Origin of the sequence: Pantoea vagans (assembly GCF_004792415.1) — a bacterium.
GTDB lineage: Bacteria > Pseudomonadota > Gammaproteobacteria > Enterobacterales > Enterobacteriaceae > Pantoea > Pantoea vagans.
The window spans coordinates 345,124-402,523 of sequence record NZ_CP038853.1; the positions used below are offsets into that span (position 1 = coordinate 345,124).

Below are 57,400 nucleotides of genomic sequence, written 5' to 3' on the forward strand. Positions count from 1 at the left end.
CGCCTCGCTGTCGAACATCGCCAGTGCAGCCTCTGAAGGCATGCTGGTGACCCTGCCGAAACGCTACGACCAGGTTGAAACCAACAAACCAATCGTGGACGCGCTGAAAGCGAAGAAACTGGATCCGACCGGCCCGTTCGTCTGGACCACCTATGCAGCACTGCAGTCGCTGGCAACCGGTATGGAGCGCAGCAAGAGCGCAGAGCCGGACGCTATCGTGAAAAACCTCAAGGAAGGCGCTGCAGTCCCAACCGTGATGGGCAACCTGAACTGGGATGAGAAGGGCGATCTTAAGGGCTTTGAATTCGGCGTCTTCAAATGGCATGCCGATGGCACCTCGACCGCTGTGAAATAAACCAGGCTGTTTTGTGGTGAGCGGGAAGCCGGATAACCGGTTTCCCCTGACCAGCGACACGAACGCCTGGTGCCCGTCTGCCAGGCGTTTTTTGTACCCCGATCGCCTGCGATCGGTTAAGTAAGGGTCAAGGTATGTCCGAGCAGTTCCTCTATTTTATTCAGCAGATGTTTAATGGTGTGACCCTGGGAAGCACCTACGCGCTGATCGCCATCGGTTACACCATGGTTTACGGCATTATCGGCATGATTAACTTCGCCCACGGCGAGGTTTACATGATCGGTAGCTATGTCTCCTTTATCGTGATTGCCGCCCTGATGATGATGGGCATCGACACCACCTGGCTGATGATTGCAGCTGGCTTTGTGATGGCAGTCATTATCTCCAGCGCTTACGGCTGGAGCATTGAGCGCGTCGCCTACCGGCCTGTGCGTTCATCCAAGCGCCTGATTGCGCTGATCTCCGCCATCGGGATGTCGATATTCCTGCAAAACTACGTCAGCCTGACCCAGGGTTCACGCGACCTGGCGCTGCCGAGCCTGATCACCGGACAGTGGACGGTAGGCGAGAGCAACGGTTTTGCCGCGACCATCTCTACCATGCAGATTGTGATCTGGGTGGTGACCTTCCTGGCGATGCTGGCGCTGACCACCTTTATCCGTTACTCACGCATGGGCCGCGCCTGTCGCGCCTGCGCGGAAGACCTGAAAATGGCCAGCCTGCTGGGGATTAACACCGACCGCGTGATCTCGCTGACTTTTGTGATCGGTGCCGCGATGGCGGCAGTCGCAGGCGTATTGCTGGGCCAGTTCTACGGTTCGATCAACCCCTTCATCGGCTTTATGGCGGGCATGAAAGCCTTTACCGCCGCGGTGCTGGGTGGGATTGGCAGTATTCCGGGTGCCATGATTGGCGGCCTGGTGCTGGGGATTGCTGAAGCGCTGACTTCTGCGTATCTCAGCACGGAATATAAAGATGTGGTTTCGTTTGCCCTGCTGATTGTGGTGCTGCTGGTGATGCCGACCGGGATTCTGGGTCGTCCGGAGGTCGAAAAAGTATGAAGACCTCTTTTATCAACGCCCTGATCTCCTCCCTGATGCTGCTGGTGCTGGCCACCTTCTTTATGGGACTGCGCCTGAATCTGGACGGTACGAATCTGGTGGTGCAGAACGCCGGTAGCGTGCGCTGGAACTGGATCGCCGCAGGCTGTGCGGTGGTGTTTCTGTTCCAGCTGCTGCGTCCGATCTGGCAAAGCGGCCTGAAGAAAATTTCCGGTCCGGCGCTGGTATTACCCGGTCTGGATGGCTCGACGCCGAAGCAGAAGCTGGTGATGGTGGTGCTGATTATCGCCGCGATTGCCTGGCCTTTCCTGGTGTCACGCGGCACTGTCGATATCGCCACCATGACGCTGATCTACGTGATGCTCGGTCTGGGCCTGAACGTGGTGGTCGGACTCTCTGGCCTGCTGGTGCTGGGTTATGGCGGCTTCTACGCCATCGGCGCTTATACCTTTGCGCTGCTGAACCACTATTACGGTCTTGGCTTCTGGCAGTGCCTGCCGCTCTCCGGCATGGTCGCTGCGCTGTTTGGCCTGCTGCTGGGCTTTCCGGTGCTGCGACTGCGCGGCGACTATCTGGCGATTGTGACGCTGGGCTTCGGTGAAATCGTGCGTATTCTGCTGCTGAACAATACCGCCCTGACCGGCGGTCCAAACGGCATCAGCCAGATCCCGAAACCGACGCTGTTTGGTCTGGAGTTTGGCCGTACGCCACGTGAAGGCGGCTGGGATACTTTCCACAACTTCTTTGGGCTGAAGTACGATCCCAGCGACCGCATCATCTTCCTTTACCTGGTGGCGCTGCTGCTGGTGGTACTGACGCTGTTCGTGATCAACCGGCTGCTGCGGATGCCGCTGGGCCGCGCCTGGGAAGCACTGCGCGAGGATGAGATTGCCTGCCGTTCACTGGGCCTGAGTCCGACCCGCATCAAGCTTACCGCCTTTACCATCAGTGCCGCATTTGCGGGCTTTGCCGGCAGTCTGTTTGCCGCGCGTCAGGGATTTGTCAGTCCGGAATCCTTTACCTTTGTCGAGTCCGCCTTTGTGCTGGCGATTGTGGTACTGGGCGGGATGGGCTCGCAGTTTGCGGTGATTCTGGCCGCCATTCTGCTGGTGGTGTCACGCGAGCTGATGCGCGATCTGAATGAATACAGCATGCTGGTGCTGGGTGGACTGATGGTGCTGATGATGATCTGGCGTCCGCAGGGATTATTACCGATGAAGCGTCCGCATCTGAAGCTCAGAGCCGCTAAAAAAGGAGAGCAGGCATGATTCAGCCTTTATTAGCCGTTGAAGGCCTGATGATGCGCTTCGGCGGTCTGTTAGCCGTGAACAATGTGGCACTGGAGCTGCGTCCGCAGGAGATCGTTTCACTGATTGGCCCCAACGGTGCCGGTAAAACCACCGTGTTCAACTGCCTGACCGGCTTTTACAAGCCCACCGGCGGCACGATCACATTGCGTGAGCAGCATCTGGAAGGGCTGCCGGGCCAGAAGATTGCGCGGATGGGCATTGTGCGCACATTCCAGCACGTCCGCCTGTTCCGTGAGATGACGGTGATTGAGAACCTGCTGGTCGCGCAGCATCAGCATCTGAAAAGCGGCGTGTTTTCCGGCCTGCTGAAAACCCCGGCGTTTCGCCGCAGTGAGAGCGAGGCGCTGGATCGTGCGGCGACCTGGCTGGAGCGGGTGGGTCTGCTGGATCTGGCAAACCGTCAGGCGGGTAATCTGGCCTATGGTCAGCAGCGTCGGCTGGAGATTGCGCGCTGCATGGTGACGCGCCCGGAGATCCTGATGCTGGATGAACCGGCGGCGGGTCTTAACCCCAAAGAGACCCACGAGCTGGACGCGCTGATTGCGGAGCTGCGTGGCGAACACAAGGTGTCGGTGCTGCTGATTGAACATGATATGAAGCTGGTGATGGGCATTTCTGACCGTATTTATGTGGTTAATCAGGGAACGCCGCTGGCTAACGGAACGCCGGAGGAGATTCGTAATAATCCGGATGTCATTCGTGCCTATTTAGGAGAGGCCTGAGATGGCAAATGCGATGTTAACCATTGAGAACGTCAGCGCTCACTACGGCAAAATTCAGGCGCTGCACAATGTCAGCCTCTATATCAATCAGGGCGAAATTGTCACCCTGATTGGCGCTAACGGAGCCGGAAAAACCACGCTGCTGGGCACGCTGTGCGGCGAGCCGCGCGCGACCCAGGGCACCATCACTTTTGATGGCAAAGCCATTACCGACTGGCAAACGGCGCGCATTATGCGTGAAGCAATCGCCATCGTGCCAGAGGGACGGCGGGTGTTTTCGCGCATGACGGTGGAAGAGAACCTGGCGATGGGTGGCTTTTTTGCCAGTCGCCCGGAGTATCTGACGCGGATTAAGCGCGTGTATGAACTCTTTCCGCGGCTGGAGGAGCGTAAAATCCAGCGCGCCGGAACGATGTCAGGCGGCGAACAGCAGATGCTGGCGATTGGCCGTGCGCTGATGAGCCAGCCGCGCCTGCTGCTGCTGGATGAGCCGTCGCTGGGACTGGCACCGATCATTATTCAGCAGATCTTCGACACCATTGAGCAGTTGCGCAGCGAAGGGATGACGATTTTCCTGGTGGAGCAGAATGCGAATCAGGCGCTGAAGCTGGCGGATCGGGGCTATGTGCTGGAGAACGGGCATGTGGTGCTCGAAGATACCGGTGCAGCGCTCCTATCAAACGAAGCCGTCCGCAGCGCTTACTTAGGTGCCTGATGGGGCACGGCCTGGCTTACTTGCCAGGTTCCGGTTGGGCAGTGCTCGCCATCCTCACGTACTACGTGTACGCTCCGGTGGCTGCGCGCTGTCCGCCCGCAACCTGGCTGCGCCGCCGACGGCCTTGAGCATCGATTTGGGGGAGCTGAGGATGGCCTTGTGGGCATGGTTTAAAACCTCAGTCATGCATTTTCAGCTTCCAGTCGCTCTGCAATTTATGTAACTAAAAACTGGCAGCGTGGGCGTTTTGCCGCCGCGCTGCCAGCGTCCTCTTTTCCTCTCTTTAGTCTGTCACCTGCCTGTCATCTGCCTGTTATTAATCCGTCATTTCCCCGTGTCATGTTACTTCGCGAAACAGAAATCCGTGATTTCACGCGTATTTACCTGCACAGGAAAATTCTATGTCCGTCGTTACCTTTCGTCGTAGCCTGATGAGCGTGCTGCTCGGTCTGACGCTCAGCAGCCATGCCATGGCCGCCACTGAGATCCCCTTCTGGCACTCCATGGAAGGCGAGTTAGGCAAAGAAGTGGATTCGCTGGCACAGCGTTTTAACGAGACGCATCCCGATTACAAAATTGTTCCGACCTACAAAGGTAACTACGAGCAGAGTCTGGCAGCAGGAATTGCGGCCGTGCGCAGCGGCAAAGCGCCTGCGGTGCTGCAGGTCTATGAAGTCGGCACGGCGACCATGATGGCCTCTAAGGCGATTGTGCCGGTACATCAGGTCTTCAAAGATGCCGGCATCCTCTTTGATGAAAAACAGTTCGTACCCACGGTGGCGGGCTACTACAGCGACAGCAAAGGTCAGCTGATCTCTCAGCCGTTCAACAGCTCGACGCCGGTGCTCTACTACAACAAGGACGCCTTCAAAAAAGCGGGCCTGAACCCGGATCAGCCACCGAAAACCTGGCAGGAGCTGGCGACCGATGCCGCGGCACTGCGCAAAGCAGGCCTGAGCTGTGGCTACGCCAGCGGCTGGCAGGGCTGGATCCAGATCGAAAACTTCAGCGCCTGGCATGCATTGCCGGTGGCGACGGAGAACAACGGATTTGACGGCCTCGACGCGGTGCTGGAGTTCAACAAGCCGGTGCAGATTCGTCATATCGACCTGCTGGAAGCGATAAATAAGAAAGGCGACTTCACCTACTTTGGCCGCAAAGATGAGTCCACTGCCAAGTTCTACAACGGCGACTGCGGTATCACCACCGCTTCATCCGGTTCGCTGGCCGATATCCGTCATTACGCTAAATTCAACTTCGGTGTCGGCATGATGCCGTATGACGACACCGTACCGAATGCGCCGCAGAACGCCCTGATCGGCGGCGCCAGCCTGTGGGTGATGAAAGGTAAAGATGCGGCAACCTACAAAGGCGTGGCCGAGTTCATGCAGTTCCTCGCTAAACCGGAAATCGCTGCGGAATGGCATCAGAAAACCGGCTATCTGCCGATTACCACCGCCGCCTATGAGCTGACGAAACAGCAGGGCTTCTACGACAAAAATCCGGGTGCAGATATCGCGACCCGCCAGATGATGAACAAGCCGCCACTGCCGTTCACCAAAGGGATGCGTCTGGGCAACATGCCGCAGATTCGTACCGTGATCGACGAGGAGCTGGAAAGCGTCTGGACCGGTAAACAGTCACCGCAAAGCGCGCTGGATAACGCAGTGAAACGCGGCAACGAGCTGCTGCGCCGCTTCCAGCAGCAAATGAAATAATCTCTCCCCTGGCCAGCCCAGGCTGGCCTCTCTTTTCTGACGTCAGGTACGCCATGTCTTCATCCCGTCCGGTCTTTCGCACCAGCCTGTTGCCTTATCTTCTGGTGCTGCCGCAACTGCTGATTACCGCCATCTTCTTTCTCTGGCCTGCCGGTGAAGCGCTGTGGTACTCGCTGCAAAGTCTCGATCCCTTTGGCATCTCCAGCAGCTTTGTCGGGCTGGAAAACTTCAGACGCCTGTTTGCCGATCCTTATTATCTCGATTCATTCTGGACCACCATAAAGTTCAGCGGCATGGTCACGGTCTTCGGCATGGTGCTTTCGCTGCTGCTGGCGGCGCTGGTGGATTATGTGGTGCGACTGCGCCGCCTCTATCAGACCCTGCTGCTGCTGCCCTACGCCATTGCCCCGGTGGTGGCCGCGGTGCTCTGGATGTTTCTGTTTAATCCCGGTCTGGGCCTGTTCAGCTATCTGCTGAACCACATCGGCTACAACTGGAACTATGCGCAGAACAGCGGTCAGGCGATGTTCCTGATTGTGCTGGCGTCGATCTGGCAGCAGATGAGCTACAACTTCCTGTTCTTCTTCGCCGCACTGCAATCAATCCCTAAATCGCTGGTGGAAGCCGCCGCCATCGACGGTGCCGGGCCGGTGCGTCGCTTCTTCAACCTTTCTCTGCCGCTGATTACGCCGGTCAGCTTCTTTCTGCTGGTGGTGAACCTGATCTACGCCTTCTTCGATACTTTCCCGGTGATCGATGCCGCAACCGGCGGCGGGCCGGTGCAGGCGACCACCACGCTGATCTACAAAATCTATCGCGAAGGATTTACCGGTCTGGATCTCTCCTCATCCGCGGCGCAGTCGGTGGTGCTGATGCTGCTGGTCATCGGGCTGACGGTGCTCCAGTTCCGCTTTGTTGAACGTAAGGTGCAATACCAATGATTGAGAATCGACGCGGGCTGGATCTCTTCAGCCACATCGTGCTGGTGCTGGGCGTGCTCACCATCCTGTTCCCGCTCTATGTCGCCTTTGTGGCGGCGACGCTGGATAACGAGGCGGTCTATCAGGTGCCGATGACGCTGGTGCCGGGTACGCATCTGTGGGCGAACATCTCGCGCATCTGGACGCACGGCGTTAACGGCAGCGGACCGGCGTTTGGCCTGATGCTGCTCAACAGCATGATCATGGCGCTGGGCATCACCTTCGGCAAAATCACCGTGTCGATGCTGTCGGCGTTTGCGCTGGTCTGGTTTCGCTTTCCGCTGCGCACGCTCTTTTTCTGGCTGATCTTCATCACGCTGATGCTGCCGGTTGAGGTACGTATCTTCCCCACGGTACAGGTGATTGCCGACCTTAATCTGCTCGACAGCTACAGCGGCTTAACCCTGCCGCTGATGGCCTCAGCGACCGCCACTTTTCTGTTCCGTCAGTTCTTTATGTCACTGCCGGATGAACTGGTGGAAGCGGCGCGCATCGACGGTGCCAGTGCGATGCGCTTCTTCATCGACATTGTTCTGCCGCTGTCGAAAACCAATCTGGCGGCGCTGTTCGTGATCACCTTTATCTACGGCTGGAACCAGTATCTCTGGCCGCTGCTGATCATCAATGATGCAAGCCTCGGCACGGCGGTGGCAGGGATCAAAAGCATGATCTCCTCCAGCGGATCTCCGACCCAGTGGAACGAAGTGATGGCGGCAATGTTATTAACCCTGATCCCACCGCTGGCGGTGGTGTTAGTCATGCAGCGTGCCTTTGTGCGCGGTCTGGTTGAGAGTGAGAAATAAGATGGCAGGCGTAACCCTTCAGGCAGTAACCAAGTCCTACGATGGCAAAAATCAGATCATTCAGCCGCTGAACGTCACCATCAATGACGGCGAGTTTATGGTGATGGTCGGGCCATCCGGCTGCGGTAAATCGACCCTGCTGCGCATGGTGGCCGGACTGGAGCGCGTTACCTCCGGCGATATCTATATCGACAACCGGCGCGTCACCCAGGAAGAGCCGAAAGATCGCGGCATTGCGATGGTGTTCCAGAACTACGCGCTCTATCCCCACATGTCGGTGGAGGAGAACATGGCCTATGGCCTGAAAATCCGTGGGATGGGCAAAGAGCAGATCCGCCAGCGGGTGCTCGACGCGGCGCGCAGTCTGGAGCTGGATCACCTGCTGATGCGTCGGCCTCGCGAGCTTTCGGGCGGACAGCGCCAGCGCGTCGCGATGGGGCGCGCCATCGTGCGTGAACCGGCGGTGTTTCTGTTCGATGAGCCGCTGTCTAATCTCGACGCCCGCCTGCGGGTGCAGATGCGGCTTGAGCTGCAGCAGCTGCATCGCCGCTTACAGACCACCAGCCTCTATGTGACCCACGATCAGGTCGAAGCGATGACGCTGGCGCAGCGGGTGATGGTGATGAATAAAGGCGTGGTCGAACAGATCGGCACGCCGGTCGACGTGTATGAGCGTCCCGCCAGCCAGTTTGTCGCCTCGTTTATCGGCGCGCCCGCGATGAATCTGCTGAAAGGGCAGATCAGCAGCGATGGTTCGCGCTTTAATCTTGATGCCTCGCATGCACTTCCGCTCAGTGACAGTAAACCGAAATGGGCTAACCAGCCGGTGGTGCTGGGTATCCGGCCAGAGCATATCCAGCTCAGCAGCCGTGAGCAGGGCGGCGTACCGCTACGCGTCGATACGCTGGAGATGCTGGGCGCCGATAATCTGGCACACGGTCGCATTGGGGACACGCCGCTGGTGGTACGCTTAGCCCACAGCGAACGGCCGCAGCCAGGCAGTACGCTGTGGCTGCATCTGCCGTCAGATGCGTTACACTTCTTCGATTCAACCCATGGAAAGCGTCTGGAATGAGCACACAACACTGGCCCTATCCCCGCATCGTTGCCCATCGCGGCGGCGGTAAACTGGCACCGGAAAACACCCTGGCAGCAATTGATGTCGGCGCAAAGTATGGTCATCAGATGATTGAGTTTGATGCCAAGTTATCAATGGATGCGCAGATCTTCCTGCTGCATGACGACACGCTGGACCGCACCAGCAACGGCTGGGGCGTGGCGGGTCAGCTGCCGTGGGAGAAGCTGTCGCAGCTCGATGCGGGCAGCTGGTTTGGTAACGCGTTTACCGGCGAAAAGTTGGCGCGGCTGGATGAGGTGGCGGCACACTGTCGTCAGCATCAGATGATGGCGAACATCGAAATCAAGCCGACCACCGGCAGCGACGCCGAAACCGGACGCGCCGTGGCACAGGCTGCCGCGATTCTGTGGCAGGATCAGACCGCACCGTTACTCTCGTCGTTCTCTTTTGAGGCGCTGGAAGCGGCGATGCAGGTCGAGCCGCAGCTGCCGCGTGGCCTGCTGTCACACAGCTGGGATCCCGAGTGGCAGGAAAAAACGAGCGCGCTGGCGTGCGTGTCCATTCATCTTAATCACAAGGTCCTGACCGCTGAGCGGGTCGCCGAACTGAAAGCAGGCGGACTGAAGATTCTGGTGTATACCGTGAACAGCCCGGATCGGGCGCGGGAATTGCTGAAGTGGGGCGTCGATGCCATCTGTACTGACAGCATCGACATCATTGGCCCCGATTTTCATTAGTTCTGATTCGGATTCTGGTTCTGCTGGCCCGGCTGCGTGGTAATCACCCGCTGCTGGGCGCTGTTGCGCTGCTCCTGCATTTTACGCTGCATGTCCTGCGTCTGACGCTGCTGATCCTGGCGCAGCTTCAGCTGTTGCTGCTGTTGCTGGCTCTGCATCTGCGACTGCATCCGCTGCTGACTCGGGTTATAACCCGGTTTATTCGGATCGTTGGTGCTGTTCAGCGTGTTCGCCTGACTGGCGAAAGGCAGCAGGGCGGCTAAAACAATCATCCACTTTTTCATCTTTCCTCCTTCCTTTATCGCGACAGGTTTTTTGGGTGCACAACGGCGCACACCGATATCAGGGTCGCACCCTAAGTTTACGCGATATCACAGACCTTACTTTCAGATGTATTCCTGATTTGACTTAACCCCGTTTATTTTGCTGTATTTGTAGGCACTTGCAGAAATGATAAAAAAATGTAAATAACAACATGGGATGGTGGCAGGATGAAAATGCAGCAGACAGTGCGTCAGCTTAGCTGGTCGCTGGTGATGAGTTTTACCGTGGTGGCAGGCGCGAACGCCGCGCCTGTTCAGGCTCCGCCGGTCTCCTACGGTGTGGACAGTGATACTTTTCACCCGGTAAAAGCGCAGCACGGCATGGTGGCGTCGGTGGATGCGCTGGCAACCCAGGTGGGCGTGGAAATTCTGCGTCAGGGCGGAAATGCGGTGGATGCCGCGGTCGCCGTGGGCTTTGCGCTGGCCGTGACCCATCCGCAGGCGGGCAACCTGGGCGGAGGCGGTTTTATGCTGCTGCGCACCGCGTCTGGCCGCGCCACCGCTATCGATTTCCGTGAAATGGCACCGGGCCACGCGTCGCGCGACATGTTCCTGGATAAGCAGGGCAACGCCGACAGTAAGCTGTCGCTGACCTCACATCTCGCCTCCGGCACGCCGGGCACCGTCGCCGGACTGGCGCTGGCGGCGCAGAAATATGGCACCCTGCCGCTGAGCACTCTGCTGGCACCGGCGATTAAACTGGCGCGTGACGGTATTCCGGTCAACGATGCGCTGGCAGACGATCTGAAGACCTACGGCAAAGAAGTGCTGATTACCCATCCCAACAGCAAAGCGATTTTCTACAAAGCGGACGGCACGCCGTGGCAGAAGGGCGATCGGCTGGTGCAGAAGAATCTCGCGCACAGTCTGCAACTGATTGCCCGCCAGGGGCCGGATGCCTTTTACAAAGGTGAAATCGCGGATGAGATCGCCGGAGAGATGGCGCAGCACGGCGGGCTGATCAGCAAAGCTGACCTGGCGGCCTATCGTGCGGTCGAGCGTCAGCCCATCAGTGGCACCTATCGTGGCTATGAAGTCTTCTCAATGCCGCCGCCCTCATCCGGTGGCATCCATATCGTGCAGATCCTGAATATCCTGGAGAACTTCGATCTGGCGAAGATGGGCTTTGGCAGCGCTGACGCCATGCAGGTGATGGCGGAGGCGGAAAAATATGCCTACGCGGACCGCTCGGAATATCTCGGCGACCCCGATTTCGTGAAGGTGCCGTGGCAGGCGCTGACCAGTAAAGCCTATGCCAAAACGCTGGCGCAGCAGATCGACGTGGCAAAGGCGCGGCCTTCCAGTGAGATCAAACCCGGCAAGCTCGAACCTTACGAAAGCAACCAGACCACCCATTTCTCGGTGGTGGATAAGCAGGGCAATGCCGTTGCGGTGACCTACACGCTGAACACCTATTTCGGCAGCGGAATTGTGGCGGGCAACAGCGGCATCCTGATGAATAACGAGATGGATGACTTCTCCGCCAAGCCGGGCACACCCAATGTCTACGGGCTGGTGGGCGGGGAAGCGAATGCGGTGCAGCCGGCGAAACGTCCGTTGTCATCGATGTCGCCGACTATCGTCGCTAAAGGTGGCAAAACCTGGCTGGTGACCGGCAGTCCTGGCGGCAGCCGCATTATTACCACGGTGTTGCAGATGGTGGTGAACAGCATTGATTTCGGGATGAACGTGGCGGAAGCCACCAACGCGCCACGCTTCCATCATCAGTGGCTGCCGGATCAGCTGCGGGTGGAGAAGGGCTTCAGCCCTGATACATTGCGTCTGCTGGAAGCTAAAGGCCAGCATGTGAAGGTGCTGCCGTCGATGGGCAGTACGCAGAGCATCATGATTGGGCCGGATGGCATGCTGTATGGTGCTTCGGATCCGCGCAGCATTGATGATTTGAGTGCGGGTTACTGATAGCTGAGAGCCACGTCAGACCTGACTGGCTGTGAGATCGAGCTTGCTCAGGGAGCACGGTCAGATCGGAAAGACGCAAAAGCCGTCATCCCTGACATGCTCGGCCCGCGCCATCCCTGGCGCTGGACGCTTTCCTCTTCTGACCGTGCTCCCTGCGCGTTAAGCTAATAAGTGGCTGCCCGATTCACCGGACTTTAAATTTGTCATCAATCTGAAGGGCACCTCTGGTGCCCTTTCTGCTTTGCCTCGTCAGGCTTTAATCCGCGCCATATAATGCGCGTCGATGAGTTCACCGTGCCGTATGGCGAAACCTCTGGCCGTTCCCTCAATCTCAAAACCGAAACGCTGATAAAGGGCGATGGCTGGGGCATTATCGACGAAGACCGTCAGCTCCATCCGGCTCACCTGTAGCCAGTTGTCGCACAACGAGACCATTTCACGCATGAGTGCAGTGCCGACGCCTCGCTGCCGGTAACGCTCATCCACGCCCATCCCCAGCGAGGCGACGTGACGGCGTCTGGGGCGCGCTACTGCGTCCAGCGCGCACTGGCCAACAACCTCTTCGCCGATGCAGGCCACCAGCAGATGTGAATGGGGCTGTGGCGAAGCGAGTCGGGTCTGCCACATCTGTAGCGATGAGTGAGGCAGATGCAGCGTGCTGGCCTGGGTATCTGGCTGACTGTAAATCCTGTGCAGCGCTGCGGCATCTTCTGGCATGACGTGGCGGACAACTATTTCACTCATGATCGCTCCTTTAGCCCATAAAAACCTTTTAAACATCAAGGTATTCAGATCATTAATCAAGCTAAAAAGTGAAAATGACTTTACAGACGCGAATGATAATGATTATTATTGCCATGCGTTTCCGGGAGGTCGCCCGACAGCCTGGAAAAGCACGACATTGCTCACATTGCTTCCAGTATTATTTCGCCAGCTTAGATGCTGGCTTTTTTTTGCCTACTCTCCTTCAATGCTTTTCAGCCACTCCTGAACGATCATTCAATGAATTTGAACAGAGGAGTGAAGTTTTTCAGCTATCAATCAAACCGCCTCAGGGACACACTATAAAAAACATTGAGGAGATTTGAACATGATCTATGTACGCAAAGCTGAAGAACGCGGTCACGCAAACCATGGCTGGCTGGATAGCTGGCATACCTTCTCTTTCGCCAGCTATCACGATGCGAACTTCATGGGTTTCTCCGCGCTGCGGGTCATTAATGAAGATGTGATCGATGGCGGTCAGGGATTTGGCACCCATCCGCATAAAGATATGGAAATTCTGACCTACGTGCTTTCCGGTACGGTTGAGCATCAGGACAGCATGGGCAACAAAGAGCAGATCCCGGCTGGTGAGTTCCAGATCATGAGCGCCGGCACCGGCGTGCGTCACTCTGAGTACAACGCCAGCGAAAGCGAGCCGTTGCACCTTTATCAGATCTGGATCATTCCTGAGCGTACCGGCATTGAGCCACGCTACGATCAGCGCCGCTTCCCGGATGTGCAGGGACGTCAGCTGGTGTTAAGCCCGGATGCCCGTGAAGGGTCGCTGAAAGTTTATCAGGACATGACCTTATCGCGCTGGGTACTGGCTGCCGGTGAGCAGGATAACGTCGCGATTGATGCGGGACGTCGTATCTGGATTCAGGTCGTGAAAGGTGATGTCACCGTTAACGGCAACGCGGTTACCACCAGCGATGCTCTGGCGATCTGGGACGAAAGCGCGCTGACGATTGAAGCCAGCTCGGCGGCCGAAGTCCTGCTGTTTGATCTGCCACCTGTCTAAGCAGATAACGGGCGCGCCTCGTCGCGCCCGGTTAGGAATTTTGTGACAGAAAAGTGATAGACTCATCGTACTTTAGCTTTCAGGGTGATCCCAGGCGCTACGATGAAGAAGAAAAGACCGGTATTACAGGACGTTGCCGATCGCGTCGGCATTACTAAAATGACCGTCAGCCGTTACCTGCGTAATCCTGAGCAGGTCTCTGTTGCCCTGCGGGACAAGATTGCAGTGGCACTGGATGAGCTGGGTTATATCCCCAATCGCGCCCCCGATATGCTTTCTAACGCTACCAGCCGTGCCATCGGTGTGCTGCTGCCGTCGCTCACCAACCAGGTTTTTGCTGACGTATTGCGCGGCATTGAAGCCGTCACTGACGAAGCCAACTATCAGACGCTGGTCGCCCACTTTGGTTACAACCCGCAAAAAGAGGAGCTGCAACTGCGCTCGCTGCTGGGCTGGAACATCGATGGCGTCATCCTCACCGAACGCACCCACACGCCAGGCACGCTGCGTATGCTGGAAGTGGCCGGTATTCCGGTGATTGAGGTGATGGACAGCGTTACACCCTGCCTGGACATGGCGGTCGGCTTTGATAACGTCGAAGCGGCCCGGCAGATGACGCAGGCGATCCTCAGCAAAGGCCATCGTCACACCGTCTATCTTGGCGCACGCCTTGATGAACGTACGCTGCAAAAGCAGCGCGGTTATGAAATCGCCATGCGCGAAGCGGGTCTGACGCCGCACAGCGTGATGATGGAGGATGCCTCATCATTCAGCGCCGGTGGCGATCTGCTGCGCGAAGCACAACGTCTCTATCCTGAAACGGATAGCCTGTTCTGTACCAATGATGACCTGGCGGTCGGCGCGATGTTTGAGTGTCAGCGCCAGGGATTGCAGGTACCCACTCAGATGGCGATAGCGGGTTTTCACGGCCATGATATCAGTCAGGTCGTCACACCACAGCTGGCGACAGTGCTGACGCCGCGCGACCGCATGGGCCGTGAAGCGGCGGCGATGTTGCTGGCGCGCATTGCCGGTGAGAGCAGTGATGATCCGCTGCGGGATATCGGTTTTGAGATCAGTGAAGGTGGCAGCATCTGATTGTGATGTTTTTATGAGTCAGCTCACACTTTCATGCTTTTCCTGGTAAAAAGGTTGCCAGGCTGTTAACCGGCCAGGAGAATGAGAAACGACATTGTTATCGGTAACATTGGCAAATTCTCACCTGCCGGAGCAGAAAAATGACAACGCAATCCCCGTCGCATCACGTTTTTATCCTGATGGGCGTTTCAGGCAGCGGAAAATCTGCTGTCGCCAACCAGGTCTCTCACCAGCTGAATACCGCTTTTCTTGACGGTGATTTTCTCCACCCGCGCGCCAACATCCTGAAGATGGCCGATGGTCATCCGCTGGATGACAGCGATCGCCAGCCGTGGTTACAGGCGCTGAACGATGCCGCGTTTGCCATGCAGCGTACCCAGGCGATCTCCATCATTGTCTGCTCAGCCCTGAAAAAAAGTTATCGCGACATTCTGCGTCAGGGCAATGACAACCTGCGTTTCGTCTACCTGAAAGGCGATTTCGACACCATCGAAGCCCGCCTGAAGGCGCGTAAAGGCCACTTCTTCAAGCCGCAGATGCTGGTCACCCAGTTTGCCACGCTGGAAGAGCCGGGCAGTGATGAGCCGGATGTCCTGGTCGTGGATATCGCGCATTCACTGGACGAGGTGGTGGCGGCTACGGTTGCGACTATCCAGGACGCTATCAGCCAGGATTAGAGATGAATACCGCAACACTCGTTTTGACCGCAGCAGGCTCCGTCCTGCTGCTGCTTTTTCTGGTGATGAAGGCCCGTATGCACGCCTTTGTCGCGCTGATGTTAGTCTCCATCGGTGCCGGGCTCTTTTCCGGCATGCCACTGAATAAAATCGCGGAAACCATGCAGAAGGGGATGGGCGGCACGCTCGGCTTCCTTGCCATTGTGGTCGCGCTGGGCGCGATGTTCGGCAAAATCCTGCATGAAACCGGCGCCGTGGATCAAATCGCCATCCGGATGCTGAAAACCTTTGGTCAGAGCCGCGCCCATTATGCAATGGGGATTGCCGGTCTGATCTGCGCGCTGCCGCTTTTCTTTGAGGTGGCGGTGGTGCTGTTAATCAGCATCGCGTTTGCGGTGGCGCGGCGAACCGGTGGCAATCTGGTGAAGCTGGTGATCCCGCTGTTTGCCGGTGTGGCCGCGTCGGCGGCGTTCCTGCTGCCCGGACCGGCTCCGATGCTGCTGGCTTCACAGATGCACGCGGACTTTGGCTGGATGATCCTGCTGGGCCTCTGTGCGGCGATCCCGGGCATGCTGATTGCCGGGCCGCTGTTTGGCAACTTCATCGGCAATCACGTTACCTTCAGCGCACCGCCGGAAGATCATCAGCCGGATGTCGATGAGAGCAAGCTGCCGTCGTTTGGCTTCAGCCTCTCACTGATCCTGTTCCCGCTGGTGCTGGTCGGCCTGAAAACCATCGGCGCACGCTTCACGACCGAAGGCACCACGCTGTACGAGTGGCTGGAATTTATCGGCCATCCTTTCACCGCCATTCTGCTGGCGCTGCTGGTGGCGATTTATGGCCTGGCTTACCGTCAGGGTATGGATAAAGAGCGGGTGATGCAGGTGTGCGGCAGCGCGCTGCAACCGGCCGGGATTATCCTGCTGGTGATTGGTGCGGGTGGCGTGTTCAAGCAGGTGCTGGTGGATTCAGGCGTAGGGCCGGTGCTGGGCAATGCGCTGACCGGTGCAGGTCTGCCGATTGCGCTGGCCTGCTTTATCCTGTCGGGCGCGGTGCGGGTGATTCAGGGGTCGGCGACGGTCGCCTGTCTGACCACCGTCGGGCTAATCATGCCGGTGATTGAACCGCTGCATTACAGCGGTGCGCAACTGGCAGCGCTGTCGATCTGCATCGGCGGTGGCTCGATTATTATCAGCCATGTGAACGATGCCGGGTTCTGGCTGTTTGGCCGCTTCACCGGGGCCAGCGAAGCGGAAACGCTGAAGACCTGGACGCTGATGGAGACCATTCTCGGCACTGTGGGCGCAGTTGTTGGAATGATTGCTTTCGAACTGCTTTCCTGACCAACCCGACGGGCTATCTGCCCGTCAGTTTTTTTTCCGCGAGCCGGGGAAGAGTAAAAAAGGGAACAGCAGATAAGGTGCTACTACCAAAAGGACAATGACGCCGCGTGAATAACCAGCGTCATTTATTCTTCTCACCCCGCAGGAAAATAGAGGCAAAATAAACAGCAGCAGCGTGATTAAGCCTATTTCATGCTCTGGCCCGGTAAACCATTGCAGATAACTGCAGAACCAGACCAGCTGAAACAGCAGGAAAATAAAATAGCTCGTCCTTTCTTCACGCCCTTCATAGTTAAACGTGCGCAGCAGACAGCTTTTGATAATCTGCAGCAGCCTGTTCATGCCCATTTTCTTCTTATCAGAGCAAAAACAACCAGCGTGATGGCGGCGGCAAGCAAGTAAACCCAGGCAAAATCAGTGACGTGAACTTGCATCAGTTGTACGTCATTTAACGCCGCTTTCTGGCCCGGGACGGATAATACGGTCAGGCCAGCTAAACAGAGTATATTTGCCAGAAAGAATAGCGCCTGAAAAACTGTTTCTTTAGCCACGGACAGGGTGGCAATTTTTCTGAAACCCCACCAGGCTACCAGATAAACCAGTAGCCAGAGTAACGCGCAGAGTAGCGGGGCAACCAGATAACTGCGCATATCTGTGATCACCCCTGAATGGCCGCTGCTGGCATACTCCAGGACTTCCTGAAGGGAGAAGTAACCTGTTATCAGATAGAGCGCGCCGAATAAAAAGGGTAATAACAACCTCATTGCATTTCCCTCCGGGTTTTCAGACGCTGCATCAGCTGCGGCAGCTCTTTTCCGGGGTCCACCATCACCAGCTGTTTACTTTTTGCATCGTATTTCGCGGCGGCGGTCGGGTCACCTTTACCGCCCTCCGCCATCACAAAGCGTGCATCTGCACGGCCATAAAGGCCGACATGCGGGAAGGGATCGCTGCCAAAGGCCAGCACGTTTCGGCCAGGCAGGGTATATTCTCTGGTCAAAAAATCCGGGATTTTTTTTGAGTCGACGCCTGAGAAAGGCGTAGTGACAAAGCGGGAACCTGCATAATCGAGGGAAAAGCAGGTACTGCTATCGGCTGCATTTTTCTGTACCAAATCCGCGCCAAACAGGATTTTTAAACGCTGCCAGACCGTCGCGCTGTCGGGTTCGATCTTTGTGCCTTCCAGATAAACATCTTGTTTATGATAAAGTTGGTAAACCATTTTGTGAATCTGCATCATGGAGGCGCCAACACCGTGCCAGTTCGGTGCATCCCTGCTGTAAAGCCGCTCAACGATAATAAAGACGCCTGTCCCGGCATAATTTTCGATACTACCCGCCATAGAAATCTCCTTTTTTACAACATTATATTAATATTATTGTTCATTTCAATGTCGTAACTTTGTGATAAACAGGCTGAATTGATGCGGCTGCATGCTTGTCAGTTCAAAAGGACAAAGGCGCGCTTATAACTTCAGATAAGCCCGGATGCCGTCCAGGAACATCTGAGTCGCCAGCATAATCAGTATCAATCCCATCAGGCGTTCCAGCGCATTCACACCCTTATCGCCCAGCAGACGCAGGAACAGACCTGACATCAACAGAATAGCGACCGTTACACCCCAGGCGATCAGCAGCGCACCCACCAGATGCGACATCTGATTCGGATACTGATGCGACAGCAGCATCAAAGTGGCCAGTAGCGATGGCCCGGCCACCAATGGAATCGCCAGCGGCACTAGGAACGGCTCTTCGCCCGCCGGTAAGCCAGAACTGCTGCTTTCGGCCGACGGGAAAATCATCTTGATAGCGATCAGAAACAGGATGATCCCGCCGGAAATCGACACGGTTTCGGTGCGCAGATTTAAAAACGCCAGGATGCGTTCACCGGTAAACAGGAACAGCAGCATGATGATCAGCGCGATCAGCATTTCGCGGATTAGCACCACCCGCCGCCGTTTCGGCTCCAGATGCTTTAAAACCGACATAAAAATCGGCAGATTGCCCAGTGGATCCATAATTAACAACAATAATATTGTTGCCGAAATCATTTCAGTCATCGGTTTTGCGCCATGTTGTTCGCGAAAAAGCGGAGTTATTAGTTACGCTGCTGAAAAAGTTAGCGTAATCGAATTAATTCACTTGCTACCCGGCCTGCATTTTGTAGAGTGAGAGGACACAGGTAAATCCTATTATTACGCAGAGCGGCGTGAAAATAGCACGCGGCTCTCTCCTCTGAAATGAAAAGCAGGTGTAACTGCCTTAGACGGACACGACATGAAGAATGTAGGTTTTGTTGGTTGGCGCGGCATGGTCGGCTCAGTGCTGATGTCCCGCATGAGTGAAGAGCGTGATTTTGATGCAATCAATCCGGTCTTCTTCTCGACGTCGCAGCATGGTCAGGCGGCACCCGCGTTTGCGGGCAAACAGCAGGGCACCCTGCAGGATGCGTTTGATATTGAGGCGCTGCGCGCGCTGGATATCATTATCACCTGCCAGGGCGGCGACTACACCAGTGACGTCTATCCAAAGCTGCGCGCCAGCGGCTGGCAGGGATACTGGATTGATGCGGCCTCCACGCTGCGCATGAAGGATGATGCCATTATCATTCTCGATCCGGTCAACCATGCTGTGATTCGCCAGGGCATTGACCGTGGCATCAAAACCTTCGTCGGCGGAAACTGTACCGTCAGCCTGATGCTGATGTCGCTGGGCGGCCTGTTTGCGCAGGATCTGGTTGAGTGGGCGTCGGTTGCCACCTATCAGGCAGCCTCTGGCGGCGGCGCGCGCCACATGCGCGAACTGCTGACCCAGATGGGCATGCTGCACGATCACGTTGCGCCTGCGCTGCAGAACCCGGCTTCCGCTATCCTCGACATTGAGCGTAGCGTGACCGATTTCACCCGTTCCGGCACCTTACCGACCGATAACTTCGGCGTACCGCTGGCGGGCAGCCTGATTCCTTGGATCGACAAGCAGCTGGAAAACGGTCAGAGCCGCGAAGAGTGGAAAGGCCAGGCGGAGACCAACAAGATCCTCGCCACCTCTAAGGTCATCCCGGTTGATGGGTTATGCGTGCGCGTCGGTGCGCTGCGTTGCCACAGCCAGGCGTTTACGCTGAAGCTGAAACGCGACCTGCCACTGGCTGAAATTGAACAGCTGCTGGCCTCGCACAATGAGTGGGTCAAAGTAGTGCCGAATGATCGCGAGCTGACGATGCGTGAACTGACGCCTGCCGCCGTGACCGGCACCCTGACCACACCGGTTGGCCGTCTGCGTAAGCTGAACATGGGGCCGGAGTACCTTTCCGCCTTCACGGTAGGCGACCAGCTGTTATGGGGCGCTGCCGAACCACTGCGTCGCATGCTGCGGTTGCTGACCAACTAATCAGCAAACATCGCCACAGGGCGGATTGATGATCAATGCCGACCAGGTGGGGAAAATATGATCGGTTAAACGCCTGGTCACTATGTGAAAGCCCGTAATCATTACTCATGATTGCGGGCTTTTTTTAATGTGCGTGCGTGTTATAGATGTATGAGTTTTTACGCGCCCGGCTTGACTGATTTTTGCTATCATCAGGTTGCTGAATTCACCTGCCTGTCTTCGTAAATGCCCGTTTCCGAAGAGGAGATATTAAGGATGCATTTGATTGATGCTGTCATTAATTACTGCTCCCGGAATTGACCGTGTTTATCTGTTAGCTTCCTGTTACGCTCACGGAGGATTTCATATGTATATTCATTGCTTTCCGCCCATTAAATAGCTTCTTGTTGAAGTGAACACTCGAATAAAAGCTTCCCCGTTCCTTCCTCTTCCACCGCATGATGCGACCCTGGAGTCCATCCTTCAGGGCTTTTAACTTTAACTATATGAACTGTAGACATTGTTTTTCCTTTTATATGTTAAAATTAAAACTCCCACCCAGACTATATTCTTATTTTCAAGCTTTCAATTTAGTCAGGGTTATTTTTACTGCTTCGTTTCTAAAGTGTGATGATGTTCAAAATGGAATGGTTTACTGCTTTTTATTATGTTAGCAATCTGTTTTTACAGCGTGAATAAAGTTAAAGAAAGGTTTTGCTGTTACTGGGATAATTGTTTTTCAATTAATAAGGTTTCTAAAATATTTTTTGTATTATAATGGTTGCCCACTGATACTGGCGTACCACTTTACGGTTGCGCCAGTAAGTAAAAAGTCTCAGCGTAATCGTTTTTTGCATTAATCCTTTTCAGCCATGCCTTTCTTTCCGATGCTCTATGCACGAACATTCCAGTCATCGGTATACTGTACATTGCCATCAATATAACGCCATGTAATTTTGTCATACATCATGGATATCGATTCCATATGATTAATTTGCGCATTACCAGAAATTTTAGCGTTTGGCATGCCGGGATTTACACCCGTAACCTTCACTCCCTCAATAGTCATGACAAAGTAACACTCTTCCTGCCCGGCATGGTTGATTCTGTACCAGCGGGTTTCCGCACTTTGCAGTGTCTGACCCGTCGCAACCGCCTTGTACAGATAAGGACTGGAGCTATCAAACTCCTTTTCGATCATCATCGGTGAGTGTGAACGCTTGCCGGTAATCCTGCCGTTAGCGCTGTCGACAGGAATATTAAGCCCATGGCTGAAACCCACAATCTCAATACTGCCTTCGCGATCCCGTACATCAACAGAACCTTTAATATGAGCGCCACCATCATCTTTGAGCCACATGTAAGCAGGAATTGGCATGCTAATATCTCCTTATTTTTCTGATCAACTCCATTGTCATGAAAAAAAACACCATGCTGATAAATATGTTAGCGAGAAAGCTAATATAGAAATACGTATCATCTATTGCCTCTGCGCCAATTTCACCAGGTCCATAAAGCAGATTTCCTATCTTTAAAACGAAATCATAGTTAATCCAGTTATAGGGTTCACCCATAGCCCGACCCACGCAAACTAAAAGCAGAAGGAAGTAGCCTGCCTTCCCTGATTTACGGGCAAGTGTCGCCATATGTGATTACCTCAATAGTGCCATAAGCTTTTAAATCTGTACCCGGAACCGGGATTCTTGTCGTTCTTAACAGCGCATTTCTCAGCATATTGAAGTCTGATTGCGAGGCAAGAGTAATACAGCCCTCTGAGACCTGACCAGGATGGAGTCTGAAACCGCCCCGGGTAACGCCTCGAAAAAATGTGCTATCGTCTATTGTGTTATCAACACGATAAAGGGCAAACCATTCTGAATGGTCAACATGATACTTAAATGCACTTTTTATTTCGTCAATAGCCCAGGCTCTGACGCTATTCACCCAATTTCCAGAAGGTCTGTCAACGATGTAGTAATGCCCGGCAGGTAATGGCCCTTTATTAATTATCATTCCGCAGCCACCTTTATTACGGTAGATGTCATTACCAGAAAACGCTAAAAAAGTTCCTAATCCCGGGAAACTCAGTGGTGAATAATCAGCGTTATTGATTACAAACTTTCCGCATAAAGCCATAGCAATTCCTTTGCCTCTGTTATTTCTATTCGCATGCTAATGCAAAGAAAAAAACAGACGAATGACTATGTAGGGAAAAATTTAAGATCGTGAAGCAGATTCACTTCTTGATTAGTAGATGAACCAATCTCTGTCAAATCAAGAAACATGCTGTTAACCATCGCTTTACAACAAGTTATCAGGTAGCTTTTCTCCATCGCCGTCTGCGCTCATCACGCCGGGTGTCTGACATGATCCAGCGGCAGAGTCCCTGTTCCAGTCCGGTGAAAAACGCAGCGTCTTTCATCCGGACATGCCGGGCAGCATAAATGACACTAATCTGCGGATTTATCCGGCCTTTTTTGTCCCTTTCGTACACGAAACAATCTGCCGTTTCGCTTACTAAGTGATCAGCTTCCCTTTTTTGCCGATCGCTAAAGAATATTTTGCTTAAGTCCATGGCAACTGCCGCGACCAAGCTATGATTTAACCATGATGTGCCACAGGTAACTCTTGTGCTTTCCGGACTAAATGGTTGTGGTACACGGCAAAAAAATTTTCCCATGGAATGGCCTGACTTCTTTGTCGTTGTACGTATGGCTCAATGAAGAGCAGCGCAGGTGAAGCGCGACAGGCTATGTTGCGTTCATTTCGGCTGCCAATTATCACAGGAAGAAAGTCATGTCAGAGCTTCCCGATCGCGATGCGATCAATGCCCTGTTTGCGGGTAATTATGCCGACCCTTTTTCGTTACTAGGGATGCACCGAACTCAGCAAGGCCTGGAAGTCAGGGCATTGCTCCCCGAAGCGCTCGAAGTGTGGGTCATTGAAACCTCCACCGGACGTAAACTGGCTCAGCTGGTGTGCGAGGATGCACGCGGCTTCTTCAGTGGCGTCATTCCACGCCGTAAAAATCATTTCCGCTACCAACTGGCGGTGAACTGGCACGGCCAGCAAAATCTGGTCGATGATGCCTACCGCTTTGGCCCGCTGCTGCAGGAGATGGATCTGTGGCTGCTGGCGGAAGGAACACACCTGCGTCCTTACGAGACACTGGGCGCGCATGGCGATGTCATCGATGGCGTCTTCGGTACCCGCTTCTGCGTCTGGGCACCCAACGCCCGTCGCGTCTCAGTGGTTGGTGACTTCAACTTCTGGGATGGCCGCCGTCATCCGATGCGCCTGCGTCAGGAGCTGGGCATCTGGGAGCTGTTTGTACCGGGCGCGGTCAACGGTCAGCTCTACAAATATGAAATTATCGATGCCAATGGTGAACTGCGCATCAAAGCGGATCCTTACGCCTTTGAAGCGCAGATGCGCCCCCAAACTGCGTCGATGATCTGTGGCCTGCCAGAGCCGGTTGAGATGAAAGAGGAGCGTAAAGCCGCCAACGGTTTTGACGCGCCTATCTCCATCTATGAAGTGCATCTGGGCTCCTGGCGTCGTCACACCGACAACAACTTCTGGCTGAGCTACAAAGAGCTGGCTGAACAGCTGGTGCCTTACGTTAAAGAGATGGGCTTTACCCATATCGAACTGCTGCCGATCAACGAGCATCCGTTTGATGGTAGCTGGGGCTATCAGCCACTGGGCATGTATGCGCCGACCCGCCGTTTTGGAACCCGTGATGAGTTCCGCGCCTTTATTGACGCCGCCCATGAAGCTGGCCTAAACGTTCTGCTCGACTGGGTGCCAGGTCATTTCCCCAGCGATGATTTCGGTCTGGCGCGCTTTGACGGCACGCAGCTCTATGAGCACAGCGACCCGCGTGAAGGCTTCCATCAGGACTGGAACACCCTGATTTACAACTTTGGCCGCCGCGAAGTAAGCAACTACCTGTCGGGCAATGCGCTCTACTGGACCGAACGCTTTGGCATCGATGGCCTGCGCGTGGATGCGGTGGCGTCGATGATCTACCGCGATTACAGCCGCAACGAAGGGGAGTGGGTGCCGAATCAGTTCGGTGGCCGTGAGAACCTGGAAGCGATCGAATTCCTGCGCTATACCAACCGCACGCTCGGCACCGTCGCGTCCGGGTCGGTAACCATGGCTGAAGAGTCCACCGACTATCCTGGCGTGACGCGTCCGACCGAAGGCGGCGGGCTGGGCTTCTGGTTCAAATGGAATCTGGGCTGGATGCACGACACGCTCGACTACATGCAGGTCGATCCCATCTACCGCAAGCACCATCACAACCTGATGAGCTTCGGCATGATGTACAACTACACCGAAAACTTTGTGCTGCCGCTGTCGCATGACGAAGTGGTGCACGGCAAGCGCTCGATTCTCGATCGTATGCCGGGCGACGCCTGGCAGAAGTTCGCCAACCTGCGTGCCTATTACGGCTGGATGTGGGGCTTCCCGGGCAAGAAACTGCTGTTCATGGGCAACGAATTTGCTCAGGGCCGCGAGTGGAACCACGACGTCAGCCTGGACTGGCATCTGCTGGAAGGGGATGACAACTGGCATCACGGTGTTCAGCGTCTGGTGCGCGACCTCAACCATACCTATCAGCACTACACGCCGCTGCATCAGCTGGACTTTGATCCGGCAGGCTTTGAGTGGCTGGTGGTGAACGATGCGGAACACTCCGTCTTCGCCTTTGTCCGCCGCGATCGTGAAGGCAATGAAGTGATCGTCATCAGTAACTTTACTCCGGTACCGCGTCCGGGCTATCGCTTTGGCGTTAATCAGCCTGGCTACTGGCGTGAAGTGCTGAACACAGATCAGCATGAGTATCACGGCAGCGACGTGCGCATTCATCGGGTGCATACCGATGAGCAGGAGAGCCACGGACGACCGCAGTCGCTGAGTCTTGATCTGCCGCCGCTGGCAACAGTCTGGCTGGTGCGGGAGGCTGAATGACTATTACTGCCGGCGATCCCGAACCGCTGGGTGCCAGTTACGATGGCAAAGGCGTTAACTTCACTCTGTTCTCACAGCATGCGGAGCGCGTAGAGCTCTGCCTGTTTGATGAACAGGGCGCAGAACAGCGTCTTGACCTGCCTGGCCGCAGTGGGGATATCTGGCACGGTTATGTTCCGGCGTTAAAACCGGGACAGCGCTACGGCTACCGGGTTTATGGCCCCTGGTCGCCGCAGCGGGGACATCGCTTTAATCCGGCAAAGCTGCTGGTTGACCCCTGCGCCCGCGCGGTGGAGGGCGATGTTCCGGATGACCCGCTGTTTCAGGGCGGCGAAGCGCAGCCCGATCCGCATGACAACGCCGCGATTGCGCCTAAATGTGTGGTGGTGGCCGAAGATTTTGACTGGCAGGGCGATGTCGCGCCACGTACGGCCTGGGGCAACACGGTAATTTATGAAGCCCACGTGCGCGGCATGACGCAGCAGCATCCGGAAATTCCGGAAACGCTGCGCGGGACTTACGCGGCGCTGGGTCATCCTGTTATGGTGGATTACCTGCGCAAGCTGGGAATTACCACTCTTGAGCTGCTGCCGGTGGCCCACTTCGCCAGCGAACCGCGACTGCTGCAGCTCGGCCTGAGCAACTACTGGGGCTATAACCCTTTTGCGCTCTGGGCGGTGGATCCCCGTTACGGCTCCGGTCAGCCGGGCGTGACGCCATTGCAGGAGTTTCAGCAGGCGGTTAAAAGCCTGCACGCCGCGGGTATCGAAGTGCTGCTGGATGTGGTGTTCAACCATACCGCTGAACTGGACGAGATTGGCCCGACGATCTCGATGCGCGGTATCGACAATGCCAGCTACTACTGGCTTGATGAGCAGGGCGGTTATCAGAACTGGACCGGCTGCGGCAACACGCTGAATATCCACCATCCGCAGGTGATGGCGTGGACCTTAGAGGCGCTGCGCTACTGGGTGCGCGTCTGCCATGTCGACGGCTTCCGCTTTGACCTTGCGCCGGTTCTGGGCCGCACACCCGATTATCAGCGTGATGCGCCTTTTTTTGAGGCGATACGTGCCTGTCCGCTGCTCTCTCAGGTCAAGCTGATTGCTGAACCCTGGGATATCGGCCCTGACGGCTATCAGGTTGGCCGTTTTCCGCCACCGTTTGCCGAATGGAACGATAAGTTTCGCGACACCGCGCGTCGTTACTGGCTGCATGGCGGCCTGAGCAATGGCGAATTCGTCCGCCGCTTTGCCGCCTCCAGCGACCTCTATCAGCATGATGATCGGCCGCCACACGCCACGGTTAACCTGATCACCGCTCATGACGGCTTTACGCTGTGGGATGTGGTGAGCTTCGAACGTAAACACAACGAAGCGAACGGGGAAGATAACCGTGATGGCCACGGTGATAACTACAGCCACAACCACGGCAAAGAGGGGCTGAACGTCAGCTTTGACGTGATCGAACGCCGCCGTCGCAGCGTGCGGGCACTGCTGACGACGCTGCTGTTGTCACAGGGCACGCCAATGCTGCTGGCTGGCGATGAGCGCGGCCATACGCAGCGTGGCAACAACAACGCCTACTGTCAGGATAACGCCCTGAGCTGGCTTGACTGGCAGGCGGATGAGAAGGGATTAGTCGGATTCACCGCAGCACTGATTGCTCTGCGCCAGCGCATTCCGGCGCTGACCGCAGATCGCTGGTGGCAGGACGGTGACGGCAATGTGCAGTGGCTCAATGCCGGTGGCCAGCCACTGCAACACGATGAATGGGCACAGGGGATGCACAGATTGCAGATCCTGCTGTCCGGCCGCTGGTTAATAACAATAAACGCCACGGATACGGTGAATGACATCGTGTTACCAGACGGAGAATGGCGTGCCCTTCCTCCTTTCGCCGGGGACGATAACCCCATCCTGCTAACTGTCTGGCATGGTCCCGCACACGGTGTGTGCGTGTTCCAAAAGCAATCATAAGGAGTCAGACATGGTTAAGTTAGACAGAACAGATCACCTGATGCTGGCCCGCCAGCTCCCTACACAGACGGTTGCTCTGATCCTTGCCGGCGGACGCGGCACGCGCCTGGTCGATTTAACGGCCAAACGTGCTAAACCGGCGGTGCACTTCGGCGGCAAGTTCCGCATTATCGACTTTGCCCTCTCCAACTGCGTCAACTCCGGTATCCGACGGATTGGCGTGATTACCCAGTATCAGTCTCATACCCTGACTCAGCATATCCAGCGTGGCTGGTCGATCTTCAATGAAGAGATGAATGAGTTTGTCGATTTGCTGCCAGCGCAGCAGCGCTTTTCGACCGAACAGTGGTATCGCGGAACGGCCGATGCCGTGACGCAAAACCTTGATGTGATTCGCCGCTATCAGGCGCAGTACATCGTGATCCTTGCCGGGGACCACATTTATAAGATGGATTATTCACGCATGCTGCTGGATCACGTGGTGAACGAGGCGAAATGTACCATCGCCTGTTTACCGGTGCCGGTGCATGAGGCCACCGCCTTTGGTGTCATGGCGGTGGACGAAGAGAATAAGGTGATCGACTTCGTGGAGAAACCCGCGAAACCGCCCACCATGCCGGGTGATGACACGCAGTCGCTCGCCAGCATGGGGATTTACGTGTTCAACGCGGACTATCTCTATGCGCTGCTGGAGGAAGATCTGCAGACGCCAGGCTCTAACCATGATTTCGGCAAAGATATCCTGCCGAAAATCGTGGCCAGCGGCGAAGGCTATGCGCACTCCTTTGCGCTCTCCTGCGTCCAGAATGATGACAGCGCGCCGCCTTACTGGCGCGACGTCGGAACGCTGGAAGCCTACTGGCGCGCCAATCTCGACCTGGCCTCGGTGATGCCTGAGCTGGATATGTATGACGTCACCTGGCCGATTCGTACTCACATGGAGCCGCTGCCGCCGGCCAAATTTGTTCAGGATCGTTCCGGCAGTCACGGGATGACCATGAACTCGCTGGTGTCGGGCGGCTGCATCATCTCCGGTTCGGTGGTGGTCAATTCCGTGCTGTTCCCACGCGTTCGCGTTAACTCGTTTTGCAATATTGATTCAACCGTACTGCTGCCTGATGTGGTAGTGGGTCGATCGTGTCGCCTGCGTCGCTGTGTGATTGATCGCGCCTGCGAACTGCCGGAAGGCATGGTTATTGGCGAAAACCCCGATGAAGACAGTCGCCGGTTTCACCGTTCGGATGAAGGGATCGTACTGGTCACCCGCGCCATGCTGGCAAAGCTGGCCAAAGCGGGGCTGTAAGCGATAAGCGGAACTTACGCAATCGGCACGCGGAGCGTGCCGGATAACTTAATGAGGTCGAGGATGCAGGTTTTACATGTCTGTTCAGAACTTTTCCCGCTGCTGAAAACGGGCGGACTGGCTGATGTTGTCGGGGCATTACCTCAGGCGCAGATTGCGGGCGGCACGGATACACGGGTACTGTTGCCCGCTTTTCCCGCATTGCGCAAAGGCATACCCGATCTCCAGGTAGTGACGGAGCGAGAGACATTTGCTGGTCATATACGTCTGCTATTTGGTGAATTTAATGGTGTGGGCATCTACTTAATTGATGCGCCTGGCCTCTACGATCGTCCCGGCAGTCCCTACCATGACGAGTCGCAGTTTGCGTATGTTGACAACTATCTGCGCTTTGCGCTGCTGGGCTGGGTCGGCTGTGAACTGGCGTGCGGCATGGACTCTATGTGGCGTCCTGAGATCGTGCATGCGCATGACTGGCATGCTGGCCTGACCTGCGCCTATCTGGAAGCGCGTGGGCGTCCGGCTAAATCCGTCTTCACCGTACATAACCTGGCGTACCAGGGGCTGTTTATGGCGCATCACATGGATGAGATTGGCCTGCCGTGGTCGTTCTTTAACATGCATGGGCTGGAGTTCTTCGGTCAGATTTCCTTCCTGAAAGCAGGACTCTTTTACGCTGACCACATCACGGCGGTGAGCCCGACTTACGCTCATGAAATTACCTCTGCCGAATATGCGTATGGCATGGAAAGCCTGCTGGCGCAGCGGATGCGGGAAGGCCGTCTTAGCGGGATCCTTAATGGCGTCGATCCCTCTATCTGGGACCCGGCGCACGACCTGCTGCTGAGTGCGCGCTATAACCGCGACACGCTGGAAGCGAAAGCGGAAAACAAACGGCAGCTGCAGGTGGCGATGGGGCTGAAGGTGGATGATAAAGCGCCGGTATTCTGCGTGATCAGCCGTCTGACTAAACAGAAGGGCCTGGACCTGGTGCTGGAAGCGCTGCCTGGCCTGCTGGCGCAGGGCGGACAGCTGGTGCTGCTGGGACAGGGTGATGCCGAGCTGCAACAGGGATTCCTGGCGGCAGCGGCGGAGCATCCGGGCAGCGTGGGTGTGCAGATTGGCTATCACGAAGCGTTCTCCCACCGCATTGTCGGTGGCGCAGATGTAATCGTGGTGCCGAGTCGCTTTGAGCCCTGCGGCCTGACTCAACTTTATGGCCTGAAGTATGGTACGTTGCCGTTAGTGCGCCGCACCGGCGGGCTGGCAGATACCGTTAATGACAGCTCTCTGGAGAACCTGGCCGACGGTATCGCCAGCGGCTTCAGCTTTGAAGATGCCAACGCCTGGTCGCTGTTGCGGGCCATCCGGCGCGCGTTTGTGTTGTGGTCCCGTCCTTCACTGTGGCGTTACGTTCAGCGTCAGGCGATGGGCATGGACTTTAGCTGGCAGGTGGCCGCACAAGCCTACCGTGATCTCTACCAACGTTTGATGTAACGGATTGGGAAAACTGGATATGAATGCACCTTTCACTTACGCCTCACCAACGTTGACGGTTGATGCCTTAAAGCATTCGATTGCCTACAAACTGATGTTCACCATCGGCAAAGATCCCTCGATCGCCAACAAGCACGAGTGGCTCAACGCCTCGCTGCTGGCAGTGCGCGACCGGATGGTGGAGCGCTGGTTGCGTTCCAGCCGTGCCCAGCTCTCTCAGGATGTTCGTCAGGTCTATTACCTGTCGATGGAGTTCCTGATGGGCCGCACGTTAGGGAATGCGCTGCTGGCGATGGGGATCTATGACGATCTCAACCAGGCACTGGATGAGATGGGTCTGGATCTGGCCGAGCTGATGGAGGAGGAGAACGATCCGGGGCTGGGCAACGGTGGTCTGGGTCGCCTGGCGGCCTGTTTCCTCGATTCACTGGCGACGCTGGGCATGCCGGGGCGCGGTTATGGCATTCGCTATGATTACGGCATGTTCAAACAGAACATTGTGGAAGGTGAGCAGAAAGAGTCGCCGGATTACTGGCTCGAATATGGTAATCCGTGGGAATTCCAGCGTTTCAATACCCGTTACAAAGTCCGTTTTGGCGGTCGCGTCCAGCACGAAGGCACGAAGGTGCGCTGGCTGGAGACCGAAGAGATTCTGGCGATGGCCTATGACCAGATCATTCCGGGCTTCGACACCGACGCGACCAATACCCTGCGACTGTGGGGTGCCCAGGCCAGCAACGAGATCAACCTCGGCAAGTTCAACCAGGGCGACTACTTCGCGGCAGTGGAAGATAAAAACCACTCTGAAAACGTGTCGCGCGTGCTCTACCCGGATGACTCAACCTATTCGGGCCGTGAACTGCGTCTGCGTCAGGAATATTTCCTGGTCTCCGCCACCGTGCAGGACATCCTGAATCGTCACTGGCGGATGCACCAGACCTGGGACAACCTGGCGGACAAAATCGCCATTCACCTGAATGATACCCATCCGGTACTGGCGATCCCCGAACTGATGCGCCTGCTGATTGATGAACATAAATTCAGCTGGGACAGCGCCTTCGACGTCTGCTGTCAGGTCTTCTCGTATACCAACCATACGCTGATGACCGAAGCGCTCGAGACCTGGCCGGTCGATATGATCGGTAAGATCCTGCCGCGCCACCTCAGCATCATTTTCGAGATCAACGACTTCTTCCTCAAGACGATTCAGGATCACTATCCTGATGACCTGGATCTGCTGTCGCGCATTTCGATCATTGACGAGAACGATGGACGCCGGGTACGCATGGGCTGGCTGGCCGTCGTCGTCAGTCATAAAGTGAATGGCGTGTCAGAGCTGCACTCTAATCTGATGGTCCAGTCGCTGTTTGCTGATTTCTCCCGTCTGTTCCCCGGCCGCTTCTGCAATAAAACCAACGGCGTTACCCCACGTCGCTGGCTGGCGCTGGCGAACCCGGCGCTGTCAGAGGTGCTGGATGAGGAGATTGGTCGCAACTGGCGTACCGATCTCAGCCAGCTGGATGAGCTGAAAGCACAGATCGATTATCCGGCGTTTATCGAAAAAGTCGCGGTTGCCAAGCATCAGAACAAGCGTCGGCTGGCCGACTGGGTGGCGAAGAATCTGGATGTGGTGCTCGACCCGAACGCGCTGTTTGATGTACAGATCAAGCGTATTCACGAGTACAAACGTCAACTGCTCAACGTGCTGCATGTGATCACCCGTTATAACCGTATCAAGGCTGATCCGCAGGCGGATTGGGTGCCGCGCGTAAATATCTTTGCCGGTAAAGCCGCATCAGCCTATTACGTTGCCAAGCACATTATTCATCTGATCAACGATGTCGCGAATGTGATCAACAACGATCCGCAGGTGAAGAACAAACTGAAGGTGGTCTTCATCCCGAACTACAGCGTGAGTCTGGCGCAGATCATTATTCCGGCGGCCGATCTCTCTGAGCAGATCTCGACCGCAGGCACCGAAGCGTCCGGCACCAGTAACATGAAGTTTGCGCTGAACGGCGCGCTGACGATCGGTACGCTGGATGGTGCCAACGTTGAGATGCTGGATCACGTCGGGGAAGAGAACATCTTTATCTTTGGTAATACCACGCCGCAGGTCGAAGCGCTGCGTAAGGGCGGCTATAACCCGCGCGACTATTACGAAGGCGACGAAGAGCTGCATCAGGTGCTGACACAGATTGCCTCTGGCGTGTTCAGCCCGCAGGATCCGGGTCGCTACCGCAATCTGTTCGATTCTCTGGTTAACTTCGGCGATCACTACCAGTTACTGGCGGATTATCGCAGTTATGTGGATACCCAGGATAAGGTGGATGCGCTCTACCGTAAACCGGACGAGTGGCAGCGCCGCGCGGCGAAAAATATCGCCGGCATGGGCTACTTCTCGTCGGACCGTACCATTCAGGAGTACGCCGATGAGATCTGGAACATTACACCAATAAGGCTGTAGGGTCGGATAGCAGGCCTTTCTGACGTTCTGTGCGGCCGGGTAACCGGCCGCCGCATTGCCATCTTATCTTCTGACTCTCCCGCCATCCCGCCCGCTTTTTCACACGGCTCCGCGTTTTCTGGCCTCAGTGCCTGTATCTGCGCGCAGTGCGAACCAGATCATTACACTCCTGCTGAGAATCGCTACTATGCGGGAAAGCAAAGTGACCATACAGGCAACCGCAGCCCATGAGTGACAACATCAATCAGGAAATTACCTTCCGCAAGCTCAGCGTCTTTATGATGTTTATGAGCAAAGGGAATATCGCCCGCACGGCGGAAGCGCTGGCGCTCAGCAGCGTCAGCGTACACCGCGCACTGCACACGCTGGAAGAGGGCATCGACTGCCCGCTGTTTATCCACAAGGGCCGTAACCTGGTGCCGTTGCCTGCCGCCTGGACGCTGCTGGACTACTGTCGCGACGTAACTACCCTGATGGGCAAAGGTATTGAAGAGGCGCGCAAGGTGGCGGGTATCGGCGTAGGTCGTCTGCGGCTTGGTACGCTCTACTCGCTGACGCTTGAAACCATTCCCCGACTGATCATGGGCATGAAACTGCGCCGTCCCACGCTGGAGCTTGATCTGACAATGGGCTCCAATCAGATGCTGCTGAACATGCTGGAAGATGACGCGCTGGATGCCATTCTGATCGCCACCGATGATGGCGAACTCAGCGATGCGCATTTTGATGTGATTCCGCTGTTTGAAGACCGTATCTTTCTGGCTGCGCCAGCCGGGGAGACGCGGGAGGGAACCGGCCCGGTGGATCTGCGTGATTTTGCCGACCGTGATTTTGTCTCGCTGGCTGAAGGATTTGCCACCTATACCGGTTCGCAGGAGGCGTTTCAGATAGCCGGATTTGAACCGCGCATGGTCACGCAGGTAAATGACATCTTCTCAATGATAAGCCTGGTGCAGGCGGGCATTGGCCTGGCGCTGATCCCGGGACGGATGAAGAAGGTGTATGAAAACAACATTCAGTTACTGCCGCTCGCTGAGCCTTATCAGATGCGTCAGCAGATCTCGATTGTCTACTCACATCGTCGCGAACGCGATAATGACCTGCTTGCCCTGGCGGCAGAAGGGCGGATGTACGCCCGCAGCCTTACTGACTCAGCCGTTTAGCCAGATGCAGCGCCACCCCGACGCTGTTGCGCTCCATACAGATCGCTTCACCCTGCCAGCCCGCCTGCAGCGTCAGGCCGGTCAGCACATTGCCAGGCGGCATCTCAATCGCCAGTCGGGCATCGCGCTGATTAGCGGAAACCATCGCATCATTCCACTGCACCGTACGCGCCATATTAAAGGCGAGATCGTCAGCAATCTTCTCTGGTTCCCAAATCACCCGTCCGGTTGAGCCGCTGAGGTAAGCGCAATCGGGCCGCGAGAGGCTGACGGACTCAAACGCGCGCGCCAGTTCGGCGGCGGGCTTGTCCAGCAGCGCGCAGTGCGACGGCACGCTCACCGCGAGTTTAACGGCTTTGCTGGCACCGGCATCCAGCGCTTTCTGCGCCACCACCGCCATATCCTCGTCACGACCGGCAATCACAATCTGCGTTTCCGCATTCAGGTTGGCGATGTAGGTATTGCTGCCAGCCAGTAGCTTCTCCAGACGATTCAGCGTCAGGCCGGTGATGGCGGTCAGGCCATATCCCTGCGGATAAGCCTGTTCCATCAGATCGCCACGCAGCGCAACCAGCCGCAGGGCGTCGCTGAAATCGAGCGCACCGGCAATCACCGCAGCGGGAAATGCACCAATCGACAGACCACTGACGATGTCCGGTTTCACCCCACGGCGGATCAGCTCACGCGCCCAGGCGACACCGGCAATCAGCAGGCTGAGCTGCACGGCGCGGGTGTGGCGCAGCGCCTCAGTGCTGTCGAGCCGGTCGGTTTCGTCGCCCAGTACCGCTCGCACGCTATTTAACACCGCGTCGCCGTCGGGCAGATGCTGCAGCATCCCGGCACGCTGGGTGCCCTGGCCGGGAAAGGTAAAGAGTATTTTCATGGATTCTCCCTGCTCCAGGGTGAAGCGGTCAGTATCGGTCCGGTATCGGTTTTTAACAGCACGCGACCCTCACGCAGCCACTCGTTCAGCGCAAACGCGCCAGACGGCGTTTCCACCTGGGTATCCACACGGCAGTCCAGTGCGTCGGTCTGCGTCAGCCACTGTTGCAGCGCATCGCGTGGCAGCGGCTGCGGCGCGCGGATCACTAAATCAAGATCGCTGGCAGCGTGCAGCACAGGGCGCTGCGTCGCCAGCGCATAACCGGTGCTGCCGGTAATGCCCCAGTGCCAGGGCCAGAGAGTCTCGCTGAGCGCAACCGCCGCGCGAACCGGCGCATAAGCGGTAAAGGGTGAATCCAGCAGCCATGTCCGTTCTGCCAGCCTCTCTGGCGTCACCATCCGGACAATATCGGCTGGACTAATCCAGCCGGCGGCGCGCTGCTCACGTCGTTCACCGCGCACACCCACCGGAATCAGACCGGATTCACGGTGGTCGCGCCGTACCACCACCGGCAGATCGGGATGCCAGAACTGGATGACCCAGCTCTCTTTAACCGCGGCTAACGCGTCACTGTGACGCAGCCAGAGCAGATCGTGGGGGCGCGGCGCACTCATATTACATTCCTGATGTCAGCGTGATGAACAGCGGTAACGATAAAATACACAGAATTGAGCTTAACAGCAGCACGGCTTCAGCATCGGGTGACTGCACGCCAAAGCGGTTGCCGAACACCACGCCGAAGAAACCGGCCGACAGCGCAATCATCAGGATAGCGGTGATGGCGACTGAACCGTTAAGTCCCAGCGCCAGTACCAGACCCCAGGCGATAAAGGGCTGAATCAGCAGCTTAGCCACAGTACCGACGCCGACGACGGCGTTGAGTTTCAGCTGACGTGCAGAGAGGATGACACCCGTCAGGAACAGCGCAGCCGCGGTGGCCGCCAGGCCCAGCGGTTTGATCGCGGCCAGCACCAGATCCGGCATTTTAACGCCCAGCGCTGACAGCACCACCCCAATCAACGGTCCCATCACGATAGGTTTTTTTACTGAACGCCACATCAGGATCGGCAGCATTTTCAGCGTTGAACCGTGTTCGGTACCTGCGGCAAACGCCTTTTCACGTTCCAGGATCAGCAGGCACAGCGGGGTGAGCAGCACTGAACCACAGGCAATCGACACCGCCACGGAGAGGGAGGTGGCCGCATTTTCACCCAGCACGCTGGCCAGAATGGGCAGTCCCAGTGCGGCGTAGTTAGGCAGCGCCACGGTCAGCGTCAGAACGGCCGCATCCTGCGGTGACTTTTTGAACACTTTGGTCGCAAGGAAATAGACGGTGCCATAGGTTATCCACATTGCACCGGTGATCACCACAATCAGCGGCCACTGCGCCACAATGCCTGGCCACGGTGTCTGAACCGTGGCGCTGAACAGCGCGGCGGGCAGTGCAAAATCCATCACGAAGATATTAAGCAGAGAGACATCTTTGTTGTTGACCATTCCGGCCTTACCGGCCCAGAAACCCAGCAGCATAATGACAAAGATCGGAGCGAGGGCATGAACAATTATATAAATCATAAATCACCTGTATTTAAGAAGAATTCTTTAAAAAACAGCGATGTTTATAATTCTGAACACGGCCACTGCTCCGGGGCGCAATTAGCGATGCGCCCCTAAGACCGGTTTCGGCAGGTTTATTTTTTTAGTTAATTACCAGGCCGCGCGCATACGTTCGCGAACCAGGGAGGAGCTGTGACGATTGGAGGCACCGAGGCGGCTTTTCAGGCTCGGATCCTGACGTGCGTCGCTGATCGCCTTGTGCAGCGCAATCTCAACCATCGCCACATCGGCGTCAGACGGCGCATCAGGATTGCCCACGTTCAGCAGATCGGAGAGCAGGCCCAGCGTGGCGAAGTTATTTACGTCGTAAGCCATCGGTGGAATGGTCGCAGCCAGTTTTTCCAGCGCTTCCACGGAACGCAGCGTAATACGCGCCGCCGATGCTTTGCCCATGGCATGCACCAGCACACCCTGATCGTTAAGCGCAATCAGTCGGTTAGCCTGATAGCCGTGTGCCAGGAACGCACCGGACATCGCTTTGCCGACAATCAGGCCAATCACCGGATGACCATCAAGGCGTGCGTTGGCATACGCCCCCGCCGCACCCGCCAGCGCCTGATGAATACCAAATGCCTCTTCGCGGCGGCCATAGGCCTGACTTGGCACATCAATCACCGCCACAATCGGACGTTTTACGGCACTGTTTTTGTCTGCTTCGCGCGTTTCATTCACCACTTTCGCCAGCGTCCAGCCCTCCAGCAGACCGACTTCACCCTGCGCGGCGCGCGGATAGTGGTTTTGTGGATCGGGCACGACGGCAATAAAGCGGACATTTTCGCCATTGAGCTGGCCGTCAGCCACCTGAACAGAGGCACACAGGCCGCTAAGACGCTGTGCATTGGGTGCGAGTTTTTCCAGCCAGGTTGCACCGCGGCTGCTTGTCTGAGTCATTATTTCTCCTCCCGGGCGAAAAGCTGTTTAATCTGCGCGGTATCCGCCTGCTGGCGGGTATCAAACTGCGACAGACGTGACAGGAAATCGGCATAGTTATCGCTGCGGTTCTGAGCCGGAACGCCTTTGGCAATAAAGTCATTCATAGCGGTTTTCACCGCGTTGATGCCGTCACTCACCAGTGCATCGACCAGGCCGCTGGCGTAGCGGATTTCGCCGCCGGTCATGCTCCAGATAAACGGGCGATCGCGCGAGTCATACTCTTCAATGCCTGCTTCCTGCTCAATAACCTGCGGACCGTTCAGCCCCAGACGGGCTTCGCGCGTGACAATCAGGTAGCTGCAGAGTGCGGCAGCGATAGACATCCCGCCGAAGCAGCCAACGGTGCCGCTGACGATGCCGATAACCGGGGTGTAGCGACGCAGATCAACAATCGCTGCGTGAATATCCGCAATCGCCGCCAGGCCAAGATTCGCTTCCTGCAAGCGTACGCCACCGGTTTCCAGGCAGAGCACCGCCTGAGTCGGAATGCCGTTGCGGTTGTCTTCCGCCGCCAGCTCCAGCGCCGCCGCCATTTTTGCCCCGGAGACTTCGCCCATGCTGCCGCCCTGGAAGGTGCCTTCGATGGCAACCACCACGGCAGGCTGACCGTTCAGGGTGCCGCGCGCGACCACCATGCCGTCGTCTGACTGAGGCACCACGCCCTGCGGGGCCAGCCATGGCGACATAATGCCTTCAAACGGATCAAGCAGTTCGCGGTAGCTGCCTGCATCCAGCAGCGCATGGGCGCGTTCTCGGGCCCGTAATTCAATAAAACTGGCATCGTTACGCATGGCTCACCTCTTCAAAAACCTGTTCAATACGGATACGCGCTACGCCGGGTGTCGCGCCGAAATCGTGAATAATCAGCTTTCCGGCGGGCAGGCCGTTGATTAAGTTCAGGCGGTCAAACAGTGCCTTCCAGCGAGCGTCGCTGTTATCCAGGGAGGTGGTGATATCGATGTTCAGTGTCTGGCCTTCAGTTGCGGTGTACAGCACTTCCATATCACCGGAACCAACGACCCCGGCCAGCGCTCTGCCATTGAGCAGGCGGTTAGCAGGTAAAGATAATGTGATGTGTTCCATAATGGCCTCTAAAAATAAGAATGTTCAGGCGAGCAGACCCGATCAATAAACAGCGTCGCGGCCAGCAAATCGGCGGCCCCGCCAGGCGAAGCATTGAGTGCCAGCATGCGCCGGTCGAGCTGCGACAACGCAACCTGACCTGCGGCTGTGCGGCAGCCTCCCGCCAGCAGTACGGCGCGTGCGCCCTGCTGCATGGCGTCCAGTCCGGTCATACCCGCACGTGACAGCACGCAGGTATCGCTGAGCGAGGTCATGATCGCCATCAGCGCATCAAGACGGGCTTCACTTTCACTGGCACCCACCGCCCTGCTGGTCAGCAGCTGCGGCAGCGCCAGCTTCATCACGTGAGGAAACGCCTGTTGCGCCTCTTCGCGTGCGCCGGGCACCTGATAGCGGTGCGTCGCTTTTAACCCTTTGCTGAACAGCTTTGGCGCAGCATGGTCGGGCAGGCTGGCCAGTACAGCGGCGGTGCGGGTCAGCTGGTCGGCACTGGCAGCGCCGCCGTGCATGGCCGCGGCACTCACCAGCAATCCCAGCGCCCAGATCGCGCCACGATGGGTGTTAACGCCGCCGGTTGCCGCCATCATCTGCTGCTCACCGTCGCGGCCCAGGCGGCCTACCGTTTCGCGCAGGGCGATATCAGCGGGACGCAGCCAGCTGTGACGGGCCAGCGCCAGAAAGGCTGGCATCAGGCTGTGAGCGGAGCGCTCCATCAGCACCAGCGTCAGATCCTGATGCGCGCCGTTTCCCCGACTGTCGACCAGACCCGGCTTAGGGCTCAGGCGTGCTTCATCGATCAGACAATCGCGCGCCATCGTCGCCAGCTGGCTGGACTGCGCCTCGGCTTGAGTCTGTGACAGGAGTTTCATTTACCAGCTCCGGAATTTAGCAGGTGGGTTGTACAGGCCATCTGACCATTCAACCAGGTCAGCGACGCTGCCCGCTGCCAGCAGTGAACGCGTGGCGTCAGAGCGGCGGATACCCATATCTTCCGGGTAGACCACTTTGCCGCTTTTACGCAGGGCTGCGACGCGTGCCGCATCCACACCCAGGCCGATGTCGGTAATGCCCGCAACAGCAGCGACCATAGCGCGACGCTCTTCAAGACTTTCTGCGCGATAGAGATAGGCAATGCCTTCCTCAGTCAGCACATGGGTCACGTCATCGCCGTAAATCATGACCGGTGCCAGCGGCATACCGGAGGTTTTGGCGACCTCAACCGCATCCAGGGTTTCAACGAAGGTTGGTTTCGCGCCTGCCTGGAAGGTTTCGACCATCTGCACCACCAGTTTTTTACCGCGCTGCATCGGGTCTGGCTCGGTGATCATGTTCAGCCAGGCGGGCGTTGCGTGACGACGGCCATGGGGATCGTGACCCATGTTAGGTGCGCCGCCGAAACCGGAAAGACGACCACGCGTCACGGTAGAGGAGTTGGCCAGACCATCAACCTGCAGGGTGGCACCGATAAACATATCAACCGCGTACTGACCGGCCAGCTGACAGAAGGCGCGGTTAGAGCGCATTGAGCCGTCGCTGCCGGTAAAGAAGATGTCGGGACGGGCGCGGATATACTCTTCCATTCCCAGCTCGCCGCCGAAGCAGTGCACACTCTCGACCCAGCCGCTCTCAATCGCCGGGATCAGCGTCGGATGCGGGTTCAGCGTCCAGTGCTTACAGATTTTGCCTTTCAGACCGAGCTGCTCGCCGTAGGTTGGCAGCAGCAGTTCAATCGCGGCGGTATTAAAACCGATACCGTGGTTCAGCGACTGCACCTGGTGTTCGGCGTAGATGCCTTTAATCGCCATCATCGCCATCAGGATATGTTCCTGTTTAATCAGGCGCGGATCGCGGGTAAACAGCGGTTCGATAAAGAACGGTTTGTCTGCGACGACGACGTAGTCGATCCAGGAGCCGGGGATATCGACGCGAGGCAGGTCGGTTTCGTCATCGACCAGTTCATTGACCTGGGCTATCACGATACCGTCACGAAACGCGGCGGCTTCCACCAGTGCCGGGGTATCTTCGGTACTCGGGCCGGTATAGAGGTTGCCTTTGCGATCAGCTTTGTAACCGGCAATCAGCGCCACATTCGGGCTGAGATCAACATAGAGGCGGGAATAGAGTTCGATGTAGGTATGGATAGCACCGATTTCCAGCTGGCCATCCTGTAACAGCTGAGACATGCGCAGACTTTGCGGACCGGAAAAAGAGAAGTCGAGTTTGCGGGCGATGCCTTTTTCAAAAATATCGAGATGCTCACTGCGGCCGACGCTGGGCATAATTATATGCAGGTCGTGAATCTTTGCCGGATTCACCGCTGCCAGCATGCGGGATAAGAAGTCAGCCTGTTTCTGGTTATTCCCTTCAAGCACCACTCGGTCGCCTGGTGCAATGAGTGTTTCCAGTGCTTCGGTAGCTCTTTCTGAAGGAATGACTTTGCCATCAAGGGGAAAGGAAGCTATACGGCGCGCTTTTTCACTGCGGCGTGTGTTCCACTCCCGGGCAGGCGTTTGGCCTGTGTTCATTTCAACCTCCTGATTAGAATCGCTGTTGCTTCGTTTATGCTGAGGGAAGTCTGAGCTTTCTTAATGCATCGTTCAATTAAGCAAAAAAACTGAACGTTAGATTTAAGGTAACGATAGAGAAAGGGGGGAGAGATAAGCGAAGGGTTAAGTGTAGACTGAGAAAGATGAAGTAAAAGTTACAGTGGTGAATATTGCTGGTCGTAATTAATTATCAATATAAATATTCAGCTAGCGTTAATCCTGGAGCGTGAGGATTCTGAACGTTTATCCGGTGAACATGCCATAAAAAAAGCAGGCCGAAGCCTGCTTTCTGTATTTTAACTCTCTGCTCAGGAGGCCAGTGACAGAACGGGTTTCGCTTTCGCTGCCAGCCATTCGGCAACGCGAGCCTGCTGCTCTTTGGTCAGCCACATACCCTGTTTGGTACGACGCCAGATAGCATCATCCAGTTCACGCACCCACTCATGCTGCACCAGGTAGCGCAGTTCCGCTTCGTAGAATTCGTGTCCGAAGTTCTCACCCAGGTCATCCAGACTCTTCGCGCCAGCCAGCAGGGTTTCCGTGCTGCTGCCATAAGTGCGGGAGAAGTGACGCGCCATATTTTCGCTGATGAACGGATAACGACGACGCAGACTGGCTGCATAATCCTCACGGGTGCCGGAGATATTGCCGCCCGGCAACACGCAGTTTTTGGTCCAGGCCGGACCGGCGTTCGGATAGTACTTCACCAGTTTTTCCAGCGCATGTTCCGCCAGCTTACGATAAGTGGTCAGCTTGCCGCCGAATACGGAGAGCAGCGGTGCCTGACCATTATCGTCGCGCACGTCCAGCGTGTAATCACGGGTGATCGCCTGCGGTGAATCGGATTCATCATCACACAGCGGACGCACACCAGAGTAAGACCAGACGATATCGTCAGCGGTCAGCTGCTTTTTAAAGTGTCCGTTGAACACTTTCAGCAGGTATTCGGTCTCATTGTCGTCGATATTGACGTTTTTCGGATCGCCTTTGTACTCCACATCGGTGGTGCCGATGATGGAGAACTCATCCATCCACGGGATGACAAACACGATACGGTTATCTTCGTTCTGCAGAATATAAGCCTGCTTCTCGGTATGAACGCGCGGCACCACGATGTGACTGCCTTTGATCAGGCGAATGCCGTAAGGTGATTTCAGCTTCAGGCTGTCATCAAACAGCTGCTTAACCCACGGGCCAGCGGCGTTGACCAGGCCTTTCGCCTGCCAGGTAAAGGTTTTGCCGGTATCGACATCTTCCGCTTCAACCTTCCACAGGCCACCTTCGCGCCAGGCACGGGTTACACGGGTGCGGGTACGGACTTCACCGCCACGCTTCACCACTTCCTGCGCATTCAGTACTACCATGCGGGCATCATCGACCCAGCAGTCAGAATATTCGAATCCGCGCGTAATCTCCGGCTTCAGGGCCGAATCCGCGCCAAACCGCAGACTTTTACTGCCTGGCAGGCTGGTACGCTTGCCGAGATGGTCATACATGAACAGGCCGGTGCGGATCATCCACGCCGGACGCAGGTGCGGACGGTGCGGCAGACGGAAGCGCATCGGGAACGCCAGATGCGGGGCCATTTTCAGCAGGACTTCGCGCTCGGCCAGTGCTTCACTGACCAGACGGAATTCGTAATGTTCAAGGTAGCGCAGGCCGCCGTGAATCAGTTTTGAACTGGCAGAGGAGGTCGCGCAAGCCAGATCCCGCGCCTCCAGCATTAACACCGACAGTCCGCGTCCTGCAGCGTCTGCTGCAATGCCGGCACCGTTGATGCCGCCGCCGATCACGATCAGGTCTTTGGTTTCCACGTCATCTCCTCCGATGTTCGGAATAGTTCATTAATGTTCGTTTTCGAGCATAATCATAATCGCAAACCAACATTGACGCCAGCTTTTAACCGGGTAAAAACATTTTTGCGTGATATAGCTAACATTCTGCCCACCAAAAAAACAGATAGCCGCAACGATTGTCAGGTTATCGGCGTGGATTCTCGGGTTACACTACGCACCATTACGACGACGCTGTTATGAGAGATTCCATGGAAATGTTCGAATGTATTAACGTGCAGCAGGCGCAGGCGCATCTGGCTGAGGGTGCACTGCTGGTGGATATCCGCGATCCGCAAAGTTATGCCCTGGGTCATGCGGCAGGCGCGCTGCATCTGACCAACACCAACCTCAGCGACTTTGTCAGTGGCGCAGACCACAGCCTGCCGGTACTGGTAATGTGCTATCACGGCAACAGCAGCAAAAGCGCGGCGCAATATCTGCTGGGACAGGGTTTCAGCGCGGCCTACAGCATTGATGGCGGCTTTGATGCCTGGCGTGCCGCCTTTCCTCAGCAGGTTGCCCTCGGCAGTGAATAAATTGCCGCCCGTCACATGGAGAGTTACTGATGCGCATTACCCAGTTTAATCAGCCACGCATGGCGCAGGCGTTTGTGGACTACATGGCGACGCAGGGCATCACGCTGCGCATCGAGCATGAAAATCACTACGTCATCATGCTGGATGATGAGAGCAAGATCTCAGTGGTCGAAAACGAACTTCAGCAGTTTTTGCACGACCCTAACCATCCGCGCTATCAGGCTGCCAGCTGGCACAGCGGCAAGACCGACAGCGGTCTGCGCTATGAGCGCAGTAACATCTGGGCGAACATCCGCGAGCGGGCCGGTCCGCTGACCATGTCCCTGATGGTGCTCTGTATCGCCGTGTTTATTCTGATGCAGGTGATGGGCGATCAGACCGTGATGGCCTGGCTCTCCTGGCCGGATGCCGACCAGCATCTGCAGGTCTGGCGCTGGTTCAGCCATGCGCTGCTGCACTTTTCACTGCTGCACATCCTGTTTAATCTGATGTGGTGGTGGTATCTCGGCGGCGCGGTCGAAAAGCGCCTTGGCAGCGGCAAACTGTTCGTGATTATGCTGATTTCGGCGCTGCTCAGCGGCTGGCTGCAGGCGAAGTTCAGCGGCATCTGGTTTGGCGGTCTGTCTGGCGTGGTGTATGCGCTTATGGGTTACTGCTGGCTGCGCGGTGAGCGCGATCCTGACAGCGGCGTCTATCTTGAAAGGGGATTGATCGGATTTGCGCTGGTCTGGCTGGTGATTGGCTGGTTCGGCGTCTTTGGTCTGGCGATTGCTAACGCGGCGCACGTCGCCGGTCTGGTCGTCGGGCTGGCGATGGCGCTGGTGGATACGCGTCACGTCACGCGTCGTTAGACAGGATATAAGCGGGTTAACAGGAGAGGAACGTGAAGCAGACGCAACGTCATGATGCGATTATCGATTTAGTCCGTCGTCAGGGATATGTCAGTACTGAGGAGCTGGTGGATCACTTTGAGGTCAGCCCGCAAACTATTCGTCGCGATCTCAACGATCTGGCCGATCAGAATAAAATTCAGCGTCACCACGGCGGCGCGGCGCTTCCTTCCAGCTCTGAGAATACCGCCTGGCACGATCGTAAAATGATGTGGTCAGCGGAAAAAGCGCGCATTGCGCAGCGTGTTGCCAGCCAGATCCCGGATGGCGCCACGCTGTTTATCGACATCGGCACCACGCCGGAAGCGGTGGCGCACGCGCTGCTCAACCACAGCGATTTACGTGTGGTGACCAACAATCTTAACGTGGCGATGCTGTTAATGGGCAAACCCGACTTCCGGGTGATCATCGCAGGCGGTGAAGTACGGACCCGCGATGGCGCGGTGATGGGTGAAGCGACGCTCGACTTTATTTCTCAGTTCCGGCTCGATTACGGCATCCTGGGGATCAGCGGCATCGATATGGATGGATCGCTGCTGGAGTTCGACTATCACGAAGTCCGCACCAAGCGCGCCATCATTGAAAATTCACGCTGCGTGATGCTGGTGGTGGATCACTCGAAGTTTGGCCGTAACGCCATGGTTAACCTGGGCAACATGAGCCTGCTGGACTATCTCTACACCGACAAAATGCCACCCGCCAGCGTTATGAAAGTGATTGAGCAGCATGAGGTCCACCTCGAACTCTGCTGATTCCTGCCACGCCAGCCGCCCGGCTGGCGTTTTTCTTTGATTGCTGTCGCTTTTTTCCTCACTCACGTCTTTACTTAACGGTTGCTGGCACCCGGTTGCCAGCCCGTGCGCTTTCTATTTTTGCTTCACCTCATTGCGTAACAGAAGGGAGTGATATGCCGCAGCAAAAATTTAATAAAGCCCGTTTTAACGCCGCATTGACCCGCCAGTGGCAGCAGTTAAGTCTCCTCTCCGCACAGCAGATGACCCCGCACCAGGCGTGGCAGGCGGTGAGTGCGGCGCTGGCAGAACTGCTGGCCGCGCAACCGGCACCGCGTCCGGCGGTGCAGCAGCGCCACGTTAATTATCTGTCGATGGAGTTTCTGATTGGCCGTCTGACCGGCAACAACCTGCTGAATCTCGGCTGGTATGACGAGGTTAAAGCGGCGCTGGCTGAGCAGCAGCTCGATTTAACCGAACTGCTGGAGCAGGAGGTCGATCCGGCGCTCGGCAACGGCGGGCTGGGACGGCTGGCCGCCTGCTACATGGATTCAATGGCCACAGTAGGGCAGTCCGCCACCGGCCATGGACTGAATTACCAGTACGGCCTGTTCCGCCAGTCTTTTGACGAGGGTAAGCAGATTGAAGCGCCCGATGACTGGCAGCGCGAGCGCTATCCCTGGTTCCGTCACAACGCGGCGCTGGATGTTGACGTGGCGATGGGCGGCCGGGTAGAAAAGCTGGAAAACGGCGGTGTACGCTGGCATCCCGATTTTACGCTGCGCGGCGAGGCCTGGGATTTGCCGGTCACCGGCTACCGCAACGGCGTGACGCTGCCGCTGCGCCTGTGGCAGGCAGTAAGTGCGCATCCGTTTGATCTCACCGCCTTTAACGATGGCCACTTCCTGCAGGCGGAGCAGCCCGGCATCGAAGCGGCAAAGCTCACCAAAGTACTCTATCCCAATGACAACCATCAGGCTGGCAAGCGGCTGCGCCTGATGCAGCAATATTTCCAGTGCGCCTGTGCGGTGGCGGATATCCTGCGGCGTCACCATCTGGCGGGGCGCAGCATTCACAGCCTGCCGGACTTCGAAGTGATCCAGCTCAATGATACCCATCCGACCATTGCCATTCCGGAGATGCTGCGCGTGCTGCTGGATGAGCATCAGCTGAGCTGGGATAAGGCATGGCAGATCACCAGCCGGTTGTTTGCTTACACCAACCATACGCTGATGCCGGAGGCGCTGGAGCGCTGGGATGAGAAGCTGATGCGCAGTCTGCTGCCGCGCCACATGCTGATTATCAAAGAGATTAATCAGCGACTGAAAAAGCAGGTGAAGCAGCGCTGGCCGGATGACAAAGCGATGTGGCACAAGCTGGCGGTGGTGGCTGACGGTCAGGTGCGGATGGCCAATCTCTGCGTCGTCAGCGGCTTTGCGGTCAACGGCGTGGCGGCGCTGCACTCCCGTCTGGTGGTCAGCGATCTCTTCCCGGAATATCACCAGCTCTGGCCGCAAAAATTCCACAACGTCACTAACGGCATTACGCCGCGCCGCTGGCTGAAGCAGTGTAATCCGGCGCTGGCCGGGCTGATTGATGAGACGCTGAAAACCGAGTGGGCCAATAACCTTGATGCGTTGATCGGTCTGGAGGCTTATGCCGACGATCAGGCGTTTCGTCAGCGCTATCGCAGCATCAAACAGCAGAACAAAGCGCAGCTTACAGAGTATATCGCGCGGCACACCGGCATCATCGTGAATCCGGCTGCGCTGTTCGATGTGCAGATCAAGCGACTGCATGAGTACAAGCGCCAGCATCTCAGCCTGCTGCATATCCTCTACTGCTATCAGACGCTCTGTAATAACCCGGAAGATGTCACCTTTACGCCACGGGTATTCCTGTTCGGGGCCAAGGCCGCACCAGGTTATTACCTCGCTAAAAATATCATCTACGCCATTAACAAAGTGGCGGAGGTGGTGAACAACGATCCGCGGGTTGGCGACAGACTCAAAGTGGTGTTTATCCCCGACTACCGTATCACCGTGGCCGAGCAGATGATCCCGGCAGCGGATCTCTCTGAGCAGATCTCCACCGCCGGTTATGAAGCCTCTGGCACCGGCAACATGAAGCTGGCGCTGAACGGTGCGCTGACGATTGGCACGCTGGATGGAGCTAATGTCGAAATTGCCGAACAGGTGGGCGAGGAGAACATCTTTATCTTCGGTCACACCGTGGATGAGGTGAAGGCGCTCAAGGCGAAAGGCTACAACCCGAAAAAGGTACGTAAGCAGAACAAGCCGCTGGACGATTTACTGAAATCGCTGGAGAAGGGCAAATTCAGCGACGGGGATAAGCACGCCTTTGACCTGATGCTGGAAAGCCTGACCAGACACGGCGATCCCTGGCTGGTGCTGGCCGATTTCCAGGCCTATATCGAGGCGCAGCAACGGGTGGAAGCGCTATGGCGTGACCCCGAAGGCTGGACCCGCGCCGCCATCCTCAATACGGCACGAACCGGCATGTTCAGTTCGGATCGTTCCATTCGTGACTATCAGCAACGTATCTGGCAGGCACCGCGCTAAGGAGCAGCAATGAAGCAAAATTCACTCGATCAGGCCGCCCGTGCCGCAGGCATTTCACTGGATTACATCGACGTTAACGGCAGGAAAGAGGCCGTCAGCGATGAGACCAAACGCGCGCTGCTGGCGGTGATGGCAGAACCGCAGAAGGCCAGTAAATCCCCGCTGCCGCCGGTCGCGGTGTTCAGCGGCAGCAGTAAGCGACAGCTGACGCCTCAGGGCAGTGGCACTTACAGCTGGCAATTGCAGACTGAAAAGGGCAAACAGCACAGCGGTGAGTTAACCGCCGGGGAGCCTTTTACGCTGCCGGGACCGCTGACCCAGGGTTATCACCAGCTGACGCTCACTAAAGGAAAGAAAAGCTGGCAGACGCAGATTATTGTCGCGCCGCGGCGCTGCTACCTGCCTCCGGCGCTGGAGGCCGGGGAAAAACGCTGGGGTGCACTGGTGCAGCTCTACACGGTGCGATCTGAACAGAACTGGGGCATCGGCGACTTCGGCGATCTCGATCAACTGCTGGTGCAGCTGGCTGAGCGCGGCGGCGATTTCGTCGGGCTGAATCCGCTGCATGCGCTCTATCCTGCCAGCGCCGGTTTTGCCAGCCCGTATAGTCCGTCATCGCGCCGCTGGCTGAACGTAATTTATATCGACGTCAGTCAGGTGGACGATTTTCAGCAAAGCGCGGCGGCGCAGAAGTGGTGGAAAAGCGCCAAAACACAGAAGGCGCTGACCAAAGCACGTGAGGCGGAGCAGGTTGACTACGAAGCCGTGATGGCACTGAAGCTGGCGGCGCTGCGCCACGCCTGGACACACTTTCAGGCGCGTGACAGCCAGAGCGAAGAGCCTCTCTCCTTTGCAGCCTTTGTGCGTGAAGGTGGTGACAGCCTGCGTTATCAGGCTGCCTACGATGGCATACAGCTGGAGCGGCAGGCAGACAAGTCGCAGCAGGGCGGCTGGCCTGCCTGGCCAGAGGCGTGGCGCAACAGTCAGTCGCCGGAAGTGCAGCAGTGGTGTGAACAGCATGAAGAGGAGATCGCCTTCTGGCAGTGGCTGCAATGGCTGGCGCAGCAGCAGTTCTCTGGCTGCTGGGCGCACAGTCAGGCGCTGGGCATGAGCGTCGGTCTCTACCGTGACCTGGCGGTGGGCGTGGCGGAAGGCAGCGCGGAGACCTGGCACGACCCGGAGCTTTATCGCCTCAAGGCCTCGGTGGGCGCACCGCCTGACCGTCTGGGACCGCTGGGACAAAACTGGGGCTTACCGCCGATGGATCCGCATGTGATGCAGGCGCGCGCCTATCAGCCGTTTATCGACATGCTGCGCGCCAATATGCGTGACTGTGGCGCGCTGCGTATCGACCATGTGATGTCGCTGCTGCGTCTGTGGTGGGTGCCAGCCGGAGAGACGGCGGATAAAGGTGCTTATGTGGCCTATCCGGTCAACGATCTGCTGGCTATCCTGGCGCTGGAGAGCCACCGGCTGCGCTGTATGGTGATTGGCGAAGACCTCGGCACCGTGCCTCAGGAGATCGTCAGCCTGCTGCGCAAAAGCGGCGTCTTTTCATGGAAGGTGCTCTGGTTTGAGCAGGAGAAAGATGAACGCTATCGCGCGCCAGAAGACTACCCGCGTCAGTCTATTGCCAGCGCCAGTACCCATGATCTGCCGACGCTGACCGGCTTCTGGGAGCAGGGCGATCTGGAACTGGGCGAGAAGCTGGGTCTTTATCCGGGCGATGCGGTAAAAGCGCTACATGAGCAGCGTGCTGCACAGAAGCAGGCGCTGCTGGATGCGCTGCATCAGGCGGGTGCCTTACCGGCTCGCAGCCAGAAGAAGGCGGAGAAGCTGGCTATGACGCCTGCGCTGAACCGGGCGATCCATCGCTTCCTGGCGGATACCGACAGTGCGCTGCTGGGCCTGCAGCCTGAGGACTGGCTTGGGATGACCACGCCGGTCAACGTGCCGGGCACCGTGGATCAGTATCCGAACTGGCGACGCAAGCTGAGCAAAACGCTGGAGGAGATCTTTGCGGACAAGGAAGTGAATGCGTTACTGAAGGTAGTGAGTCAGCAGCGTCAGTCAGGAAAGAAAGGGAAGTAAGAAGGGCGCGGCAGCCGGGCTGCCGCGCTTTATCATCAGTAGAACGAGTGTTCGCCGCGCTGATGCTCGGTAATATCGCGCACGCCTTTCAGTTCCGGGAAGGCGGCCAGCAGCTCTTTCTCAATACCATCTTTCAGAGTCACGTCGATCATCGAACAGCCGTTACAGCCGCCGCCAAACTGCAGGATGGCGTAACCTTCATCGGTGATCTCCATCAGCGACACGCGACCGCCGTGGCCAGCCAGCTGTGGATTGATCTGCGCCTGCAGCAGATACTCAACGCGCTCAACCATGGGCGCATCATCAGAGACTTTACGCATTTTGGCATTTGGCGCTTTTAACGTCAGCTGTGAGCCGAGATTATCCGTTACGAAGTCGATTTCCGCATCTTCCAGATATGGCTTGCTCAGCTCATCAACGTAGGCAGAGAGCTTTTCGAACTTCAGTTCGGTGTCAGTAGCTTCAACTGCATCGGGCGGACAGTAAGAGACGCCACACTCGGCTGTTGGCGTACCCGGGTTAATCACGAATACGCGAATCTGGGTGCCATCTTCTTGTTTGGATAGCAGTTTAGAAAAATGTTCCTGGGCAGAGTCAGTAATTCGGATCATGTCGATTGCTCAATAGTTGACTAATTTAGTTGGTTATAATACGCCCATCAATGACGCTCTACAAGGTACGGCACAGGCACCAGACCTGCACGCTGGCGGCACCCTGCGCCAGTAACAGACGACTGATTTCATCTACGGTACTGCCGGTCGTAATGACGTCATCCAGCAGGGCGATATGGCGTCCCTGCACCGCCATTTCAAGGCGGAAGGCACCGCGTAAGTTGGTGCGGCGCTGCCGGGCGCTGAGCTGATGCTGTAGTGCGCCCCTTCGCCTGCGGGAAACACCTTCACGCCATTCACATCCCAGCCAGTGTGCCAGCGGAGCGGCCAGCAGTACCGTCTGATTGAAGCCGCGCTGCCAGCGCCGTCGCCGGTGCAGCGGAACCGGCAGCAGCAGATCGGGACGCGGCACCGTGCCACGCCGGTAAACATTCAGCCAGCTTAGCAAAAGCAGCCGCGCCAGCATCACCCTGAGTGCGGTTATGTGAGAAAACTTCAGCTGATTAACCCACTGGCTGAACGGCGGACAGTAGTCATTGACGCAGACCAGCGCCTGCCAGGCGGGCGGTTTAAGCTGGCAGCGGCCACAGGCGACCTTTGCAGAGCCTGCCGGTAATCCGCAGCGCGGGCAGAGTAATGGCAACGGCGGTAATCCGCGCAGGCATAAACTGCAGATGCCGTGCCGGGCTATCCGTAACGGCATCCGGCATAGCCAACACAGGGCGGGCATTGCTAGCATAGCGACCTCCTTATCAATTTCGGGATAGTAACTGATGACGTCGCTCTACTGGCACACCTGCGGGGAAGGAAAACGCGATCTTGTGCTACTGCACGGATGGGGACTGAATGCCGAAGTCTGGCAAAGCATTATTCCGCGACTCAGCCCGCACTATCGCCTGCATCTGGTCGATCTGCCGGGTTATGGCCGGAGCGGTGATTTTGGCGCGCTGACACTGGCGCAGATGGCAGAAGAGTTACTGCCTGCGCTGCCACCGCAGGCGATTGTCGTGGGCTGGTCGCTGGGCGGACTGGTGGCCACGCAGCTGGCGCTGACCGTGCCAGAAAAGCTGGCTGCACTGATTACCGTGGCGTCGTCGCCCTGTTTCACCGCCACAGAGCGCTGGCCCGGCATTAAACCGGAGACGCTGCAGAACTTTCAGCAGATGCTCAGCAACGATTTCCAGCGCACGGTGGAACGCTTTCTGGCGCTGCAGACGCTGGGCACCGAAACCGCGCGTGCCGATGCGCGACAGCTGAAAGAGGTGGTGCTGTCACAACCGATGCCGGAGGTGGCGGTACTGGATGGCGGGCTGGAGATTCTGCGCCAGGTCGATCTGCGTGACGCGCTACCGCAAATCAGGCTGCCGTTCCTGCGACTCTACGGGGCGCTGGATGGACTGGTACCGCGCAGGATAGCCGCTGAGATAGATGAAATGTTGCCAGATTCGCCTTCGGCAGTTATCGAAAAAGCGGCGCATGCACCTTTTATTTCCCATTCTGACAACTTCTGTCAGCATATTGTTAAATTTATCAGTAATTTACCAGGATAGTACTGCTTTATATTGGCAAAATCGCTGACAGCAGCAATACTTCTCTCTGTGAGCAAGGCCGCTGCAATTTTATGTGATTAGTCACGGAAATGACTATGCCGTTCCATACTGCCTTACGCGTTTAGCGGCTGCTTACATCTCACAATGGATCATGAATGAGGGTAAACATAATGAAGGTTTTTAAATGGGTTGTGGCTTCAATGATGATGGGCGCGATTTCATTTTCTGCGATGGCAGCGAAAGAAGTCACCAAAGAAGAAGTTAAGACAATGAACCTGCAGAAGATTGGCACCGTTAACACCACGGCGGAAACCACCTCGCCAATGGATGCTAAAAAAGTGCTGTCTAAGCTCGCTGACGAAAAAGGCGGTAAATATTACCTGGTGATCGCCGGTCGCGAACACGGTAAATTCAGCGCCACCGCTGAAGTCTACAAGTAATTAACGTAGCCACATGAACTGCCAGGCATCCAGCTTAACCGGCTGGGTGCCATCAATTTTCTCTCCGCTCACCACATCCTGTAACGTATGCGCCACCGGCAGCTGCGTCATCACTGAACGTCCACTGAGATTAAACACGCACAGCAGTCCGTCGCCGCTCTCTGGCTGATGACGGCTGAGCACCAGCACGGCATTTTCGCTGTCATAGATCGTCATCGGATTATCAGGATGAAACGCAGGCTGGCGACGTCGTAACTGAATCAGCTGGCCAAGACGGGTGTAAACCTGCTGACGCAGCCAGTCACCGCCCGCCAGCGCCGCCTCAATCTGCTGCAAATCATACTTCTGACGGTTAATCGCCCGGTTGTGTCCTGCTGCGCGTACGCCATCATAATGGTTACGACCGCCCAGAATGCTCTGGATATAGATAGCCGGCACGCCAGGAAAGACCAGCAGAATCGCATGGGCCAGCAAAAAGCGTTTCAGCCGCGTGGCGTCATCGTCAGCTTCGCTATTTAACGCATCCAGATAGGTAACGTTGATTTCATAGGGGCTGGTGGTGCCATCGGGGTTGTTTTTATAGGAGACCAGCGCGCCTTCCAGCGCCAGATCGCGCACCAGCGCCACAATCTCCACCTCCGACAAAATGCCGCGTGCCGGATTCAGCCCGATACCATCGTGGGATGCCAGAAAGTTGAAGAAGGTGGTGTCGTTGCTGCTGAGATCCAGCGAACTGGCCCACTGCCGCAGCGCGCGCGCCGATCCGGTATGAATGGCGTGCAGGACCAGTGGCGGCAGGGAAAACTGATAAACCATCTGCGCCTCATCGTGCCCGTTGCCCAGATAACTGATGTTGTCCTGATGCGGCACGTTGGTCTCGGTGATAATCACCGTGCCGGGCGCGACATGGTCGGCAATGGCGCGAAACAGCTTCACCAGCTGATGGGTTTTTTCCAGATGAATACAGCGCGTGCCGGGCGTTTTCCACATATAGCCGACCGCATCGAGACGTACATAGTCAGCGCCACGGATCAGGTAGTCGAGCAGCACGTTAACCATGCGCAGCAACACCTCAGGATTGGCAAAGTTAAGGTCGATCTGGTCGGCGCTGAAAGTGGTCCAGATAAAGCGGGTGTCGCCATCGGCCATCTTAAACGGCGTCAGCAGCGGCGAAGTGCGCGGTCGCGTGACGGCACTGAGATCGGTGGCGGGCGGCATGCTGATAAAAAAGTCGTCCCAGCCGGGATCCTGCGCCAGAAAGTGGCTGAACCAGGCGCTCTGCGACGACATGTGGTTGCAGACGAAGTCAAACATCAGCCGGGTTTCCTGATGCAGGCGCGCAATGTCCTGCCAGTCGCCGCACTGCGGATCGACCTGATGGTAATCAATCACCGAAAAGCCGTCATCGGACGACCAGGGGAAAAAGGGCAGCAGGTGAACCAGCGGAAACGTGGATTGCAGATGCTGCTGATAGAAACGGGAGAAGGTGCTGAGTGTGGGTTTACCGGCTTCACGAAACTGATCGGCGTAGGTGATCAGCACCACATCCTGTTCATCCCAGTGAGCCTTACGGGGCAGCTTAATGGCTTCGCGGGCAGTAGCGATGTCAGCCTGCAGACGCGCAAAGGTCGCCTCCGGGAATGTGCCAGCATAAATCTTCTCAATCAGATCGGTGATCGTTTCCATCGTGAGTTGGGTGCCACAGCAGGTGTTGTTTTTATGACAGGCATCTTTTTAGCGTAGCGCGATGGCGGGGATTTTCAACCGGGGAGAAGGGTGTGAAAAGGGGGCCAGTTGATGGCCCCCTGAAAAGCTTAGCGTTTTTTACCGAACGCCGCAGCCAGCGCATCACCCATTGCGCTGTTACCCGCGGACGTGCTGACCGGACGTGGACGGCCTTTACCGGCGGCCGGACGTTTCTCTTCACGTGGGGCGGCATTCTTCGCGCCGCCACGTGCATTGCCTTCGCCTGGCTGCTCATCAAGACGCATGGTCAGGGCAATACGTTTACGCTGGAGATCGACTTCCATCACCTTCACTTTGACGATGTCACCCGCTTTCACCACCTGATGTGGATCTTCCACGAAGCGGTCAGAAAGCGACGAGATATGGACCAGACCATCCTGATGCACGCCGATATCCACAAAAGCACCGAAGTTGGTGACGTTGGTGACGGCACCTTCGAGGATCATGCCCGGCGTCAGATCGTTCAGCGTTTCTACGCCTTCCGCGAACTGCGCGGTTTTGAACTCAGGACGGGGATCGCGGCCCGGCTTCTCCAGCTCTTTCATGATGTCGGTAACGGTCGGCAGACCAAAACGTTCATCAATGAAATCGCGGGCGCTGAGGTTACGCAGGCTGCCCGCGTTGCCCATCAGATCGCTCAGTGCCTGCTCGGTGGCGGCCAGAATACGCTCCACGACCGGGTAAGCTTCCGGGTGGACGGTCGAAGCATCCAGCGGGTTGTCGCCGTGGTTAATGCGCAGGAAGCCCGCACACTGCTCAAAGGCTTTTGGCCCAAGACGGCTGACTTTCAGCAGCTGCTGGCGATTCTGGAAGCGGCCATTCTCATCACGCCAGCCGACAATGTTCTGCGCCATCATGCGCGTCAGGCCCGCGACGCGAGTCAGCAGCGGCACCGAGGCGGTATTCAGGTCCACGCCGACGGCGTTCACGCAATCCTCGACGACGGCGTCGAGTTTCTTCGCCAGCTGGCTCTGGCTGACATCATGCTGATACTGGCCGACACCGATTGATTTCGGATCGATTTTCACCAGCTCGGCCAGCGGATCCTGCAGACGGCGGGCAATCGACACCGCGCCGCGCAGCGAAACATCGAGATCCGGGAATTCCAGCGCCGCCAGTTCAGAGGCTGAGTAGACCGATGCGCCAGCTTCGCTGACAATCACTTTCTGTGCCGTGACCTGCGGGAACTGCTGCTGCAGATCCAGGAAGAAACGCTCGGTTTCACGGGAAGCGGTGCCGTTGCCAATCGCCACCAGCTCGACCTGATGCTTAATGCAGAGCGCGGCAACAGCGGCAGCGGCTTTGGCGGTCTGGCCGGTGTGCGGATAAACGGTATCGGTCGCCACGACTTTGCCAGTGGCATCGACCACAGCGACTTTAACGCCGGTACGCAGGCCGGGATCCAGTCCCATGGTGGCACGCATGCCAGCCGGGGCTGCCATCAGCAGGTCGTGCAGGTTGCGGGCAAAGACGTTGATCGCTTCATCTTCTGCGCGTTCGCGCACCGTGCCCATCAGTTCGGTTTCCAGATGCAGCATCACCTTGATGCGCCACGTCCAGCTCACGACGGCTTTACGCCAGCTGTCGGCAGGGGCGTTATTCAGGCGCAGATTCAGGTGTTCAGCAATCAGGGTTTCGCCGTGGCTTTCACGCGGTGCTTCATCAAACTGCGGATCGGCATTCAGCGAGAGTTGCAGCACGCCTTCGTTGCGGCCACGCAGCATCGCCAGCGCACGATGCGACGGTACGGTGCTCAGCGCTTCATGATGATCAAAGTAGTCACGGAACTTCGCGCCCGCTTCCTCTTTGCCTTCCACTACGCGTGAGACCAGGTGGGCATTTTTCCACAGGTAGTTACGCACTTTGGCCAGCAGCGCGGCATCCTCGGCGAAACGCTCCATCAGAATGTAGCGGGCACCATCCAGCGCGGCACGGACGTCGGCGACGCCTTTGTCGGCATCGACATACTGCTCCGCCAGCTGCTCAGGGATGTGCGACGGATCCTGCCACAGTGTGTCCGCCAGCGGTTCCAGACCGGCTTCAATCGCGATCTGTCCACGCGTGCGGCGTTTCTGTTTGTAGGGCAGGTAGAGGTCTTCAAGCTCGGTTTTGCTGAGGGTGGTATTGATGGCGCGGGCGAGGTCGTCAGTCAGTTTTCCCTGATCGTCAATCGACTTCAGAATCGACTGGCGTCGCTCTTCAAGTTCACGCAGATAGCTGAGGCGGGTTTCCAGCTGGCGGAGTTGGGTATCATCCAGGCCGCCGGTGACCTCTTTACGATAGCGTGCGATAAACGGCACGGTATTCCCTTCATCTAACAGGCGAACGGCAGCGTCAACCTGCTCTGGTCGCGCCTGTAGCTCACTGGCAATTATCTGGCTCAGAACTTTCATCATCAGGACTGTCTTGCTTTCCGGGTTGAGAAATAGCCGACAGTTATACGGATTGATGGTCAAAATTGCCAGAGACGCGGGCGGCTTTCAGCGATAATCTGAATCGTTATTGCGGGTAGTCAATCGCGTTGACATACCACAGTGCCGGACCCAGTGGCGTCTCAACGGTGGCGGCATCGCCGACCTCTTTTTTCAGCAGCGCCCGCGCCATCGGCGAGTCGATAGAGATGTAATCTTTGCGGCCAAAAATCTCATCGTAGCCCACAATGCGGAAGCGTTTGAGGTCGCCCTCATCGTTTTCAATTTCCACCCAGGCACCAAAGAAGACTTTGCCATCCTGCTGGGGGGAATAGTCAACAATACGCAGCTGTTCAAGACTTTTGGTCAGATAGCGAACGCGGCGGTCAATTTCACGCAGCCGTTTTTTGTTGTACTGATAATCGGCATTTTCACTGCGATCGCCAAGACTGGCAGCCCAGGTGACTTTTTTCGTCACTTCCGGTCGCTCTTCACGCCATAAATAGTCGAGTTCCGCTTTCAGCTTATCGAAGCCTTCGCGGGTAATAAGTCGGGTTTTCATGCTATACCGGCCACAGTGATCTCAGGAGCGACAGTGTAAGGCAAAGAGGGCGGGGCAAAAAAGAGTCGGGGAAAGGGTTTTTAAAGGCTAAAAACCCACGTTGATTTCCCCGGCGGCGAAAGGGTTGGTGCTGTGATTCAAAATCAAACCAGTAATCTGAAGCCAGTAGATGCTTAAACTTATTTTCCGGCGTGAGTCGCCGTGGTGGTCGAGGTACCGGTGCTGTGACCGTCACCGCCGCCGCCACCCATGGTGGCCAGCGCAACGCCCAGCAGGGCTGCGACTGCACCCACACCGATGGCGTCAGAGTTACCTTTTGCAGTCGTTGTCGCTGCTGCACCGGCGGCTTCACCGGTTGCTGTGGCAGCATAACCTGGGCTGACGCTGCCTAATGCCAGCGCGCTCAGCAGTAAAATTGTTTTTTTCATTGTGTATTCCCCGTTGAGACATCGAATGTTGCCAGAGCAGTCTGGTTCAAAACGAGAGGGGCGAAAAGTTGGCTTTACTGATTGATTTAAAGGGCTTTAATTTAAACTGGCCTTGCTGAGAGGGCCGCTGAAACTAATCCGAGAGGAGCGTGGGGCGTTACGCAGGTTTACTGGAATATTATGCTGCCGCTTCGCTGTTGAGGTAGATTATCTGGAGCTTATCTACAATGATGGCTGATCATTAAGTCAAATTATCTGCTAACCCACTGAATTGATTCATTGATTAAAAACTGGCTCGCTTCTGACGCCAGCGATACAGAGAAACAGGGCCTTTTTTTCAGATTTGCCGTATCAGGGGCCGGGCAGGGGCAAATGGGTTAAAACAGGCCCGAAATCACCTTAATTCAAATATAAGCTCCTGTTTAATATGCTTTGTAACAATTTTGGCTAGAATATAAACCATTAATGACTGTCACTATAAGGCATCTTTTTTTAACAATGTTGGCTCAGGCAATAGCGCCTTTGGGAGTTGAAAATGCAAGAGA

The 57,400-nt window shown here is 56.6% G+C and carries 54 protein-coding genes (2 of these 54 running past the window's edge); 30 read left to right on the forward strand and 24 right to left on the reverse strand.

What is annotated here, in order from left to right; translation table 11 throughout:
* From EGO56_RS01615 to ugpQ, 10 genes are all read left to right on the forward strand, one after another.
* Positions 1-355 carry the 3' portion of a branched-chain amino acid ABC transporter substrate-binding protein gene (locus EGO56_RS01615; RefSeq protein ID WP_135907538.1) on the forward strand. It extends 758 nt beyond the left edge of the window, so the window shows 355 of its 1,113 coding nt (coding positions 759-1,113); its start codon lies off the left edge, out of view; its stop codon occupies positions 353-355.
* A gap of 134 nt (positions 356-489) precedes the next feature.
* Positions 490-1,416, forward strand: coding sequence for a high-affinity branched-chain amino acid ABC transporter permease LivH (gene livH / locus EGO56_RS01620; RefSeq protein WP_009087789.1), 927 nt, complete (start codon positions 490-492; stop codon positions 1,414-1,416).
* Entirely contained in the window at positions 1,413-2,684 is a 1,272-nt protein-coding gene (locus tag EGO56_RS01625; protein ID WP_135907539.1) for a high-affinity branched-chain amino acid ABC transporter permease LivM, read from the forward strand. Before livH ends, EGO56_RS01625 begins: the two co-directional genes overlap by 4 nt.
* On the forward strand, positions 2,681-3,448 hold the full coding sequence (gene livG / locus EGO56_RS01630; protein WP_010253302.1) for a high-affinity branched-chain amino acid ABC transporter ATP-binding protein LivG: 768 nt from the start codon (positions 2,681-2,683) through the stop codon (positions 3,446-3,448). The genes EGO56_RS01625 and livG overlap by 4 nt, the downstream gene beginning before the upstream one ends.
* Position 3,449: 1 nt before the next feature.
* The gene (livF, locus tag EGO56_RS01635) at positions 3,450-4,163 is read left to right on the forward strand and encodes a high-affinity branched-chain amino acid ABC transporter ATP-binding protein LivF (protein ID WP_098052142.1); all 714 of its coding nucleotides are present in this window, start codon (positions 3,450-3,452) and stop codon (positions 4,161-4,163) included.
* A 401-nt stretch (positions 4,164-4,564) separates the two neighbouring features.
* Positions 4,565-5,881: a sn-glycerol-3-phosphate ABC transporter substrate-binding protein UgpB gene (gene ugpB / locus EGO56_RS01645; protein ID WP_135907541.1), complete on the forward strand. Its 1,317-nt coding sequence runs from the start codon at positions 4,565-4,567 to the stop codon at positions 5,879-5,881.
* Between the two features lie 53 nt (positions 5,882-5,934).
* Positions 5,935-6,822: a sn-glycerol-3-phosphate ABC transporter permease UgpA gene (gene ugpA, locus EGO56_RS01650; RefSeq protein WP_135907542.1), complete on the forward strand. Its 888-nt coding sequence runs from the start codon at positions 5,935-5,937 to the stop codon at positions 6,820-6,822.
* A complete protein-coding gene (ugpE, locus tag EGO56_RS01655) occupies positions 6,819-7,664 on the forward strand; it encodes a sn-glycerol-3-phosphate ABC transporter permease UgpE (protein ID WP_135907543.1) in 846 nt (281 codons plus the stop codon). Before ugpA ends, ugpE begins: the two co-directional genes overlap by 4 nt.
* A 1-nt stretch (position 7,665) precedes the next feature.
* Positions 7,666-8,739 (forward strand): sn-glycerol-3-phosphate import ATP-binding protein UgpC, encoded by a 1,074-nt coding sequence (locus tag EGO56_RS01660; protein ID WP_135907544.1) that lies wholly within the window; start codon positions 7,666-7,668, stop codon positions 8,737-8,739.
* Entirely contained in the window at positions 8,736-9,479 is a 744-nt protein-coding gene (ugpQ, locus tag EGO56_RS01665) for a glycerophosphodiester phosphodiesterase (RefSeq protein WP_135907545.1), read from the forward strand. Before EGO56_RS01660 ends, ugpQ begins: the two co-directional genes overlap by 4 nt.
* On the opposite strand, the gene EGO56_RS01670 is transcribed toward ugpQ, so the two are convergent.
* Positions 9,476-9,763, reverse strand: coding sequence for a DUF2756 domain-containing protein (locus EGO56_RS01670; protein WP_013359335.1), 288 nt, complete (start codon positions 9,761-9,763; stop codon positions 9,476-9,478). The genes ugpQ and EGO56_RS01670 overlap by 4 nt on opposite strands.
* A gap of 207 nt (positions 9,764-9,970) precedes the next feature.
* On the opposite strand from EGO56_RS01670, the gene ggt reads away from it, so the two are divergent.
* Entirely contained in the window at positions 9,971-11,722 is a 1,752-nt protein-coding gene (gene ggt / locus EGO56_RS01675) for a gamma-glutamyltransferase (RefSeq protein ID WP_135907546.1), read from the forward strand.
* 249 nt (positions 11,723-11,971) lie between these two features.
* Here ggt and EGO56_RS01680 read toward each other — a convergent pair whose 3' ends face one another.
* The gene (locus EGO56_RS01680; RefSeq protein ID WP_135907547.1) at positions 11,972-12,466 is read right to left on the reverse strand and encodes a GNAT family N-acetyltransferase; all 495 of its coding nucleotides are present in this window, start codon (positions 12,464-12,466) and stop codon (positions 11,972-11,974) included.
* A gap of 346 nt (positions 12,467-12,812) precedes the next feature.
* Between EGO56_RS01680 and EGO56_RS01685 the strand changes: the two genes are divergently transcribed.
* The 4 genes from EGO56_RS01685 (at position 12,813) to gntU (ending at position 16,626) form a co-directional block, all read left to right on the forward strand.
* Positions 12,813-13,508, forward strand: coding sequence for a pirin family protein (locus tag EGO56_RS01685; RefSeq protein WP_013359331.1), 696 nt, complete (start codon positions 12,813-12,815; stop codon positions 13,506-13,508).
* 102 nt (positions 13,509-13,610) lie between these two features.
* A complete protein-coding gene (gntR, locus tag EGO56_RS01690) occupies positions 13,611-14,606 on the forward strand; it encodes a gluconate operon transcriptional repressor GntR (RefSeq protein ID WP_013359330.1) in 996 nt (331 codons plus the stop codon).
* Between the two features lie 140 nt (positions 14,607-14,746).
* Positions 14,747-15,283: a gluconokinase gene (gene gntK / locus EGO56_RS01695; protein ID WP_033784195.1), complete on the forward strand. Its 537-nt coding sequence runs from the start codon at positions 14,747-14,749 to the stop codon at positions 15,281-15,283.
* A 2-nt stretch (positions 15,284-15,285) separates the two neighbouring features.
* The gene (gene gntU / locus EGO56_RS01700; RefSeq protein WP_008926287.1) at positions 15,286-16,626 is read left to right on the forward strand and encodes a gluconate transporter; all 1,341 of its coding nucleotides are present in this window, start codon (positions 15,286-15,288) and stop codon (positions 16,624-16,626) included.
* A 24-nt stretch (positions 16,627-16,650) separates the two neighbouring features.
* Here the strand turns inward: gntU and EGO56_RS01705 are convergent, their stop codons facing one another.
* The 4 genes from EGO56_RS01705 to EGO56_RS01720 all read right to left on the reverse strand — a co-directional run bounded on the left by EGO56_RS01705 (position 16,651) and on the right by EGO56_RS01720 (position 18,685).
* Complete coding sequence (locus EGO56_RS01705; RefSeq protein WP_135907548.1) at positions 16,651-16,968, reverse strand: DUF805 domain-containing protein; 318 nt, start codon at positions 16,966-16,968, stop codon at positions 16,651-16,653.
* The gene (locus EGO56_RS01710; protein ID WP_135907549.1) at positions 16,965-17,390 is read right to left on the reverse strand and encodes a hypothetical protein; all 426 of its coding nucleotides are present in this window, start codon (positions 17,388-17,390) and stop codon (positions 16,965-16,967) included. The genes EGO56_RS01705 and EGO56_RS01710 overlap by 4 nt, the downstream gene beginning before the upstream one ends.
* Positions 17,387-17,968 (reverse strand): hypothetical protein, encoded by a 582-nt coding sequence (locus EGO56_RS01715; RefSeq protein WP_135907550.1) that lies wholly within the window; start codon positions 17,966-17,968, stop codon positions 17,387-17,389. Before EGO56_RS01715 ends, EGO56_RS01710 begins: the two co-directional genes overlap by 4 nt.
* Positions 17,969-18,091: 123 nt before the next feature.
* Positions 18,092-18,685 (reverse strand): YhgN family NAAT transporter, encoded by a 594-nt coding sequence (locus EGO56_RS01720; protein ID WP_111140387.1) that lies wholly within the window; start codon positions 18,683-18,685, stop codon positions 18,092-18,094.
* Between the two features lie 217 nt (positions 18,686-18,902).
* On the opposite strand from EGO56_RS01720, the gene asd reads away from it, so the two are divergent.
* Complete coding sequence (gene asd, locus EGO56_RS01725) at positions 18,903-20,012, forward strand: aspartate-semialdehyde dehydrogenase (RefSeq protein WP_013359322.1); 1,110 nt, start codon at positions 18,903-18,905, stop codon at positions 20,010-20,012.
* Between the two features lie 871 nt (positions 20,013-20,883).
* Here the strand turns inward: asd and EGO56_RS01730 are convergent.
* The 3 genes from EGO56_RS01730 to EGO56_RS01740 are packed head-to-tail and all read right to left on the reverse strand — an operon-like array spanning position 20,884 to position 22,127.
* Positions 20,884-21,369, reverse strand: a complete 486-nt coding sequence (locus EGO56_RS01730; protein ID WP_135907551.1) for an Hcp family type VI secretion system effector — start codon at positions 21,367-21,369, stop codon at positions 20,884-20,886.
* A 1-nt stretch (position 21,370) separates the two neighbouring features.
* The gene (locus EGO56_RS01735; RefSeq protein ID WP_135907552.1) at positions 21,371-21,637 is read right to left on the reverse strand and encodes a hypothetical protein; all 267 of its coding nucleotides are present in this window, start codon (positions 21,635-21,637) and stop codon (positions 21,371-21,373) included.
* Positions 21,618-22,127 carry a DUF2778 domain-containing protein gene (locus EGO56_RS01740; RefSeq protein WP_135907553.1) on the reverse strand — a complete coding sequence of 170 codons (510 nt, stop codon included), beginning with the start codon at positions 22,125-22,127 and terminating at the stop codon, positions 21,618-21,620. Before EGO56_RS01740 ends, EGO56_RS01735 begins: the two co-directional genes overlap by 20 nt.
* 660 nt (positions 22,128-22,787) lie before the next feature.
* Between EGO56_RS01740 and glgB the strand changes: the two genes are divergently transcribed.
* The 6 genes from glgB (at position 22,788) to EGO56_RS01770 (ending at position 33,380) form a co-directional block, all read left to right on the forward strand.
* Positions 22,788-24,971, forward strand: a complete 2,184-nt coding sequence (glgB, locus tag EGO56_RS01745) for a 1,4-alpha-glucan branching enzyme (protein WP_135907554.1) — start codon at positions 22,788-22,790, stop codon at positions 24,969-24,971.
* Positions 24,968-26,950, forward strand: a complete 1,983-nt coding sequence (gene glgX / locus EGO56_RS01750; protein ID WP_135907555.1) for a glycogen debranching protein GlgX — start codon at positions 24,968-24,970, stop codon at positions 26,948-26,950. Before glgB ends, glgX begins: the two co-directional genes overlap by 4 nt.
* A gap of 10 nt (positions 26,951-26,960) precedes the next feature.
* Positions 26,961-28,253: a glucose-1-phosphate adenylyltransferase gene (glgC, locus tag EGO56_RS01755; RefSeq protein ID WP_135907556.1), complete on the forward strand. Its 1,293-nt coding sequence runs from the start codon at positions 26,961-26,963 to the stop codon at positions 28,251-28,253.
* Positions 28,254-28,316: 63 nt separating this feature from the next.
* On the forward strand, positions 28,317-29,750 hold the full coding sequence (glgA, locus tag EGO56_RS01760; protein WP_135907557.1) for a glycogen synthase GlgA: 1,434 nt from the start codon (positions 28,317-28,319) through the stop codon (positions 29,748-29,750).
* A 19-nt stretch (positions 29,751-29,769) separates the two neighbouring features.
* Positions 29,770-32,217, forward strand: a complete 2,448-nt coding sequence (gene glgP, locus EGO56_RS01765; protein ID WP_135907558.1) for a glycogen phosphorylase — start codon at positions 29,770-29,772, stop codon at positions 32,215-32,217.
* Between the two features lie 227 nt (positions 32,218-32,444).
* Complete coding sequence (locus tag EGO56_RS01770; RefSeq protein WP_135907559.1) at positions 32,445-33,380, forward strand: LysR family transcriptional regulator; 936 nt, start codon at positions 32,445-32,447, stop codon at positions 33,378-33,380.
* Here the strand turns inward: EGO56_RS01770 and mdcH are convergent.
* The 9 genes from mdcH to glpD all read right to left on the reverse strand — a co-directional run bounded on the left by mdcH (position 33,361) and on the right by glpD (position 42,256).
* Positions 33,361-34,263: a malonate decarboxylase subunit epsilon gene (gene mdcH, locus EGO56_RS01775; protein WP_135907560.1), complete on the reverse strand. Its 903-nt coding sequence runs from the start codon at positions 34,261-34,263 to the stop codon at positions 33,361-33,363. The genes EGO56_RS01770 and mdcH overlap by 20 nt on opposite strands.
* Positions 34,260-34,877, reverse strand: a complete 618-nt coding sequence (locus tag EGO56_RS01780; RefSeq protein WP_135907561.1) for a malonate decarboxylase holo-ACP synthase — start codon at positions 34,875-34,877, stop codon at positions 34,260-34,262. Before EGO56_RS01780 ends, mdcH begins: the two co-directional genes overlap by 4 nt.
* A 1-nt stretch (position 34,878) precedes the next feature.
* A complete protein-coding gene (locus EGO56_RS01785; RefSeq protein WP_013359313.1) occupies positions 34,879-35,838 on the reverse strand; it encodes an AEC family transporter in 960 nt (319 codons plus the stop codon).
* Positions 35,839-35,970: 132 nt separating this feature from the next.
* The gene (gene mdcE / locus EGO56_RS01790; RefSeq protein WP_013359312.1) at positions 35,971-36,771 is read right to left on the reverse strand and encodes a biotin-independent malonate decarboxylase subunit gamma; all 801 of its coding nucleotides are present in this window, start codon (positions 36,769-36,771) and stop codon (positions 35,971-35,973) included.
* Complete coding sequence (locus EGO56_RS01795; protein WP_135907562.1) at positions 36,771-37,604, reverse strand: biotin-independent malonate decarboxylase subunit beta; 834 nt, start codon at positions 37,602-37,604, stop codon at positions 36,771-36,773. The genes mdcE and EGO56_RS01795 overlap by 1 nt, the downstream gene beginning before the upstream one ends.
* Positions 37,597-37,896 (reverse strand): malonate decarboxylase acyl carrier protein, encoded by a 300-nt coding sequence (mdcC, locus tag EGO56_RS01800; RefSeq protein ID WP_033784182.1) that lies wholly within the window; start codon positions 37,894-37,896, stop codon positions 37,597-37,599. Before mdcC ends, EGO56_RS01795 begins: the two co-directional genes overlap by 8 nt.
* 8 nt (positions 37,897-37,904) lie before the next feature.
* Complete coding sequence (locus EGO56_RS01805) at positions 37,905-38,765, reverse strand: triphosphoribosyl-dephospho-CoA synthase (protein ID WP_135907563.1); 861 nt, start codon at positions 38,763-38,765, stop codon at positions 37,905-37,907.
* A complete protein-coding gene (gene mdcA, locus EGO56_RS01810; protein ID WP_135907564.1) occupies positions 38,766-40,421 on the reverse strand; it encodes a malonate decarboxylase subunit alpha in 1,656 nt (551 codons plus the stop codon).
* A 329-nt stretch (positions 40,422-40,750) separates the two neighbouring features.
* Positions 40,751-42,256, reverse strand: coding sequence for a glycerol-3-phosphate dehydrogenase (gene glpD / locus EGO56_RS01815; RefSeq protein WP_013359306.1), 1,506 nt, complete (start codon positions 42,254-42,256; stop codon positions 40,751-40,753).
* Between the two features lie 230 nt (positions 42,257-42,486).
* On the opposite strand from glpD, the gene glpE reads away from it, so the two are divergent.
* The 5 genes from glpE to malQ all read left to right on the forward strand — a co-directional run bounded on the left by glpE (position 42,487) and on the right by malQ (position 49,107).
* Entirely contained in the window at positions 42,487-42,813 is a 327-nt protein-coding gene (gene glpE, locus EGO56_RS01825) for a thiosulfate sulfurtransferase GlpE (protein WP_049788879.1), read from the forward strand.
* A 29-nt stretch (positions 42,814-42,842) separates the two neighbouring features.
* Positions 42,843-43,664, forward strand: a complete 822-nt coding sequence (gene glpG, locus EGO56_RS01830; protein WP_013359304.1) for a rhomboid family intramembrane serine protease GlpG — start codon at positions 42,843-42,845, stop codon at positions 43,662-43,664.
* A 32-nt stretch (positions 43,665-43,696) separates the two neighbouring features.
* Positions 43,697-44,455: a DeoR/GlpR family transcriptional regulator gene (locus EGO56_RS01835; protein ID WP_013359303.1), complete on the forward strand. Its 759-nt coding sequence runs from the start codon at positions 43,697-43,699 to the stop codon at positions 44,453-44,455.
* A 155-nt stretch (positions 44,456-44,610) separates the two neighbouring features.
* Complete coding sequence (gene malP / locus EGO56_RS01840; protein ID WP_135907565.1) at positions 44,611-47,016, forward strand: maltodextrin phosphorylase; 2,406 nt, start codon at positions 44,611-44,613, stop codon at positions 47,014-47,016.
* A gap of 9 nt (positions 47,017-47,025) precedes the next feature.
* Positions 47,026-49,107 (forward strand): 4-alpha-glucanotransferase, encoded by a 2,082-nt coding sequence (malQ, locus tag EGO56_RS01845; RefSeq protein ID WP_135907566.1) that lies wholly within the window; start codon positions 47,026-47,028, stop codon positions 49,105-49,107.
* 35 nt (positions 49,108-49,142) lie between these two features.
* On the opposite strand, the gene nfuA is transcribed toward malQ, so the two are convergent.
* Together nfuA and gntX are read right to left on the reverse strand one after the other, a co-directional pair.
* Positions 49,143-49,718 carry a Fe-S biogenesis protein NfuA gene (gene nfuA / locus EGO56_RS01850; RefSeq protein ID WP_010253194.1) on the reverse strand — a complete coding sequence of 192 codons (576 nt, stop codon included), beginning with the start codon at positions 49,716-49,718 and terminating at the stop codon, positions 49,143-49,145.
* Positions 49,719-49,776: 58 nt separating this feature from the next.
* On the reverse strand, positions 49,777-50,457 hold the full coding sequence (gene gntX, locus EGO56_RS01855; RefSeq protein ID WP_033784173.1) for a DNA utilization protein GntX: 681 nt from the start codon (positions 50,455-50,457) through the stop codon (positions 49,777-49,779).
* A 34-nt stretch (positions 50,458-50,491) separates the two neighbouring features.
* Between gntX and bioH the strand changes: the two genes are divergently transcribed.
* The gene (gene bioH / locus EGO56_RS01860) at positions 50,492-51,268 is read left to right on the forward strand and encodes a pimeloyl-ACP methyl ester esterase BioH (RefSeq protein WP_135907567.1); all 777 of its coding nucleotides are present in this window, start codon (positions 50,492-50,494) and stop codon (positions 51,266-51,268) included.
* Between the two features lie 170 nt (positions 51,269-51,438).
* A complete protein-coding gene (locus EGO56_RS01865; RefSeq protein WP_003853019.1) occupies positions 51,439-51,708 on the forward strand; it encodes a YdgH/BhsA/McbA-like domain containing protein in 270 nt (89 codons plus the stop codon).
* On the opposite strand, the gene EGO56_RS01870 is transcribed toward EGO56_RS01865, so the two are convergent.
* The 4 genes from EGO56_RS01870 to yjbE form a co-directional block, all read right to left on the reverse strand.
* Positions 51,709-53,394, reverse strand: a complete 1,686-nt coding sequence (locus EGO56_RS01870; protein ID WP_135907568.1) for a sugar phosphorylase — start codon at positions 53,392-53,394, stop codon at positions 51,709-51,711. It abuts the gene before it with no gap.
* A gap of 128 nt (positions 53,395-53,522) precedes the next feature.
* Complete coding sequence (locus tag EGO56_RS01875; RefSeq protein WP_135907569.1) at positions 53,523-55,850, reverse strand: Tex family protein; 2,328 nt, start codon at positions 55,848-55,850, stop codon at positions 53,523-53,525.
* A gap of 103 nt (positions 55,851-55,953) precedes the next feature.
* A complete protein-coding gene (gene greB / locus EGO56_RS01880) occupies positions 55,954-56,427 on the reverse strand; it encodes a transcription elongation factor GreB (protein ID WP_013359296.1) in 474 nt (157 codons plus the stop codon).
* 179 nt (positions 56,428-56,606) lie between these two features.
* Positions 56,607-56,855 (reverse strand): exopolysaccharide production protein YjbE, encoded by a 249-nt coding sequence (gene yjbE / locus EGO56_RS01885; protein WP_013359295.1) that lies wholly within the window; start codon positions 56,853-56,855, stop codon positions 56,607-56,609.
* Between the two features lie 535 nt (positions 56,856-57,390).
* Between yjbE and ompR the strand changes: the two genes are divergently transcribed.
* Positions 57,391-57,400: the beginning of an osmolarity response regulator transcription factor OmpR gene (gene ompR / locus EGO56_RS01890; RefSeq protein ID WP_003853014.1), read on the forward strand. The gene runs 710 nt beyond the window's last position; the window shows 10 of its 720 coding nt (coding positions 1-10); it begins with the start codon at positions 57,391-57,393; its stop codon lies off the right edge, out of view.

Bases quoted from the DNA above. Each gene is read 5' to 3' on its own strand.
- livH (WP_009087789.1), top strand. From the start codon at position 490: ATGTCCGAGCAGTTCCTCTATTTTATTCAGCAGATGTTTAATGGTGTG.
- EGO56_RS01625 (WP_135907539.1), top strand. From the start codon at position 1,413: ATGAAGACCTCTTTTATCAACGCCCTGATCTCCTCCCTGATGCTGCTG.
- livG (WP_010253302.1), top strand. From the start codon at position 2,681: ATGATTCAGCCTTTATTAGCCGTTGAAGGCCTGATGATGCGCTTCGGC.
- livF (WP_098052142.1), top strand. From the start codon at position 3,450: ATGGCAAATGCGATGTTAACCATTGAGAACGTCAGCGCTCACTACGGC.
- ugpB (WP_135907541.1), top strand. From the start codon at position 4,565: ATGTCCGTCGTTACCTTTCGTCGTAGCCTGATGAGCGTGCTGCTCGGT.
- ugpA (WP_135907542.1), top strand. From the start codon at position 5,935: ATGTCTTCATCCCGTCCGGTCTTTCGCACCAGCCTGTTGCCTTATCTT.
- ugpE (WP_135907543.1), top strand. From the start codon at position 6,819: ATGATTGAGAATCGACGCGGGCTGGATCTCTTCAGCCACATCGTGCTG.
- EGO56_RS01660 (WP_135907544.1), top strand. From the start codon at position 7,666: ATGGCAGGCGTAACCCTTCAGGCAGTAACCAAGTCCTACGATGGCAAA.
- ugpQ (WP_135907545.1), top strand. From the start codon at position 8,736: ATGAGCACACAACACTGGCCCTATCCCCGCATCGTTGCCCATCGCGGC.
- EGO56_RS01670 (WP_013359335.1), bottom strand. From the start codon at position 9,763: ATGAAAAAGTGGATGATTGTTTTAGCCGCCCTGCTGCCTTTCGCCAGT.
- ggt (WP_135907546.1), top strand. From the start codon at position 9,971: ATGAAAATGCAGCAGACAGTGCGTCAGCTTAGCTGGTCGCTGGTGATG.
- EGO56_RS01680 (WP_135907547.1), bottom strand. From the start codon at position 12,466: ATGAGTGAAATAGTTGTCCGCCACGTCATGCCAGAAGATGCCGCAGCG.
- EGO56_RS01685 (WP_013359331.1), top strand. From the start codon at position 12,813: ATGATCTATGTACGCAAAGCTGAAGAACGCGGTCACGCAAACCATGGC.
- gntR (WP_013359330.1), top strand. From the start codon at position 13,611: ATGAAGAAGAAAAGACCGGTATTACAGGACGTTGCCGATCGCGTCGGC.
- gntK (WP_033784195.1), top strand. From the start codon at position 14,747: ATGACAACGCAATCCCCGTCGCATCACGTTTTTATCCTGATGGGCGTT.
- gntU (WP_008926287.1), top strand. From the start codon at position 15,286: ATGAATACCGCAACACTCGTTTTGACCGCAGCAGGCTCCGTCCTGCTG.
- EGO56_RS01705 (WP_135907548.1), bottom strand. From the start codon at position 16,968: ATGAACAGGCTGCTGCAGATTATCAAAAGCTGTCTGCTGCGCACGTTT.
- EGO56_RS01710 (WP_135907549.1), bottom strand. From the start codon at position 17,390: ATGAGGTTGTTATTACCCTTTTTATTCGGCGCGCTCTATCTGATAACA.
- EGO56_RS01715 (WP_135907550.1), bottom strand. From the start codon at position 17,968: ATGGCGGGTAGTATCGAAAATTATGCCGGGACAGGCGTCTTTATTATC.
- EGO56_RS01720 (WP_111140387.1), bottom strand. From the start codon at position 18,685: ATGACTGAAATGATTTCGGCAACAATATTATTGTTGTTAATTATGGAT.
- asd (WP_013359322.1), top strand. From the start codon at position 18,903: ATGAAGAATGTAGGTTTTGTTGGTTGGCGCGGCATGGTCGGCTCAGTG.
- EGO56_RS01730 (WP_135907551.1), bottom strand. From the start codon at position 21,369: ATGCCAATTCCTGCTTACATGTGGCTCAAAGATGATGGTGGCGCTCAT.
- EGO56_RS01735 (WP_135907552.1), bottom strand. From the start codon at position 21,637: ATGGCGACACTTGCCCGTAAATCAGGGAAGGCAGGCTACTTCCTTCTG.
- EGO56_RS01740 (WP_135907553.1), bottom strand. From the start codon at position 22,127: ATGGCTTTATGCGGAAAGTTTGTAATCAATAACGCTGATTATTCACCA.
- glgB (WP_135907554.1), top strand. From the start codon at position 22,788: ATGTCAGAGCTTCCCGATCGCGATGCGATCAATGCCCTGTTTGCGGGT.
- glgX (WP_135907555.1), top strand. From the start codon at position 24,968: ATGACTATTACTGCCGGCGATCCCGAACCGCTGGGTGCCAGTTACGAT.
- glgC (WP_135907556.1), top strand. From the start codon at position 26,961: ATGGTTAAGTTAGACAGAACAGATCACCTGATGCTGGCCCGCCAGCTC.
- glgA (WP_135907557.1), top strand. From the start codon at position 28,317: ATGCAGGTTTTACATGTCTGTTCAGAACTTTTCCCGCTGCTGAAAACG.
- glgP (WP_135907558.1), top strand. From the start codon at position 29,770: ATGAATGCACCTTTCACTTACGCCTCACCAACGTTGACGGTTGATGCC.
- EGO56_RS01770 (WP_135907559.1), top strand. From the start codon at position 32,445: ATGAGTGACAACATCAATCAGGAAATTACCTTCCGCAAGCTCAGCGTC.
- mdcH (WP_135907560.1), bottom strand. From the start codon at position 34,263: ATGAAAATACTCTTTACCTTTCCCGGCCAGGGCACCCAGCGTGCCGGG.
- EGO56_RS01780 (WP_135907561.1), bottom strand. From the start codon at position 34,877: ATGAGTGCGCCGCGCCCCCACGATCTGCTCTGGCTGCGTCACAGTGAC.
- EGO56_RS01785 (WP_013359313.1), bottom strand. From the start codon at position 35,838: ATGATTTATATAATTGTTCATGCCCTCGCTCCGATCTTTGTCATTATG.
- mdcE (WP_013359312.1), bottom strand. From the start codon at position 36,771: ATGACTCAGACAAGCAGCCGCGGTGCAACCTGGCTGGAAAAACTCGCA.
- EGO56_RS01795 (WP_135907562.1), bottom strand. From the start codon at position 37,604: ATGCGTAACGATGCCAGTTTTATTGAATTACGGGCCCGAGAACGCGCC.
- mdcC (WP_033784182.1), bottom strand. From the start codon at position 37,896: ATGGAACACATCACATTATCTTTACCTGCTAACCGCCTGCTCAATGGC.
- EGO56_RS01805 (WP_135907563.1), bottom strand. From the start codon at position 38,765: ATGAAACTCCTGTCACAGACTCAAGCCGAGGCGCAGTCCAGCCAGCTG.
- mdcA (WP_135907564.1), bottom strand. From the start codon at position 40,421: ATGAACACAGGCCAAACGCCTGCCCGGGAGTGGAACACACGCCGCAGT.
- glpE (WP_049788879.1), top strand. From the start codon at position 42,487: ATGGAAATGTTCGAATGTATTAACGTGCAGCAGGCGCAGGCGCATCTG.
- glpG (WP_013359304.1), top strand. From the start codon at position 42,843: ATGCGCATTACCCAGTTTAATCAGCCACGCATGGCGCAGGCGTTTGTG.
- malP (WP_135907565.1), top strand. From the start codon at position 44,611: ATGCCGCAGCAAAAATTTAATAAAGCCCGTTTTAACGCCGCATTGACC.
- malQ (WP_135907566.1), top strand. From the start codon at position 47,026: ATGAAGCAAAATTCACTCGATCAGGCCGCCCGTGCCGCAGGCATTTCA.
- nfuA (WP_010253194.1), bottom strand. From the start codon at position 49,718: ATGATCCGAATTACTGACTCTGCCCAGGAACATTTTTCTAAACTGCTA.
- gntX (WP_033784173.1), bottom strand. From the start codon at position 50,457: ATGCTAGCAATGCCCGCCCTGTGTTGGCTATGCCGGATGCCGTTACGG.
- bioH (WP_135907567.1), top strand. From the start codon at position 50,492: ATGACGTCGCTCTACTGGCACACCTGCGGGGAAGGAAAACGCGATCTT.
- EGO56_RS01865 (WP_003853019.1), top strand. From the start codon at position 51,439: ATGAAGGTTTTTAAATGGGTTGTGGCTTCAATGATGATGGGCGCGATT.
- EGO56_RS01870 (WP_135907568.1), bottom strand. From the start codon at position 53,394: ATGGAAACGATCACCGATCTGATTGAGAAGATTTATGCTGGCACATTC.
- EGO56_RS01875 (WP_135907569.1), bottom strand. From the start codon at position 55,850: ATGATGAAAGTTCTGAGCCAGATAATTGCCAGTGAGCTACAGGCGCGA.
- greB (WP_013359296.1), bottom strand. From the start codon at position 56,427: ATGAAAACCCGACTTATTACCCGCGAAGGCTTCGATAAGCTGAAAGCG.
- yjbE (WP_013359295.1), bottom strand. From the start codon at position 56,855: ATGAAAAAAACAATTTTACTGCTGAGCGCGCTGGCATTAGGCAGCGTC.